Here is a 48,764-nt window from a genome sequence, read left to right as displayed (position 1 = left end):
ATCTCCCGTGGCCGGCCCCGGCACGGCCATCGCCCGTGGGCCGCCCGGGGCCGGCACGCGATGGAACTCGCGAGGTGGACGTCAAGCCGCAGGACCAACGGGGCTGAACGGCGACGGGGTCCGGCCCGTCCAGGTGTTCAGCACGGCGTGAACGGTCTGCTTGGTGACGCCGCCGTCCTGGACCGTGCCGCTCTGCGCGAGATAGAACCGCCCGTCGTCGAGCGAGATCAGTCCGTACTGCCCGTACTGCCCCGGCGCCGGCCACCCGAACGTACCGGTCGCTCCATCGTGCGCCCCCTCACGCAGCAGAGGCAGCAGCAGACCGCGCTCCGGCTTCTGCTGCCCGCGGACGGGGCCGGGTACCGGCTTCCTCGCACCGTCCAGCGCGAAGACCGAGTAGTTGGGGAAGCCCGGCTTGGTGCCCTTGTAGACAGCCATCAGCCAGTTGCCGCTGTACCCGTCGTACTCCAGGTTCTGCACGCCGTACGTGGTGTTTCCGGTATACGCGAAGAACTTGCCGTCGACGTGTGCGGGGCCGCTGGTGTGCGGCGCCGACTCGGTCAGCGGGCGCTCGTACTTCTTCCACCGCGTGACGTCGTACTGGAGCAGCACCTGGTGGTCGTTGTCCGTGCGGCCCGTGTTGGCGTACACGCCGTACGCGACCGTCAGCTTCTGCTCACCGCGCCTGCCGCGCCCGTCACCGAACGCCGGGCCGAACGCGACACCGTCGATGCCACTGCAGCCGTAGCGGTGATCGGGCGTACTGCCCGTGTCGCCGTCGAAGACGCCGTCGCCGTTCATATCGGCAGTGAAGTCCTTCACGACCTCCTTGAGATAGACGGTCGAGACGACACCCGTGGACTGTGCGTCCATGTCCATCCCGGTGATGCGGTCGACGTCGAGGATCGCGATGTAGAAGGACCTCGCCTCCTTGTACTCCAGCGAGCCGTAGACCCTGCCGTCCTTCTCGTTGAAGTCCAGATCGCCGAGATGGCCGGTGAATCCGGTGACCGAGCCGACCGGGTTGCCCTTGAGGTCGGTCTTGACCAGCAGGTTGGTCATCGAGAAGTACATGAAGCCCTTGCGGCGGTCGATGGCCATGCCCTGGACATGACCCGACTGCCAGGCGCCGCCGTCGACCGACAGCGGCACTTCGCGGTGTGCGGCCGGGGCCGACGCCGGCTCCGCGGTCGCGGTCGACGCCGTGGCGACGACTGCCGTACAGGCGAACGCTGCGACGATCGTGGCCAGCAATCCACCGAGGTGTCCCGTGTGCGTACGCATGATCCCTCCGCTGTCGTGGAGTTCGGATGATGCCGGTCGAGCGTGCACTGCGGACAAATGACACATGAACTCGGGTGTCCGGCAGCTGTCGACCGGACTATCAGCTGATGGCCTGTCAAGACAACGGCACACAACGGGAATACGGGCGATACGGGACGGGTGGCAAGTGCGGGCGGGCGAGCGGGCTCGGGTGTCAGCCGGCCACCGGGCGGCCGTCCTCCAGCTCCACTGCGCCACTGCTGGAATCGAGCACATCCAGTGCCGCCCTCAGGCGCAGTGCGAGACCGCCGTGCAGATAGCGGTCGAGGTCGTCGCGCTCGACCAGTTCCCAGGACAGGAGCTCCTCCTCCTGCAGCCGGATCGCCTTCAACTCCGGCTCGTCCAGCACTCCGCCGTCGTACAGATACGCGGCGATCGGTGGCCGCTTCGGGCCGCGGGCCCAGTCGATCGCGAGCAGCCGTCCCGGCTCCAGATCGAGACCGATCTCCTCGGCCGTCTCGCGTCGCGCCGCCTGCCGAGGGCTCTCGCCCTGGTCCGACTCGATCGTTCCGCCGGGCAGCGCCCAGCCGTCCCGGTAGTTCGGCTCGACGAGCAGCACTCGCCCGTGGACGTCCCGGAACACAGTGGCCGCGGCGGCGAGAACCCGGGGGAGTCCCGCGATGTAGGTGGCGTAATCAGTGGTGGTCACGCGGGCAGCGTAGTAGGGGGAGCCGGTGCGACGACGGCTCCGGGCAGAGGGTATCCGCTGCGGATAGGGTCGGGGGCGGCGCGACTGCCTGTTCGAAAGCAAGGAATTCAAGGTGGCGGACGGAGCAGTGATGGAGACCGCACGCGTGCTCGTCGCGGCGGACAAGTTCAAGGGCTCGCTCACGGCCGTACAGGTCGCGGAGCGAGTGACGGCCGGGCTGCGGCGCGTCGTCCCCGGGGTGCGGGTCGAGACCCTGCCGGTGGCGGACGGCGGCGACGGCACGGTGGCGGCGGCGGTGGCCGCCGGGTTCGAGCGGCGCGAGGTGCGGGTGACGGGGCCGCTCGGGGATCCGGTGACCGCGGCGTACGCGCTGCGCGACACCACGGCGGTGGTGGAGATGGCCGAGGCCTCGGGCCTCCAGCACCTCCCCGCAGGGGTGTTCGCCCCGCTCACGGCTACGACGTTCGGCTCCGGCGAACTGCTGGCCGCGGCGCTCGACGCGGGTGCCCGGACGATCGTGTTCGGCGTCGGCGGCAGCGCGACCACGGATGGCGGCGCGGGCATGCTGGCCGCGCTCGGAGCCCGCTTCCTGGACGCGGACGGCAAGCCCGTCGGCCCCGGTGGCGGCGGCCTCGCCGACCTGGCCGAGGCGGACCTGTCCGGCCTCGACCCGCGCATGGCCGGCGTGGACCTGATCCTCGCCAGCGACGTGAACAACCCACTGACGGGCCCGAAGGGCGCGCCCGAGGTCTACGGTCGGCAGAAGGGCGCGACCGAGGACGACATCGTGACCCTCGATGCCGCGCTCGCCCACTACGCGTCCATCCTGGGCCCGGACCACGCCCGGCTGCCCGGAGCAGGTGCGGCGGGCGGCGTCGGCTACGGGGCGCTGGTCGCTCTCGGCGCCCGGTTCCGCCCCGGCATCGAGGTCATGCTCGATGTCCTCGGTTTCGCCCCCGCGCTGGCACGCGCCACGCTGGTGATCACCGGGGAGGGTTCGCTCGACGAGCAGACCCTCCACGGCAAGGCCCCGGCAGGCGTGGCCGCGGCGGCCCGTGCCGCGGGTGTCGAGGTCGTTGCGGTCTGCGGTCGCCTCGCCCTGCCGCCGGAGGCCCTGGCCGGTGCGGGCATCAGCCGCGCGTACGCCCTCACGGACCTGGAACCGGACCCCGCCCTCTCCATGGCCCAGGCGGGACCACTCCTGGAGCGGGCGTCCGAGGCGCTCGCTCGCGACTTCCTCCGGTAGTCCAGTCCGTCCCCATTGCGGCCCTTGATCGCCGGGCGGGCGCGAACACCCAGCTCGTCCGGCGTTCGACGACCGGGGTCCGGGGCCGAGACCCGGTATCGGGAAGGGAAGGGAGGGGGACAGCCCCGTCGCGCAGCGGGAACACGCCCCCGCCCCTCCGCGTCACTCCACAGAGGGCGCCGCCCCCTGACCGTCACTCGTGTCCGCATCAGGACGGTCCCCGTCGGCGAGCAGCTCCGCCAGACACCGCAGCTCCGCCGGCAGATCACGACGCCACGCCATCGTCACGAACGGCGCAAGGATGATCATGCCGCCGTCCAGATGGGGTTTGACCGAAACGTTGACCATCGTTCCCCGTCGGCTCGGACTCAGCCGGAACTCGAGTTCCGGCGAGTGGCGGCCCAGCGGGGTCCACATGCGCGCACCGCGGAAGGCCAGGTACTCGACAGGAGTACTCGCGGTGCACGTGAGGCGGTGCACCCGTCGCCTGCCCGGGAACTTGCAGGTGTACTGGTCGCCGAGTTCCGTGCTGATCGGGCCCTCGATCACCTGATCTATGCTCGATGACCACACGGCCAGATTCCGCGGATCCCGGAGAAACGAGAAGATCTCGTCGGCGGGGCGGGACACATGGACATTCGCAGACACATGGGGCATGGCTCCACCTCTTACGGCGCCCGTCCGCCCGGGTCTCGGCGTCCGGTTGCCCTCGTTGCGGTGCCGTTCGCCCATCAGCCTGCGTCGGATCTCAGGTCCGTGCACTCTTCGCGCGGCCGATCGAGTGAATCAGGTGTCCTGCTGTGACACCTTCTCGGAGAGTTGCGCACAGCGTCGCTTGATTTTCTGGTAGATGCGGTTCCGTTCGGTGACGACCGCCACAGCCCCTCGGGGCTGTGGCCGTTCACTCGCGTACGGACAAAGAGGTCGGTTGCCTCTCCGGGGCCGGCGCCGCACGCTGGATGTGTGGCTGTCTCCGAGTCAGTCCCGGCCGAGCAGAGCGGCTGGGCCGTCCGGGCACCCGGTCCTATCGGCACCGGGCCCTTGGCACGCGTGCGCCGCACGACGCCTGCTCCCGGCCCCGGGGAGCTTCTGCTGAACGTGGAAGCGTGCGGCGTCTGCCGCACGGATCTCCATCTGGCCGAAGGCGATCTCCTGCCGCGCCGTCCCTCCACGGTCCCCGGTCATGAGATCGTCGGCCGGGTGGCTGCCGTTGGCGACGGGGCCGGCGTCTTCCGTATCGGCGACCGGGTGGGTGGAGCGTGGCTGCGCGGAACGTGCGGGCGCTGCCGGTACTGCCTGGGCGGCCGGGAGAACCTCTGCCCGCGGTCCACCTATACGGGGTGGGACGCGGACGGCGGCTTCGCCGACACGGCGCTGATTCCTGAGGCGTTCGCCTACCGGCTTCCGGAGGACCAGGACGCCGTCCGGCTCGCACCTCTCCTCTGCGCAGGGATCATCGGATACCGGTCGCTCCGGCGCAGCGCGCTGCCGGAGGGCGGGCGGCTGGGAATCTACGGCTTCGGTGCGTCGGCCCATCTGGCTGCCCAGGTGGCCGTCGCCGAGGGCGCCACCGTTCATGTGCTGACCCGCTCGGCACAGGCACGCGCGCTCGCTCTGGACCTCGGCGCCGCGTCGGCGGGCGGTGCCTACGACCGCCCGCCGGAGCCCCTGGACTCGGCGATCCTGTTCGCACCCGTCGGCGACCTGGTGCCGGTGGCGATGGAGGCACTGGACAGGTCCGGCACGCTTGCCATCGCCGGAATTCATCTGACGGACATTCCCGTGCTGAACTACCGGCGTCATCTGTTCCAGGAGCGCAATCTGCGCAGCGTCACCTCCAACACCCGCGAGGACGGCCGCGATTTCCTTGCTCTGTCCCAACGCGTGGGCATCCGGGTCACGGTGAGCACCTACCCGTTGAGCAGGGCCGACCAGGCACTGGCCGACCTGGCGGCCGACCGGGTGAACGGGGCCGCCGTGCTCGTACCCGGCTGAGGTCGGGCGGTGCGCGGCGGGCGGGAGCACCGGGACACGTGCGTCGGCCGGTCGGATTCCCGGCGCACGCAAGAGGGCCCCGGGAGCACCCGGGGCCCTCTTGCGTATCGTCTGTGCCGCTACGGCAGCTGCGCCGCCCGTGCCTCACGCCGGTTGTCGCGGAAGGTGTTCACCCTCCGTGCCGTCGCGAAGAGCGGGATGACCGCTCCCAGGACCACCTGCAGCGCACAGCCGGTCTGGAGGAGCAGCTTTCCGCCGGGGGCGTCGAACGCCCATGCGGCGAGAAGCCCCATCGCGGCCACGATCCAGCTGAGCATCGCCACCGCGAGGACGCCCCGCGGCTTCGGGTACTCGACCCGGCTGACCATCAGCCACGCCACACCGACGATCGCGAGCAGCGTCGGTGGGAAGGGCAGCTCCAGGAGCACGATCGATACGACCGTGAGCGCTCCGAAGGGGCTCGGCATGCCCTGGAACATGCCGTCCTTCATGGTCACGCAGGAGAATCTGGCAAGTCTGAGCACCACAGCCAGCAGCACCACGATCGCCGCCAGCGCCGAAACCCGCTGGTGTGCGTCGTCCGCGACCATGCCGTACACGAGGACGAAGTACGCCGGTGCGAGCCCGAAGCTGATCAGGTCCGAGAGGTTGTCCAGCTCGGCACCCATCGGCGAGGAGCGCAGCTTGCGTGCCACGAGCCCGTCGAAGAGGTCGAACACCGCGGCCATGAGCATGAGGATCACGGCAGTGGCCGCGGAGTGCCGGGCCATACCGCTCTCGTCGCTGCCCGTGAGATGCGGGATGAGGATTCCGGTGGTGGTGAAGTACACCGCCATGAAACCGCACGTGGCGTTGCCGAGAGTGAGGGTGTCCGCTATCGACAGCCGCAGAGAGAGCGGCATGTCCTCGCCGGCGTCCTCCTCGGACTCCGCCTCCGGCACCCAGCCGGCCTGCGTGTCAGGATCAATCACGGTCAATTCGAGTCACCCCCGCGGTGGTGGCCTGGCCGACCTCGACCGCGACATCGATACCTTCCGGAAGGTAGATGTCGACCCGGGAGCCGAAGCGGATCAGACCGATGCGCTCGCCCTGCTCCACCTTCGTGCCCTGCGGGACATAAGGGACGATGCGACGGGCGACCGCACCGGCGATCTGCACCATCTCGATGTCACCGAGCTCGGTGTCGAAGTGCCAGACAACGCGCTCGTTGTTCTCGCTCTCCTTGTTGAACGCCGGAACGAACCCGCCAGGGATGTGCTCGACCGAGGTCACCGTGCCAGCCAGGGGTGCGCGGTTGACATGGACATTCAGCGGGCTCATGAAGATCGCGACGCGGGTGCGCCCGTCCTTCCACGGCATGATGCTCTGCACCACGCCGTCGGCCGGCGAAATGACCCGGCCCTGGGTGATCTCACGCTCGGGGTCGCGGAAGAACCACAGCATGCCCGCCGCGAGCGCGGTGGTGGGCACGGCCACCGCGGCCCAGCGTCCGGACTTGCGGGCCCGGGTGAGGCTGAGTGCCGCGGTGGCGACGGTCGGGAGGAGCCACGGCGAAGCTCCGCGCGCAAGGCGGACTCCGCCGCGTGATGCAGAGGTTTGGCTGTCGGGCATGGATGACCTTCGTAGCGGATGATGCCGCGCTGGCAACGGGGGACGGCGGCTTTTCCGGCGATGTTATCGGTTGCGAGCCGCAACTGGGCAAGCCAGCAACTGAGTCGGACGGCTTGAAGGCACTGCCTGAGGGTGACAGGATGTGATCTTCTTCGCGACTAAATCGCCTCGAAAGGGACAATCACCCCTGCAACCGGTACTCCTCAAGGACGCGGCGCCCAATGATCATTTTCTGGATCTCGGCGGTACCTTCACCGATCAGCAGCATCGGGGCCTCCCGGTAGAGGCGCTCGATCTCGTACTCCTTGGAGAAGCCGTAACCGCCATGGATCCGGAAGGCGTCCTCGACGACTTCCTTGCAGTACTCGGAGGCGAGGTACTTCGCCATCCCTGCCTCCAGGTCATTTCGTTCCCCGGAGTCCTTTTTGCGCGCTGCGTTTACCATCATCGCATGGGCTGCCTCGACCTTGGTGGCCATTTCGGCCAGCTTGAACTGGATCGCCTGGTGCTGAGCGATCGGCTTTCCGAAGGTGTGACGCTGCTGGGCATAGGAAACGCCCAGCTCGAATGCACGCTGTGCGACGCCGCAGCCACGTGCAGCCACATTTACCCGGCCGACCTCTACGCCGTCCATCATTTGGTAAAACCCTCGGCCGGTGGTGCCGCCCAGCACTCGATTGGCCGGAATGCGTAGCCCGTCCATGATGAGTTCGGTCGTGTCGACGCCCTTGTAACCCATTTTGTCGATTTTGCCGGGGATGGTGAGACCGGGCCGCACCTCGCCGAAGCCGGGCTCCTTCTCCACCAGGAACGTCGTCATCGACTTGTGCGGAGCGGTCCCCTCGGGGTGGCCTTCGTCACTCCGGCACAGCACGGCGACGAGCGAGGACGTGCCACCGTTCGTCAGCCACATCTTCTGGCCGTTCAGGACGTACTCATCGCCGTCCCTGACGCCCTTGGAGGTGATCGCCGAGACATCGGAGCCGAGCGCCGGCTCGGACATCGAGAACGCGCCCCGGACCTCGCCCAGCGCCATCCGCGGCAGGAACGTGTCCTTCTGCTCCTGGGTGCCGTGCTGCTTGAGCATGTACGCCACGATGAAGTGCGTGTTGATGATTCCCGACACGCTCATCCAGCCGCGGGCAATTTCCTCCACGCAGAGCGCGTATGTGAGAAGCGACTCACCCAGGCCCCCGTACTCCTCGGGGATCATCAGCCCGAACAGGCCCAGTTCTTTGAGTCCCTCGACGATCTCCGTCGGGTATTCGTCGCGGTGCTCCAGCTGGGTCGCGACCGGAATGATCTCCTTGTCGACGAAATCCCGGACCGTGGAGAGAATTTCCTGCTGGATGTCGTTCAGGCCGGCAGTCTGGGCGAGTCGCGTCATGGCTACTTCTCCACGTTCTTCTGCGAAGGCTGGTTCAGCTCCGGGCGGCCGGGCTGCTCTCCCCCAGGGCCTGAATGGCCTGGGAGGTGCCCCCTCCCGCGTTCCTTGATGTACGTCTCGGTGGGGACCATCACCTTGCGGCGGAACACGCAGACCAGGGTCCCGTCCTGCTTGTAACCCCTGGTCTCCACATGGACGATTCCGCGGTCACTCTTGGACTTTGACGGAGTCTTGTCGAGAACCGTCGTCTCGCCGTAGATCGTGTCGCCGTGGAAGGTCGGCGCGACATGCTTCAGTGACTCGACCTCCAGGTTGGCGATCGCCTTTCCGGAGACATCGGGGACGGACATGCCGAGCAACAGCGAGTAGATGTAGTTGCCCACTACAACGTTCTTGCCGAAATCGGTCGTCTTCCCCGCGTAGTTGCTGTCCATGTGCAGCGGGTGATGATTCATGGTGAGCAGACAGAAGAGGTGGTCGTCGTACTCCGTGACCGTCTTTCCGGGCCAGTGCTTGTACACCGCGCCGACCTCGAACTCCTCGTAGGTGCGTCCGAACTGCATGATCAGGCCTCCGGAGCTTCGAACTCGGAAGTGCGCTGCATACCGGCCGCGCGGCCCTTGCCGGCGATGACCAGGGCCATCTTCCGGCTCGCCTCGTCGATCATCTCGTCGCCGAGCATCGCCGAACCCTTCTTGCCGCCCGCCTCCGAGGTGCACCACTCGTACGCGTCGAGGATCAGCTCGGCGTGGTCGTAGTCCTCCTGCGACGGCGAGAACACCTCATTGGCCGCGTCGACCTGACCGGGGTGCAGCACCCACTTGCCGTCGAAGCCCAGCGCCGCCGCACGGCCCGCGACCTCGCGGTACGCGTCCACGTCACGGATCTGCAGGAAGGGACCGTCGATCGCCTGGAGGTCGTGCGTACGGGCCGCCATCAGAATGCGCATGAGGATGTAGTGGTACGCGTCCGCGCCGTACCCGGGCGGCTGCTGGCCGACGACCAGGGTCTTCATGTTGATCGACGCCATGAAGTCGGCCGGGCCGAAGATGAGTGTCTCCAGGCGCGGCGAGGCGGCGGCGATGTCGTCGATGTTCACCAGGCCCTTGGCGTTCTCGATCTGCGCCTCGATGCCGATCCTGCCGACCTCGAAGCCCATCGTCTTCTCGATCTGGGTCAGCAGGAGGTCGAGCGATACGACCTGCTGGGCGTCCTGCACCTTCGGCAGCATGATGCAGTCGAGGTTCTGGCCGGCGCCCTCGACGACCGTGATGACATCGCGGTACGTCCAGTGCGTCGTCCAGTCGTTGACGCGCACGACCCGGGTCTTGCCCGTCCAGTCGCCGTTGTTCAGGGCGTCGACGATGTGGTGCCGTGCGCCCTCCTTGGCGAGCGGGGCGCAGGCGTCCTCGAGGTCCAGGAAGACCTGGTCGGCCGGGAGGCCCTGGGCCTTCTCCAGGAACCGCGGGTTCGAGCCCGGCACTGCCAGACAGGAACGGCGCGGACGCAGACGGTTCGGGAGGTGTGCGGCGGAGCCGCTCCCCGCAAGGGTGGTGGCGGGAGACGGGTGGGCGGGCCGGGTCATGCGGGGACCTCCAGAGGGTCGAGTTTGTTCGCTTTCCGGATCTCGTCGACGATACGGCCGATGATCTCCGTGATACCGAAATCCTTTGGGGTGAATACGGCGGCGACACCGGCTCCGATCAGGGCCGCGGCATCGGCGGGCGGAATGATCCCGCCCGCGATCACCGGGATGTCGGCGGCGCCCGCCTCGCGCAGCCGGGTGAGTACGTCCGGTACGAGTTCGGCGTGGGAACCCGACAGGATCGACAGACCGACGCAGTGCACGTCCTCGGCGAGGGCGGCCGAGACGATTTGTTCGGGGGTCAGCCTGATCCCCTGGTAGACGACCTCGAAACCGGCGTCACGGGCCCGTACAGCGATCTGCTCGGCGCCGTTGGAGTGCCCGTCCAGGCCCGGCTTGCCGACCAGCAGCCGCAGTCGTCCGGCGCCCAGGTCCGCCGCGGTACGGGCGACCTTTTCGCGGACCAGCGCGAGCGGTGTGCCGGCCTGAGCGGTCACCGCGACCGGGGCGGACGAGACGCCCGTCGGAGCCCGGAACTCGCCGAAGACATCGCGCAGCGCCCAGGACCACTCGCCGGTGGTGACACCCGCGCGGGCGCACTCCACGGTCGCTTCCATCATGTTCTCGGTGCCCGCGGCGGCCTTCTTCAGCGCGGCCAGCGCGTCGGTGGCACGGGCCTCGTCGCGATTGTCACGCCACTCCTGGAGGGCTGTGACGACCCTGGCCTCATTGGCGGGGTCGACCGTCATGATCGCCCCGTCGAGGTCCGCGGTGAGAGGGTTCGGTTCCGTCGTCTCGTAGATGTTGACGCCGACGATCTTCTCCTCACCGCCCTCGATCCGGGCCCGGCGGGCGGCGTGCGAGGAGACCAGCTCGGACTTCAGGTAGCCGGACTCGACGGCCGCCATGGCGCCGCCCATCTGCTGGATCCGGTCGATCTCGGCGAGCGACTCGGTGACCAGGTCGTCCACCTTGGCCTCGATGACATGCGACCCGGCGAAGATGTCCTCGTACTCCAGCAGATCGCTCTCGTGCGCGAGGACCTGCTGGATACGGAGCGACCACTGCTGGTCCCAGGGCCGGGGGAGCCCCAGCGCCTCGTTCCAGGCCGGCAGCTGGACGGCCCGGGCGCGGGCGTCCTTGGAGAGGGTCACGGCCAGCATCTCCAGGACGATGCGCTGGACGTTGTTCTCCGGCTGTGCCTCGGTCAGTCCGAGGGAGTTGACCTGGACGCCGTAGCGGAAGCGGCGCTGCTTGGCATCGGTGATGCCGTACCGCTCGCGGGTGACCTGGTCCCAGATGCGGCCGAAGGCGCGCATCTTGCACATCTCCTCGATGAAACGGACACCCGCGTTCACGAAGAACGAGATCCGGGCGACCACATCGCCGAACTTCTCCCCGGGCACCTGGCCGGAGTCGCGCACGGCGTCGAGGACGGCGATGGCCGTCGACATGGCGTACGCGATCTCCTGGACCGGGGTGGCTCCCGCCTCCTGCAGGTGGTAGCTGCAGATGTTGATTGGGTTCCACTTCGGGATGTGGCTGACCGTGTACGTGATCATGTCGGTGGTCAGCCGCAGTGAGGGACCGGGCGGGAAGACGTGTGTCCCGCGTGAGAGGTACTCCTTGACGATGTCGTTCTGCGTGGTGCCCTGGAGCCTGGTGGCGTCGGCGCCCTGTTCCTCGGCAACCACCTGGTAGAGCGCCAGCAGCCACATGGCGGTGGCGTTGATCGTCATCGAGGTGTTCATCTGCTCCAGGGGTATGCCCTGGAACAGCCGCCGCATGTCACCGAGGTGCGACACGGGCACGCCGACCCGCCCGACCTCGCCGCGGGCGAGGATGTGGTCGGGGTCGTAACCCGTCTGGGTCGGCAGGTCGAAGGCGACCGACAGGCCCGTCTGACCCTTGGCGAGGTTGCGCCGGTAGAGCTCGTTGGACGCCTCGGCGGTCGAGTGACCGGCGTACGTCCGCATGAGCCACGGGCGGTCCTTCTGACGTTCGCTCATCGGTGAACCTCAGACGTTCCGGAAGCGGTTGATGGCGTCGATGTGCTGCTCGCGCAGCTCCTCGTTGCGCACGCCCAGACCCTCGCGCGGCGCCAGCGCCAGGACGCCGACCTTGCCCTGGTGGAGGTTGCGGTGCACGTCGTACGCGGCCTGACCGGTCTCTTCCAGGGAGTAGACCTTCGACAGCGTCGGGTGGATCTTGCCCTTGGCGACCAGCCGGTTGGCCTCCCACGCCTCGCGGTAGTTGGCGAAGTGCGAGCCCACGATCTTCTTCAGTGACATCCACAGGTAGCGGTTGTCGTACTCGTGGTTGTAGCCGGACGTCGAGGCGCAGGTGACGATCGTGCCGCCCTTGCGGGTCACGTACACCGAGGCGCCGAACGTCTCGCGGCCCGGATGCTCGAAGACGATGTCCACGTCCTCGCCGCCGGTGAGTTCACGGATGCGCTTGCCGAACCGCTTCCACTCGCGCGGGTCCTGGTTGTGTTCGTCCTTCCAGAACTTGTAGCCCTCGGCGTTGCGGTCGATGATCGCCTCGGCGCCCATCTTCCGGCAGATGTCCGCCTTCTGTTCGCTGGAGACGATGCAGATCGGGTTGGCGCCACCGGCCAGCGCGAACTGCGTGGCGTATGAACCGAGTCCGCCGCTGGCGCCCCAGATCAGCACGTTGTCGCCCTGCTTCATGCCGGCGCCGTTGCGCGAGACGAGCTGGCGGTACGCGGTGGAGTTGACCAGGCCGGGAGCCGCGGCCTCCTCCCAGCTGAGGTGCTGCGGCTTCGGCATCAGCTGGTTGGACTTGACGAGCGCGATCTCGGCGAGGCCGCCGAAGTTGGTCTCGAAGCCCCAGATGCGCTGCTCGGGGTCGAGCATCGTGTCGTTGTGGCCGTCCGAGGACTCCAGTTCGACCGAGAGGCAGTGTGCGACGACCTCGTCGCCCGGGTGCCAGGCGTTGACGCCGGGGCCGGTGCGCAGGACGACGCCCGCGAGGTCGGAGCCGATGACGTGGTACGGCAGGTCGTGGCGCTTGGTGAGCTCGCTGAGCTTGCCGTAGCGCTCCAGGAATCCGAAGGTGGCCATCGGCTCGAAGATCGAGGTCCACACGGAGTTGTAGTTCACCGAGCTGGCCATGACGGCGACCAGCGCCTCACCGGGCCCGAGCTCGGGCACCGGAACCTCGTCGAGATGCAGTGACTTGCGGGGGTCCTTGTCGCGGGTGGTGAGCCCGGCGAACATCTCCGTCTCGTCCTTGTGCACGGTCACCGCGCGGTACGACTCAGGGATGGCCAGGGCCGCGAAGTCTGCGGCTGTGCCCGCGGCGGAGCCGCTTTTCAATTCCGTCTGCGATTGGATCGCGTCCAGGATTTCCTTCACGGTGTGCCTCCGGCGGATGGGGGCGCTGAGGGAACGCTTGAGAGTCCCTGCAAGCTGAGGGGGGCAGTGTGGTGTGGAGGTGCTGCCGTCGGTTCGGCTGGTAAGGCTTCGGCTTGCTCTGTGGAGCAGAAGGGTTTGCCTGTGACGCAGGCGTCCGGGCGCGCAGGCATATTGCTTGCGGGGACAGCCGGCGTACGTGAGGTCTCAGCACGCCGGTCGCCCGGACAACTTCAACGTATGGCACTCCGTGACAGCTGGCAAGGCACTCGGTGCCAATAATTTCTCTCACTTGTCACCCGCCGGGCACGCATGAGCAACGTGAGGGGTATTTCGCGTTGATTTGCCCTGAGGGTCGTCCGGTCAGCGAGAGAGCCGGTACACGTACGGAGTCGTGGTGCTCAGGGCCAGGAATCCGAGTCGCTGCAGGATCGGGCTGCTCTGGTCGGAGGCGTCCACCGAGACGTAGCCGTAGCCGCGCTCCGCCGCGATCCGGGCCCGGAAGGCGACCAAGGCCCGGTAGATGCCCCTTCCGCGCCACGCCTCGACCGTGCCGCCGCCCCAGAGCCCCGCGAAGCCCGTGCCCGGGTACAGCTCCATCCTGGCCGAGCTCACCGGCTCGTCGCCCGCCATGGCGAGGACGCCGACGAAGCTGTCCGGGTCCTCGGTCAGCCGGGCCAGCACCTGATGCCGCAGCCGCGACCAGTCCGAGCCGAATGCCTGCTCATGAGCACGGGCCATCAGCTCCACATCGTCCGCGTCACTCATGGTGCGCAGCCGGACGCCCTCGGGGAGCTCCACCGCCGTCGTGAGGTCGGCCACCGGGGCGACCAGCAGGGTCTCCGGCTCCTCCGCCTCGAAACCGGCCGCCAGGAGCCGCTCCGCCAGATCCGCCGGCCGGTCGTGCGCGTAGAGCTTCCATTCGAACTCGTCGTGTCCGAGCGCCGTGTAATGGGCCACCTGTGCCGCGATCGCGGCGTCGGCCCGTACGGGATCCAGGTCCGGGGCCGACCAGACGACACCGTTCCAGTCGTCGGCCGCGCCGACCTGCCGTACGACACCATCGGTGCGCTCGATCCGGACACCGGGGCCGTCGGGCCGGGCGTGCTCGCGCATCTCGCGGTCGAAAAGCGTCAGAAGTGTGTCGCGATCATGATTCATCCGCTCACCACAGCACCGGGGTGCGGGCGCGGCAACCAGGTTTTTGGTGCGGGCAGGGAACCGGGCCCGTCAGGCAAGCGGGGACGGGGACGGCCGGCCGGGCGGATCCGGCCGGCACGCCCCGTTCAGCGGTTCTTGAGCGCCTGCTGGATCGTGTGCATCACTTCGTCGAGCGGCGCGTCCGTCCGGGCCACCGCGACCAGTACCTCGCCCTGGGACGTCACCGAGGTCGCCGGCTGCTTCGCCGGCTCGGTGCCGACGATCCGGCCCGCGCCGATACCGGTCCCGAACGTGTCGCGGACGATCGAGAAGGCGTGGTCGAGCTGGGCCTCCACGTCGCCCTCGCCGCCCGCCCGCAGCCAGCGGCGCAGTACATGGTTGTGCGCGGTGACGACGGCGGATGCCGCGACCTCCGCGAGCAGCGGATCGTCATTGCCGACATGGTGGTCGCGCTCGTCGAAGTGGCCCAGCAGATAGCGCGTGAACAGCCGCTCGTAGCGGGCCACCGAGGCGATTTCGGCCTCGCGCAGTGTGGGGACCTCACGGGTCAGCTTGTAGCGGGCCACGGAGACCGCGGGCTTTGCCGCGTACATCTTCATGACTTCCTTGATGCCGCGGCAGACGGTGTCGAGCGGGTGCTCGTGCGCGGGGGCGGCGTTGAGGACGGCCTCGGCCCTGACGAGGGTGTCGTCGTGGTCCGGGAAGATCGCCTCTTCCTTGGAGCGGAAGTGCCGGAAGAAGGTCCGCCGGGCGACTCCCGCGGCGCCCGCGATCTCGTCGACCGTCGTCGCCTCGTACCCCTTCGTGGCGAAGAGTTCCATTGCTGCGGCGGCCAGTTCGCGGCGCATTTTGAGCCGTTGGGCGGCGGCGCGGGTGCCTGCGGCACTCTCCTGGGCGTCGGACGCGGCGGAGGTACGGGGGGACCTGACGGGCTGGGACATGGTGTGAACGTACTGCATCGGTGCAGGGGAATGCGCCCGCGGGGGCGGGCCGCCCGGAGGACCGAGCAGCCCGCCCCACCCGGCTCCCGGCTCAGAGGGTCCGGCAGCGGGCTTCGCGGCGTCGCGGGGCGGGGGCACGCACCTCGCGGCGTTGTCGTCAATCACCGTGTTCCCCGAGCTCTCGGCTTCGCTCGAGCAGGGGAGGCCCCATTCGCCATGCCTCAATCCTCCGCCTTGCGATGCACGCGCCCCAGCCCCGCTCCTTCACCGCGCTGCCCACTGCCGGACCCTCTCAGCGCCGGGCATATTCGCGGAAGCCGCGCCCCGTCTTGCGACCGAGGCAGCCCGCGGCCACCAGATGCTCCAGCAGCGGCGCCGGGGCCAGGCCCGGGTCACGGAACTCGCTGTGCAGCACCTTCTCGATGGCGAGCGAGACATCGAGACCGACGACGTCGAGAAGCTCGAACGGGCCCATCGGATAGCCTCCGCCCAGCTTCATCGCGGCGTCGATGTCGTCGAGGCTCGCGTAGTGCTCCTCGACCATCTTGATCGCGTTGTTGAGGTACGGGAACAGCAGCGCGTTCACGATGAAGCCGGCCCGGTCCCCGCAGTCCACCGGGTGCTTGCGGACCTTGACGCACACCTCGCGGACGGTGGCATGGACATCGTCGTCGGTGAGCACCGTACGGACGACCTCGACCAGCTTCATCGCGGGCGCCGGGTTGAAGAAGTGCATCCCGATGACGTCCTGCGGACGCGAGGTGGCCCGCGCGACGGCCACGACCGGCAGCGACGAGGTGGTGGTGGCGAGCACCGCACCCGGCTTGCAGACCTTGTCCATCGTCCCGAACAACTGCTGCTTGACCGACAGGTCCTCGGCGACTGCCTCGACCGCGAGATCGACATCGGCGAAGGCGTCCAGCGAACCGGCCGCGGTGATCCGGGCCAGGGTCTCGTCCCGCGCCTCGGCCGTCAGCCGCCCCTTGGTGACGGAACGCTCAAGCGACTTGGCGATCCGGCCCTTCGCCGTGTCCGCCTTCTCCTGGCTGCGGGCGGCGAGCACCACGTCGTAGCCGGCCTTCGCGAAGACCTCGGCGATCCCCGAGGCCATCGTGCCGGAGCCCGCGACACCCACCGACCGCACCGTGCGCCCGCCGGCCGCCGACGCACTCTCCTGCGGCGTCAGCGCGTCCGGCACCACGGTCTGGCTGCCGGTTTCCGCGTACGTGTAGAAACCGCGGCCCGACTTGCGGCCGGTCAGTCCCGCCTCGCTGAGCTGCCTGAGGATGGGGGCCGGGGCGTGCAGCCGGTCGTGCGACGCGCAGTACATCGCCTCCAGGACGGTACGGGCGGTGTCGATCCCGATCAGGTCGAGCAGGGCGAGCGGGCCCATCGGCAGGCCGCAGCCCAGCTTCATCGCCGCGTCGATGTCCTCACGGGAGGCGTAGTTCGCCTCGTACATCGCGGCAGCCTGGTTGAGGTACCCGAACAGCAGCCCGTCGGCGACGAAGCCCGGCCGGTCGCCGACCGCGACCGGCTCCTTGCCCAGGCTGCGGGCGAGCTCGGTGACCGCCGCGACGGCCGGCGGCGCGGTCAGCACCGAGGAGACCACCTCGACCAGCTTCATCGCGGGCGCCGGGTTGAAGAAGTGCAGACCGAGCACGCGCTCGGGGTGCAGCGATTCGGCGGCGAGCCGGGTGACCGACAGGGCGTTGGTGCCGGTCGCCAGGATCGCGGTGGGGGAGACGATCGCGTCGAGCTCCCGGAAGAGCTGCTGCTTGATCTCGTACGACTCGGGCACGACCTCGATGACCAGCTCCGCCTCCGCGGCGGCCCGGAGGTCACCGAAGGTACGGAACCGGGTGAGGACGTCGCTCCGCTCCTCCTCCGTGATCCGTTCGCGTCGCACGGCGCGGGCGGTTGCGGCTTCCAGGGTGGCGACGGCCTGACGGGCGGCCGCGTCGCTGATGTCGATACCGATGACCTTGTGGCCGGCGCGGGCCAGGACTTCGGCTATGCCGGTGCCCATGGTGCCGAGACCGACGACGGCAATGGTGCTGAGCGGGGTGTCCATCACGGGACTCCAGAGAATGAGTGACGACTGTGAGGAGCACGGCGCGCGCCGAAACGGCGAACTGGCGCAGGGCGTGCGGGAATTGCGTGTCGTGGTGCTCAGGGCCGAGGCGCGATGATGGCGCCTGGACCGGGAAGGGGCGACGGACTCTGTCCCGGAGTCACGTCTCGCAAAGCTGCCGAACCGACAAGCACTCCGGGTGGCTGCGTCACCAGGCCACCGGAGCAGGCGGGGAGTGTGTCCCGCTCACATGAGCTTAACCGGTGGGTAACGAGCGCGCCAGCCCCAAGTCGCTGTGGTTCGGCTCACACTCACCGTCATCGCCGATACGCTGACGGTCATGGATGAGGAGTTCCGGTCGCTGGCGGACCGGCTGGCGGACGAGGCGGGGGAGTCGGCGGCGTACCGCAGACTGCTCGCCACCGACGACGACGAGGAACTGGCCCGGGTCCTCGTGGAACGCGAACGCCCGCTCTGGGCGCGAGAGATCGCCGCGTTCCGGCTCGGCTGCGGCGGTGACCGACGGGCCTTCGAGGCGCTGGTCCTGCTGCTCAACCACCGCGACCCGGAGCGCTGCGTCTGTGCTGCCCACGCCCTGGAGCGCCTCGGTGACCCCCGCACACCCCGGGCCGCCGCCGCCCTGGCGACGAACACCCTGCGCACTGCGTACGCCCTGCACCCGGTGCGGCTGCTCACCGCGCTTCGGGCCCCGGAGTCCGTACCGGCGCTGATGAGCACCCTGGAGCGGCTCCTGGCCCCGGACGATCCGCACTGGCGGGTGGCGCTCGCGTGTGTGGAAGGGCTTGGACAGCTCGGGGACGAAGAGGCCCGCCCGCTCCTGGAGGCGGCGCTGCCGCACCCGCGACTGGGCGGCGCGGCACGGGATGCGCTCAGCCGGCTGCCGGGGCGGGGGGCCTGAGGGCGCGTACGTACCGAACCTCGGGCACGAGTACGCCGTCCACCTCGAAAGGCTCCTCGGCGCCGTCGGGGAGGAAGCCCGCGCGTTCGTAGAAGCGGCGGGCCGGGGCATTCTCCTTCAGCACCCGGAGCGCCAGGTCCACAAAGCCGTCCGCGGTGGCGCGGGTGAGCATCTGTGCCATCAGGGCGCGGCCGGCCCCGGTCCCGATCTGCTCGGGCAGTACGTAGATCGCGTACAGCTCGCCCCGCGCCAGCAGTCTGCCGTGCTCGCGGTACGGGCCGTAGCAGGCCCAGCCGATCACGCCGAGGCCCGCCCGTTCGGCCACCGCATTCACGACCTTGTTGCCCTCGGTGAAGAATCCACGGCACCGTTCCGCGTCCTCGGCGATGTCCATGGCGTCCAGATGCGACTGCGGCATCAGCCCGGCGTACGCGGCCTGCCAGCCGCGCACCCGGACTCTCGCGACCGCCTCGCAGTCGTCGACGGTCATGTCCCGTACGAGCACATCGGGCGTGGTTCGTATCGTCATGCGGGCCATCCTGGCGCATGCGGCAGGATGGCCCGTACGTCAGTCCGGCCCGGGTTCGTGGGCCGTCAGCCGCGGAAGCCGAGCAGGCCGTGCAGGGTACTGCCCCTGGTGCCGGAATCCTTTCCCCGGGCCGACTTCGCCGCCGCTCTGCCGGCCAGTGGCTTCGGGTCGGGGGACTTGGCGCAGACGGCGTCCGCGTCGGCCCGGCTGCCATTGCCGCGTGGGACGGTGCCCTTGTCGAGATAGTCCGCCAGATAGGTGTCCAGGCAGTCGTTGCCACTCAGTGTGACGCCGTGATTGCCGCCACCCTGCTCGACCACCAGGCTGGAGCCGCGCAGCTTGCGGTGCAGGGTGACTCCGCCCTCGTACGGCGTGGCCGCGTCCTCGGTGGCCTGGAAGAGCAGTGCCGGCGGCAGGCTGTCGTTGGAGACCTGTACCGGGTTCAGCGGCTCCACCGGCCAGTCGGCGCACGGGGCGTTGTACCAGGTGTTGTTCCAGGTGGAGAAGCGTGCCTTGCCGTGCACCTTCCAGCTGTCGTTGCGCCAGGTGTTCCACTGGCGGGGCCACTGGGTGTCGCGGCACTGCACGGCCGCGTAGACCGAGTACCCGTTGTCGGCCTTCGCGTCGACCGCGCCGAACCTCTTGTACGCCTTCACGAGCGCGTCCTGGTCGTGGTCGTTCACATACGCCGCGAACGCATCGGCCAGATAGGGCCAGTAGCCGTCGTAGTAGCCGCCGGGCATGAAGGTGTCCTCCAGCTCGCTCGCCCCGACCTTCCCGCCCGCGGGGCTCGCCTTGACGGCGGCACGCATCGCGTACCAGGCATCCTCGACCTTCGCCGGGTCGCTGCCGAGCCGGTACGTGGTGTCATGTTTCGCGACCCAGGCGGCGAACGCCTTGTGGCGGGCGTCGAAGGCGTAGTTCTGGCCGATGTTGTCGTCGTACCAGACACCATCCGGGTCGACGTTCGAGTCGAGCACCAGGCGCCGCACCCGCTCCGGGAACAGCTTGGCGTACACCGCGCCGAGGTAGGTCCCGTACGAGTACCCGAAGTAGTTGAGCTCCTGGGAACCGGTTGCCTGCCGGATCACATCGAGGTCCTTCGCGGCGCTGACCGTGTCCATGTAGGGCAGCAGATCCGGGTACTTCTCGCCACATGCCTGCGCGAACGTGCGGGCCCGGTTGCGGTTGGCCTCCTCGGCCGTGAGCGAGTCCGGCACCGAATCGGGGCGCAGCGGGTCGAAGTACTTCGGTACGCAGTCCAGCGCGGGCTCGCTCGCGCCGACGCCGCGCGGGTCGAACCCGATCACGTCGTACTGCGCGGCAACCGACTTCGGCAGCGAGGACGCCACGAAGCCGGCCATCGACAGGCCGCTGCCCCCGGGGCCGCCCGGATTGACGAGCAGGGGACCCTGGAAGGTCTTCGAGGTGTGCGGAATCCGGGACAGGGCGAGGGTGATCTGCCGACCCGACGGATCGTCATGATTGAGCGGTGTGCTGACCGATGAGCACTGCAGACTCGGGTACGACTTGGTGCCGCAGCCGGTCCATCTGAGCTCAGCTGTGGTGGGCTGCGCACCGGTGTCGGCGGTCGCCGGGGACGGGGCGGCGGTCACCAGACCGGCGACCGTCACACTGACGGCGAACAGAATTCCTGGACGTTTCGTCATATGGCCTCCCTTGGTGGGGGAAAGACGGCTGCACGTGGCGCAGCCCCCGCCGCATGCTCCCCACATTTGGACCAGGAAGGACATGTTCTATTGAGAGTTGACCCATTTGCCTGCGTCGGATGTGCCGGGCCCTTCCGGCTCGGATCCGCCGGGTCGGTGCAGGGTCAGCCGGGTGGGTTCGGGGTCGTCGAGCGGTGACCGCTGCTCCTGGCTTACGGGGAGCCGGCGGCCGAGCCGCGGTGCGAGGGGCGATGCCGAACTCGGTCGCCGGCTCGTGGACGTAACAGAAAATAGAACACTTGTTCCTTTAATCGTTTTCTCCCCTTCGTCCCGGCCCGGATTTTGAGCGGCGTCCCGGAGGTGGTTGGCTCAGTACACCCCCGAACAACCGAGTGCTGGAGGAACAGCCATGGCGCAGGTCGAGGCCACGACAGAGCGAGTCATCGCGGCGAACGCGGAGACGGTGTTCGACGCGCTGGCCGACTACAGGGAGGTCCGGAGCAAGGTGCTGCCCGGACACTTCAGTGAGTACGAGGTGCGCGAGGGCGGTGACGGTGAGGGCACCCTCGTCCACTGGAAGCTCCAGGCCACCAGTAAGCGGGTGCGCGACTGTCTGCTGGAGGTCACCGAGCCCACCGACGGCCGGCTTGTGGAGAAGGACCGCAACTCCTCGATGGTCACCACCTGGACCGTCACTCCGGCCGGTGAGGGCAAGTCGAAGACGGTCGTGTCGACCGTCTGGAACGGGGCCGGCGGCATCCGTGGATTCTTCGAGAAGACCTTTGCGCCCAAGGGACTTGGGCGGATCTACGACGAGCTGCTGCAGAACCTCGCCGCCGAGGTCGAGAAGTAGCTCCACGCCCTCTTGACCGGCCTCACCGGTTCGGGTGGTTTTCTCGGCCCGTCGGTTGTGCGCCGTAGTGGCTCTCACCGGGGGCTAAGCCCTCCGAGTGCGCCGTCAGCGCCCCCCGTTGCGTTTGCCCTCCCTTGTCGCGCCTGCGAGAAATGGGCGGCGCAGATGCGACGAGGGGAGCGGCACGTGGTGGGTGGGATCACTCTGTTGGAGGACGAGCCGAGCGGTGGGGGGACCACCGAGGCGGCGACCACGCCGCCCTCGCCGCTCCCTGTCGCGAAAAAGGCGGAAGAAGCCGCAGCTGTCGCGCCTTCCGCCGTACCGGAGACCACCCCCCGCCACATCCGGCTGGTCTTCCTCGGGCTGATGCTCACGCTTCTGCTTGCGGCGCTCGACCAGATGATCGTCGCCACCGCACTGCCGAAGATCGTCGGTGAGCTGCACGGTCTGGAGAAGATGTCCTGGGCCGTCACCGCGTACCTCCTCGCCTCCACCATCGGGCTGCCGGTCTACGGAAAGCTCGGGGACCTCTTCGGCCGCAAGGGCGTCTTCCAGTTCGCGATCGTCGTCTTCGTCATCGGCTCCGCGCTGGCCGGCTGGTCTCGCACCATGGACGAACTGATCGCCTTCCGTGCTGTCCAGGGCATCGGCGGCGGCGGGCTCATGATCGGTGTCCAGGCGATCATTGCGGATGTCGTACCGCCCCGGGAACGCGGCCGGTTCATGGGGCTCATCGGAGCCGCCTTCGGTCTCGCCTCCGTGGCGGGCCCGCTGCTCGGCGGCTTCTTCACCGACCACGCCTCCTGGCGCTGGTGCTTCTACATCAACGTTCCGTTCGGCCTGATCACCCTCGCCGTCATCACCGTCGTACTGAAACTCCCCAGGCCCACCGTCCGGCCCCGTCTCGACATCCTCGGCGCGCTGCTGCTCGCGGCCGCCTCCACCTGCCTGGTGCTGCTGACCAGCTGGGGCGGCACGGAGTACGCCTGGGGATCGCGCACCATCCTGGGGCTCGCGGCCGGAGCCGCCGGAACGGCCCTGCTGTTCCTCGTCGTCGAGCACCGGGCAGCAGAACCGATCATTCCGCTGCGGCTGTTCCGTGACTCGATCTTCAATGTCACCGCACTCGTCGGCGCGGTGGTCGGGGTCGCACTGTTCGGCGCCGCCAGCTATCTGCCGACGTTCCTGCAGATGGTCGACGGCGCCACGGCCACCGAATCCGGGCTGCTGATGCTACCGATGATGGGGGGCATCGTCGCCGCGTCCGTCGTCTCCGGTCAGCTGATCTCCCGTACCGGCCGCTACCGCGTCCATCCGATTCTCGGCAGTGCCGTCTCGGTGGCCGGCATGTGGCTGCTCTCCCGGCTCGAAACCGACACTCCACGCCTCGAATACAGCATCGCGCAGGCTGTGCTCGGCATCGGGATCGGCCTGGTCATGCCGGTACTGGTGCTCGCCGTGCAGAACTCCGTAAAGCCCGCCGACCTCGGCGCCGCCACCAGCGCCAACAACTACTTCCGGCAGATCGGCGGCAGCGTCGGCGCCGCCGTCTTCGGGACGCTCTTCGCGGGCCGCCTCGCGGACGCGCTCGCCGTCCGCCTGCCGTCCGGCGCCGATCTCCCCGACCCCGAGTCCATCACCCCGCAGCTGGTCCATGCCATGGAGCCCGCGCTGCGCGACAGTTACATCCAGGCGTATGCCGACGCGATGCCACGGATCTTCCTCTACCTCGTGCCGGTGCTCGCGCTCGGCCTGTTCTTCGCCTTCTTCCTCAAGGAGAAACCACTGGTGTCCCACCACAGTCCCGAAACCGCCGCCGAGTCCGCACCGATCCCCGCCGCCCGCACCACCGCTGCGGCTCCGCCGCCGCCCGTGTACCTGTCCGGTGTGCCGGTGTGCGGCAGCGTCCAGCACCCCGACGGGACGAAGGTCCCGCGCGCCGCCCTCACTCTCATCGACGTCCAGGGACAGCAGGTCGGACGGGGCGCGAGCGGGGACGACGGGCGATACGCGCTGAGCGTGCCCGGCGCCGGTTCGTACGTCCTCATCGCCGCGGCCGGCGGCCACCAGCCGCAGGCCGTCAGCGTCACCGTGGGCGAACGGCCCGTCGCACTCGATGTGGTGCTCGGCGGTGCGGGACGCCTCGCCGGGACCGTCGTCACCGCCGACGGCCTCCCGGTGCGCGACGCCGCCGTCACCCTCACCGATGTACGCGGCGAAGTGGTCGCTTCCACCCGCAGCGGCCGCGAAGGAGGCTATGTGATCACGGAGCTGGTGGCCGGCGAGTACACCCTCGCCGCCAGCGCCCCCGCGTTCCGGCCCGCCGCGCTGCCGGTGAGCGTACAGGCGGCCAGGGAGACCCGGCAGGACATCGAACTCGCCGGTGGAGCGGTGCTGCGCGGCGTCGTACGGGCGAGCGGCGGCCGGCCCGTCGAGGATGCCAGGGTCACGCTCCTGGACGCGGCGGGCAATGTGGTTGACACGCTGACCACCGGGCCCGACGGCGCATTCCGGTTCGTGGACCTGTCCACCGGTGAGTACACGGTGATCGCGGCCGGGTACCCGCCGGTGGCCACCGTCCTCCAGGTCGCGGGTGGCGGACGGACCGAACGCGACCTCCAACTGGGCCACGAGGACTGACCGCGCCGAGGAACGACGGGCCGGCCGGTGGCGTCACCGGCCGGCCCGGCACCGCAGCGGGGCCGTTTCGTGCGCGGCCGGTTGCGCCGGGCGCATCACCCCCGCCGCAGCCCGACAGGCCCAGGGCCTGTCATCACAGTGATCCCGGGCAGTGGCGGACGTGCCCGATCGGTACGGCTCCTGGGCCACCTCGCACACCTGGTTCCGGCGCTGGGCCAAGGACGGCGCACCGCTGTACGGGGCGGTATGGACGGCGGCGCGACCGCTCACCGGGCACGCCGCCGCGAACTCACCTGCCCCGCCTCACCCTTTGAGGAACTCCGCACACCGGAAGGGACCCAGCGCGACGCCCTCGGACGGTCGCACGGTGACCTCGACGTCGTCGGCCCTGACCTTCGGGTCAAGTACGGACTGAGCGCGTGCCAGCGTGCACACCAGCTGCCCCGTGCCCAGATCGTGCCCCGTTCCCCCATAGGGGCCGTCGACGCGCAACGTGACACGGGTGCCTGCCCCGGTGGCCCCGTACCCGCCGAGCCGGACGAGCGAGGTCAGGCCGTCGCGCTGGTAGGCGCGCGACGGGTCCTGGGCGAGCAGCTTCAGCGCCCCGTTGAGGTCGTTGACCTCCTTGTCGGGCACGGGCACTCCGCGCAACCCGTCGGCGGACGCGTAGTACAGCCGTATCCCGCGCGTCAGCCCGGACGCGGGCTCGCCCGCGCCTATCACTCCGGTCGGCTGGACGCCGCAACCCATGAGGGCGATCATCCCCAGCGCGGCGACCACGCCCTGCTGCCGGAACTTCATTCCGTGCCCTCCCCCGTACGTCGCAGGGGCAGCCGCAGAGTGAACACCGCGCCGCCCCGCGGTCCGTCGGCCGCGTCGACCGTGCCGCCGTGCAGCCGTGCGTTCTCCAGCGCGATCGCCGTGCCGAGGCCGCTGCCCTGTCCGCTGTCGTCGGCCGCGCCACGCGAGCGGGCCGCGTCCGCCTTGTAGAACCGGTCGAAGACCCGCTCGAGAGCCCCCGGCGGCAGCCCGGGACCGTGGTCGGCGACCTCCAGCGTCACCCACTCCCCGTCCGCCTCGCGGGCCGTCTTGAGGGTCACGGTGACCGGAGGGGCTCCGTGCCGCAGCGCGTTGCCCACCAGGTTCGCGACGATCACGTCGACGCGGCGCCGGTCGACCACCGCCCGTACGCCGTCGGGGAGGTGCGTCCGCACCCGGTCCGTCCAGCCGCGCAGCGCCAGCGACGCCCGTACGGTGTCGGCGAGGTCCGTCTCGGCCGCGTTCAGCCGTACCGCCTTGGCGTCGAAGCGGGAGATCTCCATCAGGTCCTCGACCAGCCGGGACAGCCGTGCCGTCTCCGCGCCGACGGTACGGGCCGCCCGCGCCGCGTCCGGCGGCAACTGGTCGGCGTCCTCCTCCAGAACGGTCGCCACCATCGTCATCGCCGCGAGGGGCGTGCGCAGTTCGTGCGACACGTCCGCCACGAAGCGGCGTGCCTTCGCCTCCTGCTCGCGCAGTTCCGCGTCGGAAGCCTGGAGCGCGTCGGCGGACTCGTTGAACGTCCGTGCCAGGTCGGCGAGTTCGTCGTGTCCGGTGACGGCGACCCGGCTGCCGAGGTCTCCGGCCGCGAGCTCGCGGGTGGCCCGGCCCAGCTTCCGTACCGGACGAAGGACCGTCCCCGCGGCCAGCAGCGCCAGGACGGCGGCCAGCAGCACCACCGGCACGATGCCCGCCCGTACGGAGTCCAGCAGGGCGGCGGCGTCGTCGCGCTCGGCCCGTAGGTCGGTGATCGCGAAGACCTCCAGGCCGGAGGTGCGGCGGTCCCCGTCGGCATACGTCACGGGCATGCCGACGGCCAGATAGGGCTCCCCCCGCCACTGCACCCGCTGGAACATGGCGTCGCCGCCGGTCGCGACGGCGGTGCGCAGCTCGACGGTGATCCGGCCCTCCGTCTCGGCGAGCGGGGCGGAGACCGCGACGAGGTCGTGGTAGCGGGCGACCACGATGCGGGCGCCGATGCCGTCCGAGACCTTTGCCGCGAACCGGGACAGCGACTGGTGGTCGGGCGGTACGTCGAAGTCGGCGGCGACCACGGCGACCCGCTCCCGGAGGTCGTTCACGGCGGAGTTCTGGGTGCGCTGGAGGACGGCGGTGCGGGCGTCCCGGTAGGCGAGGGCGGTCGCGGTCACCGCGCTGATGAGGGCGACGACGACGACGGTGACGACGAGCCGGGTGCGCAGCCCGCCGACGAGCCGCCAGGAGCGCTTCTGCGAGGCGGCGCCGCGCCCGTCCTTGTCCGTACGGTTCACAGCGGTCCGAAGCGGTAGCCGAAGCCCCGCACCGTCTGTACGTACCGCGGCTTGGCCGGTATGTCCTCGATCTTGGCCCGCAGCCGGCCGACCGCCGCGTCCACCAGCCTGGAGTCGCCCAGGAAGTTGTGGTCCCAGACGCATTCGAGGAGGTGCTCACGGCTGAGGACACGGCCGGGAGAGGCTGACAGCTCCAGCAGCAGCCGCAGTTCGGTGGGCGGCAGCGGGACCGGGGTGCCGTTCCTGGTGACGGTCAGTCCGGCGCGGTCGATCACCAGCCCGGCGAGATCGGCGTCCGGACCCTGTCGTGCGGACGGCTCCGCACGGCGCAGGGCGGCCCGGATGCGCGCCTCCAGGACGGGCGCCGTGACCGGCTTGACGACGTAGTCGTCGGCGCCCGCCTCCAAGCCGGTCACGATGTCCGAGTCGTCGCCGCGCGCGGTCAGCATGATGACCGGCAGGGTCGCCGAGCGGGCGCGGATGCGGCGGCACACCTCGAAGCCGTCCATGCCGGGCAGCATCAGGTCCAGTACGGCCAGTTCGATCCGCGCGCCCCGCTCGCCGGCCAGCAGGGCAAGGGCCTGCTCGCCGGTGGCGGCGGTATCCACGCCGTACCCGTGACGGCGCAGCACGAGCTCCATTCCGTCCCGTACGGACGCGTCGTCCTCGATGAGCAGTACATGCGGCATGGGGCCGATTATGGGCACATGGGACCGCCTCCGCCTACTCCGCACAGGGGGTGGACGCGCAGGTCGGGGGGCATTGTTACGTTCCCATCATGTGGCCATGGACGGGCCATCATCTGCGGCGGCGAACGTGAAGCGCATGAGTTTCCTCTGGACGAACCCCCGCGCCGCCGCCCGGCTGCGCATGGCCACCCTCGTGGCCGTGCCCGTACTCGCCTTCTCCGTCGCCTGCGGCGGCGGTGACGACAGCGCCGGCGGAGCGAAGAAGAACGACGCGATCGCCGACGTACCGGACGCTCCGGCCGGGAGCGCGGCAAAGGGCGAGAACAAGCCGAGCACCCAGCCCGCGGGCAAGAGCGAGTTCTACGACGCCCAGATGAAGTACGTCCAGTGCATGCGGGCCAAGGGCGGCTACAAGGACTTCCCCGACCCCAAGCTCAGCGGGCACCTGGACTGGACGAAGATCGACGAGATCGGCTCCCAGCCCGGCCGCAACGAGGGCATCAAGGGTGGCAAGAACGGTGTCTGCGCCACCGAGTTGCAGGCAGCCATGGCGGCCGAGCCCAAGCGCGACCAGCAGAAGGACTACGAGTCGATGCTCGCGCACGCCAAGTGCATGCGGGACAACGGCGTCTCCAAGTTCACCAACCCGACCATGAACGGCGGCAACGCCCAGCCGGGCGGCGACCCGAACCCGGCATCCCCGTCCATCGACACGAAGTCACCGTCGTACAAGCAGGCCCGCGAGGCGTGCAAGTCGAAGCTGCTCGATGGTCTGGACGGCATGCAGTGAAGCGCCGCACCGCCTGCCTCGCGCTCGGCGCGGTGACCGTCGCCGCCGCCGCCGTCACCGGGGGAGTCCTGTTCCTCGGCGACGGCGGCGACGCGGGCGCCCCCGGGAGAGACGGCAACCTGCCGCCCGCCACCGCGACCGTCGTACGCACCGACCTCGTGCAGTCCAAGACGGTCGACGGCACGCTCGACTTCGCGCAGCGCCGCGCCGTCAAGTCCGCCGTCGAGGGCACCGTCACGATGGCCGCATCCGAAGGGAAGACGCTGACCATGGGGCAGGCACTGTACGAGCTGAACGACAAGCCCGTCACCCTCCTCTACGGCCCGGTCCCGATGTTCCGCGAGATGAAGGCGGGCGACCGGGGCAGCGACGTGCTCCAGCTGGAGCGCAATCTGCGCGACCTGGGGTACGGAGCGAATCTCTACGTCGACGCGCGGTACGACGAGAACACCGAGGCCGCCGTCAAGCAGTGGCAGAAGTCACTGAACCGTGAGACCACCGGCAAGGTCGGCAAGGGCGATGTCGTCTTCCAGCCCGACCGGGTTAAGGTCGTCACCGCGGACGCGGCGCTCGCCGACCAGGTCGGCCCGGACACGTCCGTACTGACGGTCGCCTCCACCAAGCCGGTCGTCCGCGCGCAGCTCGACCAGGGCGACGGCGCGCTCACCTCCCGGGGCACCAAGGTCGAGGTCACCCTGCCGAGCGGGAAGACGGCGACCGGCAAGGTGGCCCGGACGGTGCGCCCCGAGGCGTCCGCCGGGGAGAGCGATGCCGCGCAGAACGGCATCACCGTCGAGGTCGTCCTGGACGGCGGGGTGAGCGCCGCGTCCGGCGAGGACACCAAGGCATCGGCGAGCGTGAAGTTCGTCAGCGAGGCGCGCAAAAGAGTCCTCGCGGTCCCTGTCGAGGCGGTCGTCGCCCTGCGCGGCGAGAACGGCGGCTACGGCCTCCAGGTCGTGACGGGCACCACCTCGAAGATGGTGCGGGTGGAGACGGGCATGACCGCCGACGGGCAGATCGAGGTCAGCGGCCCGGACGTGCGCGAGGGCCTGAAGGTCGGAGTGGCGAAGTCATGACGCCCGCCCCGGTGATCGAACTGCGGGACGCCACCAAGTCCTACCCCGGAGGCGTCCACGCCCTGCGCGGAGTGAACCTCACCGTCGAAGAGGGCGAACTGCTCGCCGTCGTCGGCCCGTCCGGCTCCGGCAAGTCCACGATGCTCAACGTCATGGGCACCCTCGACAAGCCCACCACGGGCACCGTCCGGGTCGCCGGGTACGACGTGTCCGCACTCTCCGACTCCCGGCTCTCCGCACTGCGTGCCCGCCATATCGGCTTCGTGTTCCAGCACTTCCATCTGGCAGCGGGGCGCGACGCGGTGGACAACGTCGCCGACGGGCTGCTGTACGCGGGCGTACCGCTGAGGCAACGGCGGGCGCGGGCGCGGGAAGCGCTCGCCCAGGTGCGACTGGACCACCGCTACTCGCACACGCCGAACGAGCTGTCCGGCGGCGAGAAGCAGCGCGTGGCCATCGCCCGTGCCCTGGTGGGAGACCCCCGGCTGCTGCTGGCGGACGAACCGACCGGGGCGCTGGATACCGCGTCCGGCGAGATCGTCATGGAACTGCTGCACGAGCTGAACGCGTCCGGCACCACCATCTGCGTGATCACCCACGACAACGAGATCGCGGACTCGCTGCCGCGCCGGGTCCGCTTCAGGGACGGCGAGATCGTCTCGGACTCGCGATCCGGCGCGCGCACCGACTCCCGTACGGAAGAGGCCGGTTCATGAGGAACGACCTCAAGCCCTCCCGCCTCTCCCCCCGCGACATCCTCCGCGTCGGTGCGGTCGGCCTTCGCGCGCGACGCGCGCGCGTGGTGCTCTCGGCGCTCGGTATCGCCATCGGCATCGCGACCATGGTCGCGGTCGTCGGCCTGTCCGAGTCGAGCCGCGCGGACCTGATGGCCCGGCTCGACCGCCTCGGCACCAACCTCCTCACCGCCGAGGCGGGCAAGGACGCCATGGGACAGGAGATCAAACTCCCCAAGAACGCGGTCGCGATGGTCGAGCGCGTCGGCCCGGTTCAGCACGCCACGGCCACCGCCAATGTCGACGCCCGGATCCGCCGCAGCGACGTCGTCCCCGAGGAACGCACCGCCGGCGTCACTACGCAGGCGGCCCGCCTCGACCTGCTGTCCGCACTCGGCGGCGAGGTCGACAAAGGCGCCTGGCTCGACCCGGCCGGTGAACGCCTCCCGACCACGGTCCTCGGTGCGGTGGCGGCCGAGCGTCTGGGCATCACCCGCACCGGCGAGACGATCATGATGAACGACACCCGCGTGGTCGTCGTCGGCATACTCAAGCCGCTCGAGCTGGTCCCCAACCTGGACCGGGTGGCCATGGTCGGATTCCCCGCCGCCGAACGCTACTTCGGCTTCGACGGCCACCCCACCACCATCTTCGAGCGTTCCACGGACGCCTCGGTGGAGGACGTGCGGGCGGTTCTGGCCCGTACCATCAGCCCGGGCGACGCGGCGGGCGTCAAGGTCTCGCGCCCTTCGGACGCACTGGCCGCCAAGGCCGCCACCGACGAGGGCCTGACGACCCTGATGCTCGGCCTGGGCGCGGTGGCCCTTCTGGTCGGCGGGGTGGGCGTCGCCAACACCATGGTCATCTCCGTCCTGGAACGCCGCCAGGAGATCGGCCTGCGCCGCTCACTGGGCGCGACCCGCAACGCGATCCGGCTCCAGTTCCTGACCGAGTCGCTGCTGCTGTCGGCGCTGGGCGGGGCAACGGGCGCGCTGCTGGGCGCGGCGGCGACGTACGGCTTCGCGCGGGTCCAGGGGTGGACGGCGGTGGTTCCGCCCTGGTCGTTGGCGGGCGGCCTGGCCGCCACCCTCCTGATCGGCGTGGCCGCGGGCCTCTACCCGGCGATCCGCGCCTCCCGTCTCCACCCGACGGTGGCTCTCAACGCGACGTGAGGCGGCGGCGTACGGGGTGCCCTCGTGAGGCGGCGCCCCGTACGCCCCACTTGCCCCACGCCGAACGGGCGTGGGTGCGACGACTTCATGACGACTGCCCCGTTGCGGCCGTGTGTGGGGCGACCGTGCCGGTGATGAACCGGCCAAACGCGGTGAGCTTCTCGGGGAGCACGGTCCTCCCGTATGCCCCCAGCCGCGTCGCGACCGGTGTGAGGATGACTGCCATGACATGGACGGCACCCCGCATCGAACGTACGACAGCCGACGGTGACCAGCTGAACGTCCCGAGCACCGCGGACGAGCGAGTCATGCTGGAAGGCTGGCTCCGATGGCATCGGGAGACGCTGCTCACCAAGTGCGCCGGACTCGCCCCGGTGCAGTTGGCGCACACCGCCGTCGAACCGTCGAACCTCACTCTCCTCGGCCTGGTACGGCACATGGCGGAGATCGAACGCTGGTGGTTCCGGCGGAGTTTCGCGGGTGAGCCGATCGGTGACGTCTTCACCGGTCCCGACGACGGGGACGAAGGCATCGACGGCGTCGACGCCGGGTACGCGGAACGCGACTTCGCCGCGTTCCGCGCCGAGGTCGAGGCGTGCGAGGCCGCCGTGGCGGGGCGTGGCCTCGACGAGACGTTCATGTCGAAGACCCGTGGTCGTCTCGTCAGCCTTCGCTGGGTGTACCTGGTGATGATCCAGGAGTACGCCCGCCACAACGGCCACGCGGACCTGCTGCGCGAGCGGACCGACCGCGCCACGGGCGACTATCCGGCACAGGGTTGAACGCGGTTTCGTACTCCTCGTCCGAGGAGTACGAAACCGCCCCTCAGCCGTCCGTCTCGGACGGATACACCGCCGCGTAGGCCGACCTGAAGAGGGCGGTGACCTCCTGGCCGCTGAGACCCTGAGACCGTGCCTGGTCCAGCCACTGGGCGAGCGAGGCGCGCAACGGGGAGTCGGGGCCCTTCTGGGCCTGGGCGAGGGACCGGGTGATGAAGGTGCCTGCTCCCTGCCGGACCTCGGCCAGGCCCGCGCGCTCCAGCTCGCGGTACGCCTTGAGGGTCGTGTTCGGGTTGACCTTGGTCTCCGCCGCGACCTGCGCGGCCGTGGGCAGCCGGTCGCCCTCCTCCAGGGCGCCCATCCGCAGCGCCTGTTCAACCTGTCGCACGATCTGGAGATATGTTGCCACTCCGCTGCGTCTGTCGATTCGGAATACGACCACCGTCTTCACCTCCCTTGGAACTGCCGAAACGATACGTACCTGCGGCGGTATGTCCTAAAGGGGGCTCCGGGAGACCCGCCACAGTGTGAACGCGGTGAGCACGGCGGTGGCCGCGAGCAGGATGCCTGCCCCGGTCCACTGCATGGACGGCATCTGGTCGTAACCCAAGTACTCGATGACGTTGTTGACGATGCCGTGCTCCTTGACGCAGGCGTCCGAGGCCGCTTCGGTGGTCTTGGCGCAGAGCCCCCAGCCGTAGAGATGGCCGTCGGCGGAGCCGATCCAGCGGTCAAGCTCGTGCGACTCGTTCAGCCGTGCGGGCATGTCGCCGCCCAGCGGGTAGGTGAACATGCGTGACGGCGCGAGATGTACGCGCATCTCGCCCCAGACGACCTCGGCGATCGCGGCGAAGACGAACGTGACCAGCATGGACGCGAGGACACGGCGCAGCAGCGTGCCGATGGTGATGCCGGCGGCGGTCAGGAACAGGCAGAGCGCCGGGAGCACCGGACCGGTGTTGTCGAAGATTGGCCCCTCCGGCCACAGGCTGGGGAACACCGACCGGTAGGGCTTCCACCACCAGGTGAAGAACGCCGAGAGCACCGCGCCGGATGCGACCACGGTCGCGTAGCACCAGAGGAGCTTTGTCGCCAGCCAGCGACGGCGGGACACGGACTGGGCGGTGACCAGCTGCGCGGTGCCGTGCTCCTGATCGCCGGCGATCAGCGGGGCGCCGAGGAAGACGGCGAGGATCACGGGCAGCCCGCTCAGGGCGGTGAGGGTGAGACTCAGCCCTGTCGAGTGGAGTGTTGCCGGCTCCTTCTCCGGCCAGCCCGCGGCTTCGAGCATCTGGCTCATCCGGCTGCGCTGGTACGCGATCCAGATCGAGCCGAGGACCGTCACGGCGAGCACGGTGAGCAGCGCGGCCCGGTGCTGACGTACGACGAGCCAGTTCAGCCCGCGCAGCAGGCGGGGCCCGGGCGCCTGTACGGTTCGGGGCGCCTTGGTCAGGGGAGCGCTCATGAGGTGTGGATCCCTTCGGCCTCGATACGGGCACCGGGTGTGAACAACGGGGGTGCGTCCGGCGAGCGGAGATGCGCCAGCAGCACTTCCTCCAGGCTGGGTTCGGCGACCACCCAGTCACCCGACAGCGGACCGTTCGGCCGCACCAGTGCGTGGAACTGCCTGCCCTGGACGCGGGCTTCGATCACCGTGTGGGGAGCCAGCAAGTCGGCCGGGTTCCCCTCCGCGGCGAGCCCCGTCACCAGCGCGTGGGCCGGGACGAAGGCGTCCGCGTCGCCCGCCATGCGGATCCTGCCTTCGGCGAGGACCAGCAGGTAGTCGCACATGTCCTCCAGCTCGGACAGCATGTGCGTGGACATCACCACCGTGGTGCCGCGCTCCACGGCCTCCGACATCAGGAGGGCGCTCATGTCGTGGCGGGCCAGCGGATCGAGGTCGGACATCGGCTCGTCGAGCAGCAGCAGGTCGGGCCGCTTGCCGAAGGCGAGCGCGAACGCGACACGGGTGCGCTGACCACCGGAGAGAGTGCCGATACGGGCGTGCATCGGCACCTGGCCCGACCGCACGATCCGCTCCGCCGCGGCCATGTCCCAGCCGGGGTTGAGTTCGCTGCCCAGTCGGAGCGTCTCCGCCACGGTGAACCGTTTGAACAGCGGCTTGTCCTGACCGAGGAAGGCGAATCTCGGCATGACCGAGGGATCGTCCACCGGCAAGCCGAAGACGTGGAGTTCCCCCTCTGCCGGCTGCACCTGCCGGGTCGCGAGTCCCAACAAGGTGCTCTTCCCCGCCCCGTTGGGGCCGACAAGACCGCAGATCCGCCCGGCCGGCAGCCGGAACGAGCAGTCGCGCAGCGCCCAGCCGCGACGGTAGCGCTTACCCAGGCCGTGGGCCTCCAGCGCCCATGCGCCACAAGCGCCGCCCGGAGTGAATGCGTCTGCCATGCACTTCGCCTCAATTCCATTAGTCAATTAATGGAATCATGGTCTTGGTGAAGGAGGGCTGTCAAGCCGACGCAAGCGGGCCCGCGTGCCGACAGGGCGTGCGGCGTCCGGGCATGCGGCGTCCGGAACGCATCTGTTCGGGGTGCAGGGCGATCCGTCTCCCGCAGGGTTCGCCCGGGCGGGAAGCCGGACGGCAGGACCAGCACCATGTCCGGCTGGGCGGCGTGTACGGGATGCAGGTCATCGGCTTGGTGCGTTCGCCGGGCGCGGTCGGCTGCGGCTCACGCCCGTCATGGGGCGGGCGCGGCCGGACTGCACAGTCACGGACCTCGATCGAGCGGTCCGGGGGCTGAAGGCGAGCGCGGACCGGCGGGCCCGAACCGGCGCCCGTCCACCGAACGGCCAAGTGCATTGCCGCATTGCACACCCGCTGTCGCCATGCCCGCGCCGTCCTTGTGGTCCACAATGCGGAAGGAGGGGCTGTCCGTGGTCAAAGACGTACGCGCAATCGGCGCGAGGAGTCCGCATGCCCCCTGAACAGAGCGAGTACGACGGCAAGGCCGCACGGGCCGACGGCCCGGAGCAGGGCGGAGAAGGGACCAGCCGCTACGAGGTCGACCGTGAGGTACAGCACGCGCTGGACCGGCTGACACTACTGATCAACGCGTCCGAGGCCCTGGCCAGCACCCTCGACGTGGAAAAGGCCCTGCGCAGGCTCTGCCGCACGCTTGTCCCCGGTCTCGCGGACCTGTGCGCGGTGGACCTTCTGGACGAACAGGGGCGGCTGCACAGGCTGGTGGTCGAACCCCGGGACGCCGAAAAGATCTCCCCCGGGGTGTATGAAGGGATGCTCCCGTCGGCCGAAGGATCGGCCGCGTCCTGCGCCCGCGCCCTTCTGGCAGCGGGCCCGGCGCTGGTCCCCGGTATGCGTCCCCTCCACGAGGCGGCCGATCCGCTGCACGCGCGCGAGCTCGAATTCTTCGAAAGGACAGCGGCCGACACCGCTGTGGTCGCTCCGTTGCGAGCGCGCCGACAGGTTCTCGGCGTGCTCACCCTGGTCCGCACCGAGCGCGACGCCGCCCTCGACGCCGACAGCCTTCCGCTCGTCGAGGAACTGGCGCACCGAGCGGCCATGGCCGTCGACAACGCACGCCTGCATTCCGAGGCGGAGCACACCGCGGAGCGGCTGCAACGTTCGCTGCTGCCCGATCTTCCCACGGAAGGCCCGTTGGAGCTGGCCGCCCGGTACCAGCCGGCGGTCGCCACCGCTCGGGTCGGCGGTGACTGGTACGACGCATTCGTTCTGAATGACGGCGCCATGGCGCTGATCATCGGAGATGTCGCGGGACACGACCTGCGCGCCGCGGTCACCATGAGTCAGATGCGCAACATGCTGCGAGGCATCGCCTGCGATCGCAAGGAGCCACCTGGCAAGATCTTGGCGCGGCTCGCCGCCGCGACTCACATTCTCTACCCGAACCAGACCTTGACCTGCATCTATGCGCTGGTCGAAAAGCTCAGCCCCGATAAACCCTGGCAGCTGTGCTACGCGGTTGCGGGCCACCCCGCACCACTCCTGGTGACGTATGAGGGCGAGACCAGATTTCTCATGGGGGGCCGAAGCATGCTGCTCGGAATGGACCCTGACGAATACCGGCCCGATGCCAAAGAAACCCTTCCTCCTCGCTCAACCGTGCTTCTGTACACCGACGGCCTGGTCGAGCGGCGTGAGGAAGGACTGGAACGAGGCATGGCCCGCCTTCGGCAGCACGCGGCGGCTCTCGCCCGTGAGCCGCTGGAAACGTTCTGTGACGAGCTGCTCGACGCTCTCGTGAGCGAGGGAACGGATGACGTTGCCCTGGTGGCGGTCAGGACCGCCGCGCCACACGCAGGGCCGGCGGTAGCCACGCCCTGATTCCGGTCGGTGGTCGCCACGGCGTTGCCGCGCGAGGAAGAGGTGAGCCTCCCGCCTTCGACGAACCCGCCTCGACCAAGGCCCAGGGGCCGTGGCAGATGGCCGCTACGGGGCGACCGGACGACGTGAAGGAGCGGACGATCCCGGGGCGGTCGGGGCGACGACGGAACGGCGTGGGCAGGAACGTGTCAGAGCTGCTGCCGATCACCGGCGAAACCGCCGACCCGTAGCCGTACGGGCCCCAGCAAACCGCTGACGCGCTGCCCCGGGAACACGAAGTGGGTGGGGCTCGTCGCGTCCAGGTGCGGTGCCAGCGTCCCGAACACGGTGATGTCGAGGGTATTGGCGCCGGGCCCGACCAGACCCGTCAGATCGAACACGTACGGGGAACACACCCGCACCCCCGCGGCGGCGCCGCCGACCTCCACCTCTGCCGTCCCCCGGACCCGTCCGAGGTCGAGCGACGCATACCCCGCGGCGACCTCGGCGGGCACGGTCACCACGCGGCGGTACCGCACACCGCCGCTGTACTCGGCGAGGCCGTGGCTCTCCCAGTCACCGAGGCGAATCCGTCCTGGCCCGACCTCGCAGCGCACCGGACCGGCCAGCGCGGCACCACCCTCGTACCCGGGGCGCGTCCGGATGCGCAGGGCCGCGGTTCGGGGCCCGGACGGGCCACCGGCCGACAGGTCGGCCGTCACGGTCCGCACGCCCCCCGCGTCGACCGCGGTGACGGGCGCGGTGCACTCGGAGCCGTCCACGAAGACAGTCGCCTCGCCGTGCACACGAGCAGTCAACCGGGTTGCGCCGGGCGGCAGTTCGTACCACAGCCACTCCACCGCTCCCCGGCGCCCCGGGACCGCGAACCGCACCGGCACCACCGTCCCGTCGTCCGCGTCCGGGTTCAGCCAGGCGGCGCCCGGCAGCGGGTGGGGACGGCGGCGCAGACACAGCGCGGCGGGGTCACCCACCGGCTCGCGGCGAACCATGACCGGCACGCGCCCTGCCGCGCTCTCGGCCCACCACCGGGCGTCGCTGTGCAGCGTCGCGACACGGGCGCCGTCCCCGTCGTCGAAAACCGCATCCACCAGGACCGCGCGGTCGCGGCCCCCGGACGTCTCCACCGTGATGTCGTTGTCACCGACGCGCAGGACCGCCGCCACGTCATGCCGTCGCACGCGCGGGACCGCATGAGCGGCATACGGTTCGAATCCGCCCTGTCTGCCCACCACTTGTCCATTGACACGCAGTACGCAGGGCGCGCGCGCGGCCACTTGGACGACGCCCCGGACGGGGAGGGCCGGAAGGCGCAGTGTCGTGCCCATCGTCCCGGAAGCGTGAATCCACTCCGGTCGCCGGTAGCGTTCCGGATCACGTACGAGCGCTACATGCGCACGCAGATCACCGTCCTGATCAGGTGTCAGCTCCAGTTCGAGCAGACGGCGGCCCACTGCCACTGCGACCGGGCCCATCGCAAGGTGGCCTCCGTCGTCCAGGGCGACGGGGGCCCCGTCGAGCCGGGCCCTCTTCGCCGCCGCGGCCCCGATCGCCAGGTGTCCGTCGAAGGCCTCGTCCAGGAGCAGTTCCATGCGCAGCCGCGCCACCTCTCCGGCGGACATGGGGCCGATGTGCACGAACTCCTCCGGCACATGGCCCTTCGGCCCCAGAACGGCACGGTGGATCGGGTCCTTGTGCACGCCCAGGGTGCCGGACCATTCGAGGGCCGTCGGGACGTCGTGGCCGGGGCCGTCGCGGAGCACGACCGCGTGCGGGCCGTACGTCGCGTGGACCGTGTCCCCGACCGGCTCATGGGCGCGGTCCGGCATGGCCCATCCGTCGCGTACGCCGTCCTCCCCGGCCGCTTCCACCCGGTGGCGGAAGGTCCGGCACTCGGTGACGGCCGGGCCGGTGGGCGGGCCGGTCGCGGGTCGGGCGAAGTCGCCCCAGGTGTTGTCGAGGGTCGGCACGAGCGTCATGTCCCAGTCCGCTTCCGACGGGATCTCGATCGTGGTGCCCGGTGCGGTGCCCGGCGGGCCGGGTGGTTCGGGCGCTGCGGTCATGGCCGCCTTTCCCGCCCGGGCCGGAAAGACCAGCACCGCTGCGGGGCCCGTATCGAAGGGGACATCGACCTCGACGGCCCGGACGTCACCATCGACGGGCCGCACCGGAAGCGTCCGGGGAGCGCCGCCGAACGGGTCCAGCACAAGCGCCGGGCCCGCCACGTCCCGCACCCGCACCCGTGCACCGCGCACGTAGCGGTCCGGGGCGAAGTCGTATCGGGCGTCCAGCCAGCCCAGCGCGGCGCCCCGCTCGTCGGGGGCCGCGACGGCCGCCCGGGTTGCCCGAGGGGCGGCCGCGGTCAGGAACACCACCGTGGCGCCGTCCACACGACGCGCGAGTGCGGGGACCGGAGCCCGCACGGGCGGGTGCGTCCCCGCAAGCGCCCCGGCGAGCGAGCCGGCCCGATCGTCCGTGCTGGGGACGAAGGCAGCCCGGCCGTCCGCGAAACACGCGCGCAGCTCGGCAAGCACGGTGGCCGCACCAGGGCCGACGACATGCTCGGGCAGGGCGTGGACCGCGATCAACTTTCCACCGGACGAGGCGAATTCGATGAGCCGGTTCGCCGTCACCTGTTCGAGGACCGTGCACGCGGGCAGCACGATCGTGGTGTACGCCTCGTCCGCGACCCTCAGCCGTACGCCGCTGTCGAACGGCGCAACCCGGGCGCGCGCCAGGGACGAGTCATCAATCACGTCGGCGTCGAGGCCGAGACGGTCCATGATGCCCGGACGGGTACGGAACCAGGCCATGTCACCGACGAGTTGGAGATAGGTCGACTGGGCCCGCGCCGCCGCATCCGTGACCCCGTCCATGGCGGTACCGGCCTGGGCCGTGGTGGTGGGCAGCAGGATCGCGATGTCGCACAGATGGTGACCGAGGCTCAGGACCGCGCACAGCCGGGTCACGGCGTCGGCGAAGACGCGGTGGTGGCGCCAGTACGGCTGACGCCAGTCGGTCGCGGGTGGTGCCCACTCCCACCAGCCGCCCTTGGTCGTGTAGTAGACGGCATGCGGATTGTAGAGGGTCGCGCCGGCCCGGAGCCACGGCAGCAGCCAGTCGAACGTCTCCTCCAGCGTGCCGCCCCAGCCGGTGGAGTGGAAGGCCTCGATCCAGGTGCGGGGGCGGCCGTGGAGATGGGCGAGCGAGGAGTGGATACGGGCATCCCCGTGGTGGTCCGAGCCGGGGGCCGAGAACCAGCGGTGGGTGCGGGCGTAGTCGGCGTACAACTCCACGCCGGCGACGGGATGTCCGGCGCGGGCGAGGTCCTGCTGGTCGCAGCCGACGAGCAGTCCGTGGCGGTCGTGCCAGGCGGCCAGCGGCCGGAAGAACGCCTCCTCGGCCAGCTCGGCGCGGGTCACCTGATAGTCGCGCCGGATTTGGTGGGTGTCCGGATCCGTGCTGTCGTCGTACAGGGCGTCGAGCCGCGCGGTGATGTCGTAGCCGCGAAGGCGCAGAAAAGCGTCGGCGAAACCGGTGGACCAGGTGGGCAGGGACGGCAGCTCGTCCTGGAACGAGCCGACGACAACAGTCCCGAGCCGGTCGCCGAGCCGGCGCTCGAACTCGCCGTGCACCCGGTCCAGCAGAGTCGCGCATGCCTGAGTACCGAGGTAGTCGAAGCCGAGCGGAACGTGATGATGGAGCGTCAGGCGCCAGCGTCCGGGGCCCGGCGCCCGTACGACGCCGTCGTCCACCGGGACCGGGACCGCCGGGCCGACGGTCCGACCGCTGTCGTCCACCGGTTCGGCGCGGCCCGCCAGCGGCCGGCCGTCCGCAGGACACCGCAGCTCTGCGGTCCGTATCGTCGCGGAGTCGACGACGGCACGCACGCGGTTGAGCCGACGGCCCGCGTGGCCGGGCTGTTCGTCGACGAGGCGTGCCTGGAGGTCGGCGCCGGAGAAGCCGAGCTGATCGTAGAACCACAGGCTGACCCCGAGCTCGCGGGCGTCGTCACACACTCCGTCGAGCAGAGACCACCACGCGTCGGACAGAAAGGGCGGGTCGTCGGCGTCGGAGCCGAACAGGGGGCCCGACGGCGCCAGGTTGAGGAGAACGAGGTTGTGCACACCGCCCTGCGTGAACCGTTCCAGCTGCGCCCGCAGCCGTGTGCGGTCGAGTCGTTCCCCGCTCCACCACCAGATGGCGGTGGGGGAGAAGGCGCGCGGAGGTTCGGCGAGGACCGCCGCGATGCTCGGGGGAAGCGGTGGGTGCACCGGGTGTGTCATGAGAGGCCCCTCAGCCCTTGAGGCCGCCCGCGAAGCCCTTGATCACATAGCGCTGGAGGACCACGAACACCACCAGGATCGGCAGGGCGGCCAGCACGAGTCCGGCGAAGACGAGTCCGTAGTCGGAGACGTACTGGCCGACGAACGCGAACACACCGACGGGCACGGTCTCCTTGTCGGAACCGCCCAGGTACAGCAGCGGCGTGAAGAAGTCGTTCCAGATGAAAACGGCGTTCAGGATGATCACGGTGCCGGTGATGGGGCGCAGCAGGGGGAAGACGATCCGGGTGAAGGCCTGCCGGTGGTCGCAGCCGTCGATGAGCGCGGCCTGTGCGTAGTCCTGCGGCAGGGCCCGGATGAATCCGGTGTAGAGGAAGACGGTGAACGGCAGTTGGATGCCCGTGTAGAAGAACACCATGCCCTGGTACGTGCCGAGCCAGCCCAGGTCGTCGACGAGTTTGTAGAGCGGGATCATGCCGAGCTGGAACGGCAGCACGATGCCCAGCAGGAAGAGGATGTACAGCCCGTAACCGACACCGCGGGCTCGGCGCGCGAGGTAGTAGGCCCCCGTGGAACCCAGGACGACGAGGAGCAGCAGACTCACAGCGGTGATGATCGTGCTGTTGAGCAGGGCGGGCCCCAGCGACGCGGAGGACCAGGCGTTGCCGAAGTTGGCGAACGTGGGCGGGGACGGCAGCGAGAGGGGCGATTCGGAGATCTGCCGGGGGTCCTTCATCGCCAGCGTGATCAGGGCGTACACCGGGAACAGGAACACGACGGCGACCACGATCATGACCAGTTCGAGGGTGTACCGCCCGAACCGCGGTGCGCGGCCTCTGCGTTCGGGTTTCCGTTTCGCCGGTCCGCGGGGCGTGTCGGTGCTCACGCGGTGACCTCCCTCGCGCGCAGATAGCGGAGCTGGACCAGGGAGACCGCGGCGACGAACAGCGCGAGGACGAGGGCGACAGCGGTGCTGTAGCCGAACTTCCCGTAGACGAATGCTTCCTTGTACAGCACGGTCGACAGGGTCTCGCTGGAGGTGCCGGGGCCGCCGTTGGTGGCGGCGTAGACCTGGTCGAAGAGTTTGAGACCGCCGATGGTCGACAGCATGAGGTTGATCGTCAGGGCCGGGGCCAGAAGCGGCCAGGTGACATGGCGGAAGCGCTGCCAGGAGCCGGCGCCGTCGATTCTCGCGGCCTCGTGGAGTTCGGCGGGTACGCCCTGGAGGCCTGCGAGGAAGACGACCATCGAGTATCCGGCGTACTGCCATACGACCATCGCCGCGACGGACCACAGGGCGAGCGTGGGATCGCCGAGCCAGTCCTGACGCAAGCCCCCGAGTCCGACCGCGCCGAGGACACCGTTGAGACCGGCGCCGTTGTCGGGGTTGTAGACGTACTTCCACAGGATCGCGACCATGACGGGGCTGACGACGGCGGGCGCGAAGAAGATCAGCCGCAGCAGCGTGCGGGACTTGATCTCGGCGTGGACGCCCAGAGCGAGCAGCAGGCCGACGCCGTTCTGGACGACGACCACGGCGATGGTGAGCAGCAATGTGTTGCCGACGGACTCCAGGGCCCGGCTGTCGTCGAGCAGAGCACGGAAGTTGTCCAGGCCGGTGAAGGAGAAACCGCCGATGCCGGACCAGTCGGTGAAGGCATACATCACACCGGCGAGGCTCGGGTACAGGACGACGACGCCGTAGACGACGAGCGCCGGAACCACGAAGATCCACGGCGGGACGGTGTGATCGCGGTGCCGGGCCGGGCGGCCGGAACCGGTCCGCGATCCGCCTTTGGCTCTGATGCTGGTGCCGGAGGCGGCCTTCTCGGACGTGGTCGTCACGATTTCTTCCCGTAGGCCTTGTCCATCTGCCCCAGGGCGCCGTCGACGTCCGTCTTTCCTGCGAGCAGGTTCTGCACGGAGGCGAAATGGGCGGGCTGGACCTCGGCGTTGGGCCAGCTCTGGTCCATGAAGGGAACGGCCCGGTTGTCGTCGATGACGGGCAGGAAATCATTGAGGGCGGGGTCGATCCTGGTGGAAGCATCGCGCTTGAACGGGATCGCCGCGACGGACTGCGCCCAGCGGTTGACGTTCTCCTGCTTCCCGAGGAATTCGATGAACGCCTTCGCCCCTGCCGCCTTCTTGGACCGTGCGCAGACGCCGAGGCCGACGACGATGCCCGCCGGGATCCACAGGTTCGCGGCGTCCTCACCACCGGGAAACGGGAACATGCCGAGGTCGTCCGGTGACCGGGAGGCCTGCCGGAAGTTGGCGAGCACGGCGGAGACCTGGACGGCCATCGCCGCCTTACCACTTGCGACCATCGACGTCTGCTGCTCGTACGTCGTTCCGTTGGGGTTGTCGTTGAAGAACCCCCGGCGCTGCAACTCCTGGTACTTGCCCATCGCGTCGGCCCACCCGGAGCCACGGAAATGCGCCCGCCCGGCGGCCATCTCGGCGTCGAAGTCCGGGTTCTTCGCGTAGACGGCATTGGGGACCAGCGCGTAGGTGATCAGTTGGGTGACCCAGGGAGTCTGCGCCCCGAGCGCGATCGGGATCACTCCCTTGGCCTTCAACTTGGCGCACACATCCAGGAGTTGACTCCAGGTCCTGGGCGGCTCCACTCCGGCCTCGGCGAAGACCTTCTTGTTGTGGATGGCGCCGATGACACTGCTTCCCGCCGAATACAGATATGTCTTGTCCTTGTGCCGGTACGCGGGGTGGAAGCTCGCCGGGACTTCCTTGGTCCATGCCTGCTCGCTGAGGTCGGCGAGCAGCCCGGCCTTGGCCAGCTCGACCATGGACATGGCGCTGCCGCTGCCGGGATAGAGCACATGCACATCGGGGGCGTTGCCTCCGGAGAGCTGGGTACGCACCACCGTCTGTACCTGGTCCGTGGGGGCGAAAGACGTGGAGAACTCGTCGGTGTGGGACTTGCGGTACAGCGCGACGAGCTCCTCGATCGGCTTCTGCTGGTCGGCGACGCCGACGATGCGCAGCTTGCCGGAGCCGCCGCTCGAATCGGAGCAGGCCGTCAGTGCGGGGGGAAGTGCGGCGAGCGCCGCGACCCCACCGCCGATACGGAGAAATCCCCGGCGGCCGACCGTGCTCCGGCCCGGCCGGCTGTGAGAACCCGTCGTCATGGTGTGCCCTCCTCGTGCGAACGGGCGGACGATGGTTTCGCCGCCGTTCCTGATGTGCGTCGGCTCGGGACGAGCGATGACCCGGCCCGGTCCGCCGAAGGCATCCCGGCGCGGCCGTCCGCCTGTGGATGCGTCGCCGTGAAGCGGTAGGCGCCGGAGGACACGCGGTAGAGAACGTGGTCGGAGGCGGTCGCGAGCAGCGTGATGTGGCGGTCTTCGGCCCTCGGGGCCACGCCCGATTCGCGGATCGAGAGGGGATCCGTGGTGGGCACGTACACATCGGCGGCGGCGCCGGGCGGTACGAGTACGCGCAGGGCGAGCCGGCCACCGTGCCTCTCCCAGGTCACCTCGACGGTGCCGCGGACCGATTCGTGGCGGGCGCTCGCACGGCGCAGGGTGCCGGGGCGGGGTCTTATCCGCAGATGCCGGTATCCGGTGGAGTCCGGCGCCTGATCGAGGCCGGCGACACCGCGGTAGAGCCATTCACCGATCGAGCCGAGCGCGTAGTGGTTGAAGGAGTTCATCGACGGTGCGCGGAACCCCGCATCGGGGGTCCAGCCGTCCCAGCGTTCCCAGATTGTGGTGGCGCCGTGCCGCAGCGGAAACCGCCACGACGGCACTTCGTCACGGTGCAGGAGCGCATGGGCGAGGTCGGCCCGACCGTGGGCGTCGAGGACGGGCGCGGCGAGCGCGACTCCCAGGAAGCCGGTCCGCAGGGCGGGTCCGGCCGACTCGACGAGTTCGGCGAGACGGTGTGCGGCGGCGCCGACAAGGTCCGTGGGCAGCAACTCGAAGCCGAGTGCGACGAGATAGCCGGTCTGGGTGTCACCTGCGATTCGTACGGAAGGAGGCCCGGCAGCGGTGTGCTCGAAGGTGACGAAGCGCTCGGCGAACGTGCGACGGATGTCGTCGGCCAGCCGGTGGTAGCGGTCCCCGGCGTCCTTGTGGCCCAGGACTTCTGCAGCCCTCGCGGTGAGGCGGGCACTGTGCGCGAAGTACGCCGTGGCGATGACGTCGCGCGGGGTGGGGGTGCCGGGGGCGAGCCAGTCGGAGAAGTGCGGACCCACCCGTCTGCGCCAGACCAGACCTGTGTTGTGACGATGGATCAGGTCGACCCAGGCGCACATGCCTTCCCATGCCCGGGCGAGGAACCGCGGGTCGTCGTAGGTGCGGTAGAGGTGCCACGGAATGATCACACCCGCGTCGCCCCAGCCGGGCGCTCCTTCGTCACAGACCCCCACGAGCCGCGGGGCGACATTGGTGAAGCCGCCTTCGGGGGTGCGGGCGTCATCGATGTCACGCAGCCACTTGGTGAAGAACGCGGCGACGTCCGCGTTGAGCGCGGCGGTCGGCAGGAATACCTGTGCGTCGGCCAGCCAGCCCAGCCGTTCGTCACGCTGTGGACAGTCCGTGGGCACACTGACGAAGTTTGAGCGCTGCCCCCACGCGACACAGTCGTGGAGCCGACGGAGCTCGGCGTCCGAGCAGTCGAACGCCCCGGCCCACGGGGTGTCGCTGTGCAGCACGACAGCAACGACATCGGACTCGGTCAGCTCCGGGACTCCACTGATCTCGGCGTAACGGAACCCGTGATAGGTGAATCGCGGTTCGAACACGATGTCCTGGCGCCCGTCCCCGACGAGTACATCGGTCGCTGCGGCGGTCCGCAGATTGGCCGTGTACAGCTGGTGCGACTCGTCCAGCACCTCGGCGTGGCGGATCACCACCCGTGCCCCGCAGGCGAGTTCACCGATCCGTAGCCGCACACGTCCGGCGAGATTCTGGCCGAAGTCGACGATGTGGGTATCCGGGGAGATACGCCTGACCGAGCACGGGCGCAGCTCGGTCATCGCCCGCACGGGCTCGTCGACGGACGCCACGAGCAGGTGGTGGTCGGCGTCCGTGATCAGGGCCGGGGACCAGCCGGAGTCGTCGAAGCCGGGCAGTTCCCAGCCGTCGGCCGCGTGCCGCAGGTCATGGCACTCGCCCATCAGCAGATCCGCGTGACGGATGACTTCCGTGCTGGTGCGCCACGTCTCGTCGGTGACGATCGCAGTGCTGCGGCCGTCCGGACCAGTGAGGTGAAGTTCGGCCAGGAACTGTGGGAACGAGCCGTAGTGCGCCCCGGCCCTGCGCGGTTCGAAGCCGACGAATCCGCTCCACCAGCCGTCGGCGACGGTCGCGGCGAGAACGTTCTCACCGTCATGCAGCAACTCGGTCACGTCGTACGTCTGGTACTGGACGCGGCGGTGGAAATCGGTCCAGCCGGGGGCGAGTTCGGCGTCGCCGACCCGTACGCCGTTGAGCCGGACCTCGTACAGGCCGCGCGCGCTGACGTGGAGCCGGGCAGGTGTGCCGGCCGAGCCGGTGAAGGTGCGTCGCAGGACGGGGCACGGGGCGAGCCCGTGGTCGTCGAGAGCGAACTCGCCCTCGGTGGGCGCGTCCATGACGTCGACCGGTTGCGGGTCGTGGGTGATCCACGACGCCCGCCACGACGCGGCGTCGGTGAAGGCCGTCTCGAACCAGGACGTCGTCCCGGCGGGCACCGCCGTCCCGGCCGCCCAGACGCAGACCCGCCAGTGATAGCGCGTACGGCCCATGAGCGCGGGTCCCGCGTATACGACGGCAATCGCATCGGGATCCGCCACCCGGCCCGTGTCCCAGAGGAGTTGACCTCCACCGTCCAGGTCCTCCGGGCGTTCGGCGACCCGGACCCGGTAGGCCACGGGGTCGTCGCCACGGACGTCGGACGCCAGCCGCCAGGAGAGCCGGGGCGCGGGTTCGTCGATCCCCAGCGGGGTGGTGCGGTGCTCGCATCGCAGACCGTACAGCCGCAGCGTCCGCTCTTCGGGGCGGCCTGCCGCTGTTCCTTCGGCGGGACGGGGGGCGGGCACATCCGCTGCCGAGGGACCGGACACGAGCACGTCCTTCCGTCGCACCGTTTTTCCCGATGTGAAATCTAACGTTAATTCTGTGGCGTGGAGACTATGAGCCCCCCTGAGGGGTGTCAAGAGTGTTGCCGGCTCGTCCTCCGTCACCTCGGGAAATGGCCGATGTCACCCCAACTGGCCGTCTCTGAAGGCATTGCAACCACCGGCGCATGGTCTTGTGGCGTGTGATTCCCCTGTGATATTCAGCCTGTGATTACCACATGGGCGGACGTGAAATCACGCGCCGATCCCACCTCGTTACCGCACGGGATTTCGTCCGACGAAGGGACGAGTTTCATACAAATGAACAGTGGGGCAGGCGGCACCGGAGATGCGGAAGACGGGCGATGCCGGGCGGGAGGGTCGGCATCGCCCTGGTCGTGACCGGCCTGTCGACGACAGGTCCAAGGCCGAAACCGAACCCGGCCAGGATCCGGCGCTCTTCCGGCACCGCGCGGCCGCGGCGACGAACAGTCCCACCGCGATCGCGGCAGCGGCTGTCCTTGCACGGTTCCCCCTCACAAGAGCTCCTCGGATCCGGCCACCGCTCCGGCGGCACTGTGGCCCGGGCGTCAGGGGCTCCGCAACCGGGGAGCGGGCAGGCGCTCGGGGTGACCCGCCGGTCGAAGCCCCCGGATGCAGGGCACCTGCCGGCCGGTACTCCAGCCGGACCCGCCGACTGCCTCCGAAGGGTGGGACCCGCGGCGCGGCTCCTTGCCCGGTGCGGACTCAAAAGATCACCTTGCCGGGTTCCTGAACGCGGGACGTCAAGGATGCGCGGCACGTACCCGGCCCGTTCCCGGAATGTCCCGGATCCCCCGAGCCACAGGAGTTCTCCGATGCGCCTGCGCGCCGCTCTCGCCGCCGCTGCCCTGCTCACTCTCACCGGCGCGGTGCCTGCCGCGGCCGCCGGGTCCAAGGACCCGGTGCCGGACCGCAGGCTCCTCCTCACCGTCTCGGGCAGCGAGAACACCTGGATCCGTGGTGTCGCACTGTTCTGCCCGCCCGCCCCGGACGCCCACCACCCCCATGCGGCCGCCGCCTGCGCGGCGATCGACGAGGCGGAAGGCGATCCGGACAACCTGCCCGGCGACCCGCACCTGTGCATGGGGCGGTACGACCCGGTGACGGCCACGGCTGCAGGCACATGGGACGGGCGCCCCGTCATCTGGCAGCGGACGTTCCCCAATACCTGCGTGATGAACGCGGTCACCGGACCGGTCTTCCGCTTCTGAGCCCGGTCGGCCTGAGCCGGGCGACCCACCCGGCTCAGGACTCGCGTGTCGCAGCCACCCCCAGGGTGATCAGGCCGAGCACCACCCATCCGAACCAGAGCCAGCCGCTGCTCCCCAGCGCCACCGTGTAGGCGGTGACCGCCACCAGGGCCGCGACGGTGATCACTCCCATGGTCTTCGTGGATCCGGACATGCCCGCACCCTCCTCATCGGCCACGCGGCCGTGGATGCCATCGTCACCCCGGAGGCGTGCCCACCGCTACTGCCCGCGCGCCTGCAACGAGGCGAGATAAGCGTTGTACGCCCGCAGCTCCTGGTCCCCGTCCCGGTCGGCCGCCCGGTCCGAGCGCTTCGCCGTCCGCTGCTCGGAGCGGTACCACTGGAAGACCAGCGCGATCAGTACCAGCACCGACGGGATCTCGCTGAATGCCCAGGCGATACCGCCCGCCGCGCTCTGGTCGCTCAGTGCGTCGATGCCGAGCGAGGCCGACGGATGCTTGTACGTCTCCACCATCGGCGTCGTGGCCATCATCAGCGCGATACCGAAGAACGCGTGGAACGGCATCCCCGCGAACAGCTCCAGCATCCGCATCACATAGCCGGGCCGGTGCGGCCCGGGGTCGACGCCCATGATCGGCCAGAAGAACACCAGGCCGACCGCCAGGAAGTGCACCATCATCGCGATGTGTCCGGTCTTCGAACCCATCAGGAAGTCGAAGAGCGGCGTGAAGTACAGCGCGTAGAGGCTGGCGATGAACATCGGAATCGTGAAGACCGGATGCGTGATGACCCTCATGTACCGGCTGTGCAGCAACATGAGCAGCAGCTCGCGCGGACCGGTTCGGTCACGGCCCGCGACCGGGAGCGCACGCAACGCCAGAGTCACCGGAGCGCCCAGCAGCAGGAGGATCGGCGACAGCATGCTGATCACCATGTGCTGCACCATGTGCACGCTAAACATGACCATGCCGTAGTCGTTCAGCTTGGTGCACATCACCAGGGCGATGGACAGCACGCCGACGACAAAGAAGACGATCCGGCCGACCGGCCAGCTGTCCCCGCGTCTGCGCAGCCGCAGCACGGCGTACCCGTACAGGCCGATGGCGAGCACGCAGCTGACGAGAAAGAACGGGTCCGCGGAGAATTGGAGCCCGCGTCCCAGCGTGAACGGCGGCAGATCCATGTGCATGCCGTGGCCGCTGTGATCCATCTGTTCACTCCCGCTGGGGACATCCCCGTTTCGTGCCGGTTGTGTCGAGGAGGTCAAGACCCGTTCGGTCCTGACCTGTGAGTCCGCGGTCGGCACCTGTGCCTTCTGCTACGGACGCTCGCTCGCCACC

Annotated in this window: 41 protein-coding genes and 1 pseudogene; 12 read left to right on the top strand and 30 right to left on the bottom strand. The window is 69.6% G+C overall.

Features of this window, described 5'->3' with window-relative positions:
* Positions 1 to 81: 81 nt before the first annotated feature.
* On the bottom strand, positions 82 to 1,284 hold the full coding sequence (locus ABTZ94_RS11120) for a hypothetical protein (RefSeq protein WP_351199754.1): 1,203 nt from the start codon (positions 1,282 to 1,284) through the stop codon (positions 82 to 84).
* A gap of 193 nt (positions 1,285 to 1,477) precedes the next feature.
* A complete protein-coding gene (locus tag ABTZ94_RS11115; protein ID WP_351199752.1) occupies positions 1,478 to 1,972 on the bottom strand; it encodes an NUDIX domain-containing protein in 495 nt (164 codons plus the stop codon).
* A 130-nt stretch (positions 1,973 to 2,102) separates the two neighbouring features.
* On the opposite strand from ABTZ94_RS11115, the gene ABTZ94_RS11110 reads away from it, so the two are divergent.
* Complete coding sequence (locus ABTZ94_RS11110; protein ID WP_351199750.1) at positions 2,103 to 3,218, top strand: glycerate kinase; 1,116 nt, start codon at positions 2,103 to 2,105, stop codon at positions 3,216 to 3,218.
* A gap of 162 nt (positions 3,219 to 3,380) precedes the next feature.
* On the opposite strand, the gene ABTZ94_RS11105 is transcribed toward ABTZ94_RS11110, so the two are convergent.
* Positions 3,381 to 3,875 (bottom strand): SRPBCC family protein, encoded by a 495-nt coding sequence (locus ABTZ94_RS11105; protein ID WP_351199748.1) that lies wholly within the window; start codon positions 3,873 to 3,875, stop codon positions 3,381 to 3,383.
* Between the two features lie 306 nt (positions 3,876 to 4,181).
* Between ABTZ94_RS11105 and ABTZ94_RS11100 the strand changes: the two genes are divergently transcribed.
* A complete protein-coding gene (locus tag ABTZ94_RS11100) occupies positions 4,182 to 5,213 on the top strand; it encodes a zinc-binding alcohol dehydrogenase family protein (protein ID WP_351199746.1) in 1,032 nt (343 codons plus the stop codon).
* A gap of 119 nt (positions 5,214 to 5,332) precedes the next feature.
* Here the strand turns inward: ABTZ94_RS11100 and pssA are convergent, their stop codons facing one another.
* The 10 genes from pssA to ABTZ94_RS11050 form a co-directional block, all read right to left on the bottom strand.
* On the bottom strand, positions 5,333 to 6,154 hold the full coding sequence (pssA, locus tag ABTZ94_RS11095) for a CDP-diacylglycerol--serine O-phosphatidyltransferase (RefSeq protein WP_502967222.1): 822 nt from the start codon (positions 6,152 to 6,154) through the stop codon (positions 5,333 to 5,335).
* Between the two features lie 22 nt (positions 6,155 to 6,176).
* Positions 6,177 to 6,824: a phosphatidylserine decarboxylase gene (locus ABTZ94_RS11090; RefSeq protein WP_351199742.1), complete on the bottom strand. Its 648-nt coding sequence runs from the start codon at positions 6,822 to 6,824 to the stop codon at positions 6,177 to 6,179.
* A gap of 181 nt (positions 6,825 to 7,005) precedes the next feature.
* On the bottom strand, positions 7,006 to 8,211 hold the full coding sequence (locus ABTZ94_RS11085; protein ID WP_351199740.1) for an acyl-CoA dehydrogenase family protein: 1,206 nt from the start codon (positions 8,209 to 8,211) through the stop codon (positions 7,006 to 7,008).
* Positions 8,212 to 8,213: 2 nt separating this feature from the next.
* Positions 8,214 to 8,774 carry a MaoC family dehydratase gene (locus tag ABTZ94_RS11080; protein WP_351199738.1) on the bottom strand — a complete coding sequence of 187 codons (561 nt, stop codon included), beginning with the start codon at positions 8,772 to 8,774 and terminating at the stop codon, positions 8,214 to 8,216.
* A 2-nt stretch (positions 8,775 to 8,776) separates the two neighbouring features.
* On the bottom strand, positions 8,777 to 9,796 hold the full coding sequence (locus ABTZ94_RS11075; protein WP_351199736.1) for an HpcH/HpaI aldolase/citrate lyase family protein: 1,020 nt from the start codon (positions 9,794 to 9,796) through the stop codon (positions 8,777 to 8,779).
* Entirely contained in the window at positions 9,793 to 11,805 is a 2,013-nt protein-coding gene (locus ABTZ94_RS11070) for an ethylmalonyl-CoA mutase (protein ID WP_351199734.1), read from the bottom strand. Before ABTZ94_RS11070 ends, ABTZ94_RS11075 begins: the two co-directional genes overlap by 4 nt.
* A gap of 9 nt (positions 11,806 to 11,814) precedes the next feature.
* Positions 11,815 to 13,176 carry a crotonyl-CoA carboxylase/reductase gene (gene ccrA / locus ABTZ94_RS11065; protein WP_351199732.1) on the bottom strand — a complete coding sequence of 454 codons (1,362 nt, stop codon included), beginning with the start codon at positions 13,174 to 13,176 and terminating at the stop codon, positions 11,815 to 11,817.
* 360 nt (positions 13,177 to 13,536) lie between these two features.
* Positions 13,537 to 14,334 carry a GNAT family N-acetyltransferase gene (locus ABTZ94_RS11060; protein WP_351199730.1) on the bottom strand — a complete coding sequence of 266 codons (798 nt, stop codon included), beginning with the start codon at positions 14,332 to 14,334 and terminating at the stop codon, positions 13,537 to 13,539.
* Positions 14,335 to 14,459: 125 nt separating this feature from the next.
* Positions 14,460 to 15,275 carry a TetR family transcriptional regulator gene (locus tag ABTZ94_RS11055; RefSeq protein ID WP_351199728.1) on the bottom strand — a complete coding sequence of 272 codons (816 nt, stop codon included), beginning with the start codon at positions 15,273 to 15,275 and terminating at the stop codon, positions 14,460 to 14,462.
* A 292-nt stretch (positions 15,276 to 15,567) separates the two neighbouring features.
* On the bottom strand, positions 15,568 to 17,349 hold the full coding sequence (locus ABTZ94_RS11050; protein WP_351199726.1) for a 3-hydroxyacyl-CoA dehydrogenase family protein: 1,782 nt from the start codon (positions 17,347 to 17,349) through the stop codon (positions 15,568 to 15,570).
* 340 nt (positions 17,350 to 17,689) lie between these two features.
* On the opposite strand from ABTZ94_RS11050, the gene ABTZ94_RS11045 reads away from it, so the two are divergent.
* The gene (locus ABTZ94_RS11045) at positions 17,690 to 18,268 is read left to right on the top strand and encodes an adenylosuccinate lyase (RefSeq protein ID WP_351199724.1); all 579 of its coding nucleotides are present in this window, start codon (positions 17,690 to 17,692) and stop codon (positions 18,266 to 18,268) included.
* On the opposite strand, the gene ABTZ94_RS11040 is transcribed toward ABTZ94_RS11045, so the two are convergent.
* Together ABTZ94_RS11040 and ABTZ94_RS11035 are read right to left on the bottom strand one after the other, a co-directional pair.
* Positions 18,240 to 18,797: a GNAT family N-acetyltransferase gene (locus ABTZ94_RS11040; protein WP_351199722.1), complete on the bottom strand. Its 558-nt coding sequence runs from the start codon at positions 18,795 to 18,797 to the stop codon at positions 18,240 to 18,242. The two genes, ABTZ94_RS11045 and ABTZ94_RS11040, sit on opposite strands and share 29 nt — an antisense overlap.
* Positions 18,798 to 18,862: 65 nt before the next feature.
* On the bottom strand, positions 18,863 to 20,467 hold the full coding sequence (locus ABTZ94_RS11035; protein WP_351199720.1) for an alpha/beta hydrolase: 1,605 nt from the start codon (positions 20,465 to 20,467) through the stop codon (positions 18,863 to 18,865).
* A 409-nt stretch (positions 20,468 to 20,876) separates the two neighbouring features.
* Between ABTZ94_RS11035 and ABTZ94_RS11030 the strand changes: the two genes are divergently transcribed.
* Both ABTZ94_RS11030 and ABTZ94_RS11025 read left to right on the top strand, forming a co-directional pair.
* Positions 20,877 to 21,320 carry an SRPBCC family protein gene (locus tag ABTZ94_RS11030; protein WP_351199718.1) on the top strand — a complete coding sequence of 148 codons (444 nt, stop codon included), beginning with the start codon at positions 20,877 to 20,879 and terminating at the stop codon, positions 21,318 to 21,320.
* A gap of 186 nt (positions 21,321 to 21,506) precedes the next feature.
* The gene (locus ABTZ94_RS11025; protein WP_351199716.1) at positions 21,507 to 23,960 is read left to right on the top strand and encodes an MFS transporter; all 2,454 of its coding nucleotides are present in this window, start codon (positions 21,507 to 21,509) and stop codon (positions 23,958 to 23,960) included.
* Between the two features lie 303 nt (positions 23,961 to 24,263).
* Here ABTZ94_RS11025 and ABTZ94_RS11020 read toward each other — a convergent pair whose 3' ends face one another.
* From ABTZ94_RS11020 to ABTZ94_RS11010, 3 genes are read right to left on the bottom strand one after another with little or no spacing between them, the layout of a single operon-like run.
* On the bottom strand, positions 24,264 to 24,761 hold the full coding sequence (locus ABTZ94_RS11020; protein ID WP_351199714.1) for a hypothetical protein: 498 nt from the start codon (positions 24,759 to 24,761) through the stop codon (positions 24,264 to 24,266).
* The gene (locus ABTZ94_RS11015; protein WP_351199712.1) at positions 24,758 to 26,269 is read right to left on the bottom strand and encodes an ATP-binding protein; all 1,512 of its coding nucleotides are present in this window, start codon (positions 26,267 to 26,269) and stop codon (positions 24,758 to 24,760) included. The genes ABTZ94_RS11020 and ABTZ94_RS11015 overlap by 4 nt, the downstream gene beginning before the upstream one ends.
* Entirely contained in the window at positions 26,266 to 26,958 is a 693-nt protein-coding gene (locus ABTZ94_RS11010; RefSeq protein ID WP_351199710.1) for a response regulator, read from the bottom strand. The genes ABTZ94_RS11015 and ABTZ94_RS11010 overlap by 4 nt, the downstream gene beginning before the upstream one ends.
* A gap of 136 nt (positions 26,959 to 27,094) precedes the next feature.
* Here ABTZ94_RS11010 and ABTZ94_RS11005 point away from each other — a divergent pair, with 136 nt between their 5' ends.
* The 4 genes from ABTZ94_RS11005 to ABTZ94_RS10990 are packed head-to-tail and all read left to right on the top strand — an operon-like array spanning position 27,095 to position 30,730.
* Positions 27,095 to 27,748: a hypothetical protein gene (locus ABTZ94_RS11005; RefSeq protein WP_351199708.1), complete on the top strand. Its 654-nt coding sequence runs from the start codon at positions 27,095 to 27,097 to the stop codon at positions 27,746 to 27,748.
* Positions 27,745 to 28,824 carry a peptidoglycan-binding protein gene (locus tag ABTZ94_RS11000; protein ID WP_351199706.1) on the top strand — a complete coding sequence of 360 codons (1,080 nt, stop codon included), beginning with the start codon at positions 27,745 to 27,747 and terminating at the stop codon, positions 28,822 to 28,824. The genes ABTZ94_RS11005 and ABTZ94_RS11000 overlap by 4 nt, the downstream gene beginning before the upstream one ends.
* Positions 28,821 to 29,540: an ABC transporter ATP-binding protein gene (locus tag ABTZ94_RS10995; protein ID WP_351199704.1), complete on the top strand. Its 720-nt coding sequence runs from the start codon at positions 28,821 to 28,823 to the stop codon at positions 29,538 to 29,540. Before ABTZ94_RS11000 ends, ABTZ94_RS10995 begins: the two co-directional genes overlap by 4 nt.
* Positions 29,537 to 30,730, top strand: a complete 1,194-nt coding sequence (locus ABTZ94_RS10990) for an ABC transporter permease (RefSeq protein WP_351199702.1) — start codon at positions 29,537 to 29,539, stop codon at positions 30,728 to 30,730. The genes ABTZ94_RS10995 and ABTZ94_RS10990 overlap by 4 nt, the downstream gene beginning before the upstream one ends.
* 85 nt (positions 30,731 to 30,815) lie before the next feature.
* On the opposite strand, the gene ABTZ94_RS10985 is transcribed toward ABTZ94_RS10990, so the two are convergent.
* Entirely contained in the window at positions 30,816 to 30,956 is a 141-nt protein-coding gene (locus ABTZ94_RS10985; protein ID WP_351199700.1) for a hypothetical protein, read from the bottom strand.
* Between ABTZ94_RS10985 and ABTZ94_RS10980 the strand changes: the two genes are divergently transcribed.
* Positions 30,955 to 31,512 (top strand): DinB family protein, encoded by a 558-nt coding sequence (locus ABTZ94_RS10980; RefSeq protein WP_351199698.1) that lies wholly within the window; start codon positions 30,955 to 30,957, stop codon positions 31,510 to 31,512. The two genes, ABTZ94_RS10985 and ABTZ94_RS10980, sit on opposite strands and share 2 nt — an antisense overlap.
* A gap of 43 nt (positions 31,513 to 31,555) precedes the next feature.
* Here the strand turns inward: ABTZ94_RS10980 and ABTZ94_RS10975 are convergent, their stop codons facing one another.
* From ABTZ94_RS10975 to ABTZ94_RS10965, 3 genes are read right to left on the bottom strand one after another with little or no spacing between them, the layout of a single operon-like run.
* Positions 31,556 to 31,960 (bottom strand): GntR family transcriptional regulator, encoded by a 405-nt coding sequence (locus ABTZ94_RS10975; protein WP_351199696.1) that lies wholly within the window; start codon positions 31,958 to 31,960, stop codon positions 31,556 to 31,558.
* Between the two features lie 45 nt (positions 31,961 to 32,005).
* The gene (locus ABTZ94_RS10970) at positions 32,006 to 32,974 is read right to left on the bottom strand and encodes an ABC-2 membrane transporter-related protein (protein ID WP_351199694.1); all 969 of its coding nucleotides are present in this window, start codon (positions 32,972 to 32,974) and stop codon (positions 32,006 to 32,008) included.
* Complete coding sequence (locus tag ABTZ94_RS10965) at positions 32,971 to 33,915, bottom strand: ABC transporter ATP-binding protein (RefSeq protein ID WP_351199692.1); 945 nt, start codon at positions 33,913 to 33,915, stop codon at positions 32,971 to 32,973. Before ABTZ94_RS10965 ends, ABTZ94_RS10970 begins: the two co-directional genes overlap by 4 nt.
* A 526-nt stretch (positions 33,916 to 34,441) precedes the next feature.
* Here ABTZ94_RS10965 and ABTZ94_RS10960 point away from each other — a divergent pair.
* Positions 34,442 to 35,830, top strand: coding sequence for a PP2C family protein-serine/threonine phosphatase (locus ABTZ94_RS10960; protein WP_351199690.1), 1,389 nt, complete (start codon positions 34,442 to 34,444; stop codon positions 35,828 to 35,830).
* Here the strand turns inward: ABTZ94_RS10960 and ABTZ94_RS10955 are convergent.
* From ABTZ94_RS10955 to ABTZ94_RS10930, 6 genes and pseudogenes are all read right to left on the bottom strand, one after another.
* A pseudogene (locus ABTZ94_RS10955) lies at positions 35,824 to 35,972 on the bottom strand (DJ-1/PfpI family protein); the annotation flags it as partial. The gene ABTZ94_RS10960 and the pseudogene ABTZ94_RS10955 overlap by 7 nt on opposite strands.
* 46 nt (positions 35,973 to 36,018) lie before the next feature.
* Positions 36,019 to 40,113, bottom strand: a complete 4,095-nt coding sequence (locus tag ABTZ94_RS10950; protein ID WP_351199688.1) for a hypothetical protein — start codon at positions 40,111 to 40,113, stop codon at positions 36,019 to 36,021.
* A gap of 10 nt (positions 40,114 to 40,123) precedes the next feature.
* The gene (locus ABTZ94_RS10945) at positions 40,124 to 40,999 is read right to left on the bottom strand and encodes a carbohydrate ABC transporter permease (RefSeq protein WP_351199686.1); all 876 of its coding nucleotides are present in this window, start codon (positions 40,997 to 40,999) and stop codon (positions 40,124 to 40,126) included.
* On the bottom strand, positions 40,996 to 41,958 hold the full coding sequence (locus tag ABTZ94_RS10940) for a carbohydrate ABC transporter permease (RefSeq protein ID WP_351199684.1): 963 nt from the start codon (positions 41,956 to 41,958) through the stop codon (positions 40,996 to 40,998). The genes ABTZ94_RS10945 and ABTZ94_RS10940 overlap by 4 nt, the downstream gene beginning before the upstream one ends.
* Positions 41,955 to 43,259 carry an extracellular solute-binding protein gene (locus ABTZ94_RS10935; protein ID WP_351199682.1) on the bottom strand — a complete coding sequence of 435 codons (1,305 nt, stop codon included), beginning with the start codon at positions 43,257 to 43,259 and terminating at the stop codon, positions 41,955 to 41,957. Before ABTZ94_RS10935 ends, ABTZ94_RS10940 begins: the two co-directional genes overlap by 4 nt.
* On the bottom strand, positions 43,256 to 46,177 hold the full coding sequence (locus ABTZ94_RS10930; protein WP_351199680.1) for an alpha-L-rhamnosidase: 2,922 nt from the start codon (positions 46,175 to 46,177) through the stop codon (positions 43,256 to 43,258). The genes ABTZ94_RS10935 and ABTZ94_RS10930 overlap by 4 nt, the downstream gene beginning before the upstream one ends.
* 851 nt (positions 46,178 to 47,028) lie before the next feature.
* Here ABTZ94_RS10930 and ABTZ94_RS10925 point away from each other — a divergent pair.
* Positions 47,029 to 47,424 (top strand): SSI family serine proteinase inhibitor, encoded by a 396-nt coding sequence (locus ABTZ94_RS10925; RefSeq protein ID WP_351199678.1) that lies wholly within the window; start codon positions 47,029 to 47,031, stop codon positions 47,422 to 47,424.
* Positions 47,425 to 47,458: 34 nt separating this feature from the next.
* Here the strand turns inward: ABTZ94_RS10925 and ABTZ94_RS10920 are convergent, their stop codons facing one another.
* Both ABTZ94_RS10920 and ABTZ94_RS10915 read right to left on the bottom strand, forming a co-directional pair.
* Positions 47,459 to 47,617, bottom strand: coding sequence for a hypothetical protein (locus ABTZ94_RS10920; protein WP_351199676.1), 159 nt, complete (start codon positions 47,615 to 47,617; stop codon positions 47,459 to 47,461).
* Between the two features lie 66 nt (positions 47,618 to 47,683).
* Complete coding sequence (locus tag ABTZ94_RS10915; protein WP_351199674.1) at positions 47,684 to 48,634, bottom strand: cytochrome c oxidase assembly protein; 951 nt, start codon at positions 48,632 to 48,634, stop codon at positions 47,684 to 47,686.
* Between the last annotated feature and the right edge of the window lie 130 nt (positions 48,635 to 48,764).

Source organism: Streptomyces sp. NPDC002785 (assembly GCF_040295565.1).
Lineage (GTDB): Bacteria > Actinomycetota > Actinomycetes > Streptomycetales > Streptomycetaceae > Streptomyces.
Note: the sequence above shows the minus strand (reverse complement) of the source record. Positions and strands in the feature narration are given on the sequence as shown.

What these genes read in the sequence shown, in the direction of transcription:
- ABTZ94_RS10915 (WP_351199674.1), bottom strand. Translation starts at nt 48,634, where the DNA reads ATGGATCACAGCGGCCACGGCATGCACATGGATCTGCCGCCGTTCACG.
- ABTZ94_RS11110 (WP_351199750.1), top strand. Translation starts at nt 2,103, where the DNA reads ATGGAGACCGCACGCGTGCTCGTCGCGGCGGACAAGTTCAAGGGCTCG.
- ABTZ94_RS10990 (WP_351199702.1), top strand. Translation starts at nt 29,537, where the DNA reads ATGAGGAACGACCTCAAGCCCTCCCGCCTCTCCCCCCGCGACATCCTC.
- ABTZ94_RS10960 (WP_351199690.1), top strand. Translation starts at nt 34,442, where the DNA reads ATGCCCCCTGAACAGAGCGAGTACGACGGCAAGGCCGCACGGGCCGAC.
- ABTZ94_RS11020 (WP_351199714.1), bottom strand. Translation starts at nt 24,761, where the DNA reads ATGAAGTTCCGGCAGCAGGGCGTGGTCGCCGCGCTGGGGATGATCGCC.
- ABTZ94_RS10965 (WP_351199692.1), bottom strand. Translation starts at nt 33,915, where the DNA reads ATGGCAGACGCATTCACTCCGGGCGGCGCTTGTGGCGCATGGGCGCTG.
- ABTZ94_RS11045 (WP_351199724.1), top strand. Translation starts at nt 17,690, where the DNA reads ATGGATGAGGAGTTCCGGTCGCTGGCGGACCGGCTGGCGGACGAGGCG.
- ABTZ94_RS10985 (WP_351199700.1), bottom strand. Translation starts at nt 30,956, where the DNA reads ATGGCAGTCATCCTCACACCGGTCGCGACGCGGCTGGGGGCATACGGG.
- ABTZ94_RS11085 (WP_351199740.1), bottom strand. Translation starts at nt 8,211, where the DNA reads ATGACGCGACTCGCCCAGACTGCCGGCCTGAACGACATCCAGCAGGAA.
- ABTZ94_RS10980 (WP_351199698.1), top strand. Translation starts at nt 30,955, where the DNA reads ATGACATGGACGGCACCCCGCATCGAACGTACGACAGCCGACGGTGAC.
- ABTZ94_RS10925 (WP_351199678.1), top strand. Translation starts at nt 47,029, where the DNA reads ATGCGCCTGCGCGCCGCTCTCGCCGCCGCTGCCCTGCTCACTCTCACC.
- ABTZ94_RS11090 (WP_351199742.1), bottom strand. Translation starts at nt 6,824, where the DNA reads ATGCCCGACAGCCAAACCTCTGCATCACGCGGCGGAGTCCGCCTTGCG.
- ABTZ94_RS11010 (WP_351199710.1), bottom strand. Translation starts at nt 26,958, where the DNA reads ATGCCGCATGTACTGCTCATCGAGGACGACGCGTCCGTACGGGACGGA.
- ABTZ94_RS10920 (WP_351199676.1), bottom strand. Translation starts at nt 47,617, where the DNA reads ATGTCCGGATCCACGAAGACCATGGGAGTGATCACCGTCGCGGCCCTG.
- ABTZ94_RS11070 (WP_351199734.1), bottom strand. Translation starts at nt 11,805, where the DNA reads ATGAGCGAACGTCAGAAGGACCGCCCGTGGCTCATGCGGACGTACGCC.
- ABTZ94_RS11050 (WP_351199726.1), bottom strand. Translation starts at nt 17,349, where the DNA reads ATGGACACCCCGCTCAGCACCATTGCCGTCGTCGGTCTCGGCACCATG.
- ABTZ94_RS10935 (WP_351199682.1), bottom strand. Translation starts at nt 43,259, where the DNA reads ATGACGACGGGTTCTCACAGCCGGCCGGGCCGGAGCACGGTCGGCCGC.
- ABTZ94_RS10995 (WP_351199704.1), top strand. Translation starts at nt 28,821, where the DNA reads ATGACGCCCGCCCCGGTGATCGAACTGCGGGACGCCACCAAGTCCTAC.
- ABTZ94_RS11060 (WP_351199730.1), bottom strand. Translation starts at nt 14,334, where the DNA reads ATGAATCATGATCGCGACACACTTCTGACGCTTTTCGACCGCGAGATG.
- ABTZ94_RS11040 (WP_351199722.1), bottom strand. Translation starts at nt 18,797, where the DNA reads ATGACGATACGAACCACGCCCGATGTGCTCGTACGGGACATGACCGTC.
- ABTZ94_RS11035 (WP_351199720.1), bottom strand. Translation starts at nt 20,467, where the DNA reads ATGACGAAACGTCCAGGAATTCTGTTCGCCGTCAGTGTGACGGTCGCC.
- ABTZ94_RS11120 (WP_351199754.1), bottom strand. Translation starts at nt 1,284, where the DNA reads ATGCGTACGCACACGGGACACCTCGGTGGATTGCTGGCCACGATCGTC.
- ABTZ94_RS10970 (WP_351199694.1), bottom strand. Translation starts at nt 32,974, where the DNA reads ATGAGCGCTCCCCTGACCAAGGCGCCCCGAACCGTACAGGCGCCCGGG.
- ABTZ94_RS11005 (WP_351199708.1), top strand. Translation starts at nt 27,095, where the DNA reads ATGAGTTTCCTCTGGACGAACCCCCGCGCCGCCGCCCGGCTGCGCATG.
- ABTZ94_RS11075 (WP_351199736.1), bottom strand. Translation starts at nt 9,796, where the DNA reads ATGACCCGGCCCGCCCACCCGTCTCCCGCCACCACCCTTGCGGGGAGC.
- ABTZ94_RS11055 (WP_351199728.1), bottom strand. Translation starts at nt 15,275, where the DNA reads ATGTCCCAGCCCGTCAGGTCCCCCCGTACCTCCGCCGCGTCCGACGCC.
- ABTZ94_RS11105 (WP_351199748.1), bottom strand. Translation starts at nt 3,875, where the DNA reads ATGCCCCATGTGTCTGCGAATGTCCATGTGTCCCGCCCCGCCGACGAG.
- ABTZ94_RS11080 (WP_351199738.1), bottom strand. Translation starts at nt 8,774, where the DNA reads ATGCAGTTCGGACGCACCTACGAGGAGTTCGAGGTCGGCGCGGTGTAC.
- ABTZ94_RS11030 (WP_351199718.1), top strand. Translation starts at nt 20,877, where the DNA reads ATGGCGCAGGTCGAGGCCACGACAGAGCGAGTCATCGCGGCGAACGCG.
- ABTZ94_RS10950 (WP_351199688.1), bottom strand. Translation starts at nt 40,113, where the DNA reads ATGACACACCCGGTGCACCCACCGCTTCCCCCGAGCATCGCGGCGGTC.